48 protein-coding genes and 1 pseudogene (1 of these 49 running past the window's edge) are annotated in these 57,671 nt (G+C 59.8%); 27 read left to right on the forward strand and 22 right to left on the reverse strand.

What is annotated here, in order from left to right; genetic code table 11:
- Window positions 1–952: 952 nt before the first annotated feature.
- The 4 genes and pseudogenes from CKO25_RS17695 to CKO25_RS17710 all read left to right on the forward strand — a co-directional run bounded on the left by CKO25_RS17695 (window position 953) and on the right by CKO25_RS17710 (window position 2,831).
- Complete coding sequence (locus CKO25_RS17695; protein WP_200389282.1) at window positions 953–1,558, forward strand: outer membrane beta-barrel protein; 606 nt, start codon at window positions 953–955, stop codon at window positions 1,556–1,558.
- A gap of 223 nt (window positions 1,559–1,781) precedes the next feature.
- Window positions 1,782–2,021: an RES domain-containing protein gene (locus CKO25_RS17700; protein ID WP_200389283.1), complete on the forward strand. Its 240-nt coding sequence runs from the start codon at window positions 1,782–1,784 to the stop codon at window positions 2,019–2,021.
- A gap of 150 nt (window positions 2,022–2,171) precedes the next feature.
- On the forward strand, window positions 2,172–2,495 hold the full coding sequence (locus tag CKO25_RS17705; RefSeq protein ID WP_200389284.1) for a nucleotidyltransferase family protein: 324 nt from the start codon (window positions 2,172–2,174) through the stop codon (window positions 2,493–2,495).
- A gap of 19 nt (window positions 2,496–2,514) precedes the next feature.
- Window positions 2,515–2,831: pseudogene (locus CKO25_RS17710) on the forward strand (HepT-like ribonuclease domain-containing protein).
- Between the two features lie 173 nt (window positions 2,832–3,004).
- Here CKO25_RS17710 and CKO25_RS17715 read toward each other — a convergent pair.
- The 19 genes from CKO25_RS17715 to CKO25_RS17805 form a co-directional block, all read right to left on the reverse strand.
- Window positions 3,005–3,151 (reverse strand): hypothetical protein, encoded by a 147-nt coding sequence (locus CKO25_RS17715; RefSeq protein WP_200389285.1) that lies wholly within the window; start codon window positions 3,149–3,151, stop codon window positions 3,005–3,007.
- Window positions 3,148–3,441, reverse strand: coding sequence for a nucleotidyltransferase family protein (locus tag CKO25_RS17720; protein WP_200389286.1), 294 nt, complete (start codon window positions 3,439–3,441; stop codon window positions 3,148–3,150). Before CKO25_RS17720 ends, CKO25_RS17715 begins: the two co-directional genes overlap by 4 nt.
- Window positions 3,432–5,522, reverse strand: coding sequence for a UvrD-helicase domain-containing protein (locus CKO25_RS17725; protein ID WP_200389287.1), 2,091 nt, complete (start codon window positions 5,520–5,522; stop codon window positions 3,432–3,434). The genes CKO25_RS17720 and CKO25_RS17725 overlap by 10 nt, the downstream gene beginning before the upstream one ends.
- Window positions 5,519–12,124, reverse strand: coding sequence for a DEAD/DEAH box helicase (locus tag CKO25_RS17730; RefSeq protein WP_200389288.1), 6,606 nt, complete (start codon window positions 12,122–12,124; stop codon window positions 5,519–5,521). The genes CKO25_RS17725 and CKO25_RS17730 overlap by 4 nt, the downstream gene beginning before the upstream one ends.
- A 130-nt stretch (window positions 12,125–12,254) precedes the next feature.
- On the reverse strand, window positions 12,255–12,581 hold the full coding sequence (locus tag CKO25_RS17735) for an AAA family ATPase (RefSeq protein WP_242467712.1): 327 nt from the start codon (window positions 12,579–12,581) through the stop codon (window positions 12,255–12,257).
- A complete protein-coding gene (locus CKO25_RS17740) occupies window positions 12,578–12,988 on the reverse strand; it encodes an AAA family ATPase (RefSeq protein ID WP_200389290.1) in 411 nt (136 codons plus the stop codon). Before CKO25_RS17740 ends, CKO25_RS17735 begins: the two co-directional genes overlap by 4 nt.
- A gap of 376 nt (window positions 12,989–13,364) precedes the next feature.
- Window positions 13,365–14,213, reverse strand: coding sequence for a hypothetical protein (locus CKO25_RS17745; RefSeq protein WP_200389291.1), 849 nt, complete (start codon window positions 14,211–14,213; stop codon window positions 13,365–13,367).
- Entirely contained in the window at window positions 14,200–14,913 is a 714-nt protein-coding gene (locus CKO25_RS17750) for a hypothetical protein (RefSeq protein ID WP_200389292.1), read from the reverse strand. The genes CKO25_RS17745 and CKO25_RS17750 overlap by 14 nt, the downstream gene beginning before the upstream one ends.
- Window positions 14,910–15,710 carry a TIGR04255 family protein gene (locus CKO25_RS17755; RefSeq protein ID WP_200389293.1) on the reverse strand — a complete coding sequence of 267 codons (801 nt, stop codon included), beginning with the start codon at window positions 15,708–15,710 and terminating at the stop codon, window positions 14,910–14,912. The genes CKO25_RS17750 and CKO25_RS17755 overlap by 4 nt, the downstream gene beginning before the upstream one ends.
- Before the next feature lie 349 nt (window positions 15,711–16,059).
- Window positions 16,060–16,659 carry a Uma2 family endonuclease gene (locus CKO25_RS17760; protein ID WP_200389294.1) on the reverse strand — a complete coding sequence of 200 codons (600 nt, stop codon included), beginning with the start codon at window positions 16,657–16,659 and terminating at the stop codon, window positions 16,060–16,062.
- A gap of 130 nt (window positions 16,660–16,789) precedes the next feature.
- Complete coding sequence (locus tag CKO25_RS17765) at window positions 16,790–16,957, reverse strand: hypothetical protein (RefSeq protein ID WP_200389295.1); 168 nt, start codon at window positions 16,955–16,957, stop codon at window positions 16,790–16,792.
- A gap of 119 nt (window positions 16,958–17,076) precedes the next feature.
- Window positions 17,077–17,304, reverse strand: coding sequence for a hypothetical protein (locus CKO25_RS17770; RefSeq protein WP_200389296.1), 228 nt, complete (start codon window positions 17,302–17,304; stop codon window positions 17,077–17,079).
- Window positions 17,294–17,653, reverse strand: coding sequence for a HepT-like ribonuclease domain-containing protein (locus CKO25_RS17775; protein ID WP_200389297.1), 360 nt, complete (start codon window positions 17,651–17,653; stop codon window positions 17,294–17,296). The genes CKO25_RS17770 and CKO25_RS17775 overlap by 11 nt, the downstream gene beginning before the upstream one ends.
- Window positions 17,643–17,951, reverse strand: coding sequence for a nucleotidyltransferase family protein (locus CKO25_RS17780; RefSeq protein ID WP_207162368.1), 309 nt, complete (start codon window positions 17,949–17,951; stop codon window positions 17,643–17,645). Before CKO25_RS17780 ends, CKO25_RS17775 begins: the two co-directional genes overlap by 11 nt.
- Window positions 17,932–18,132 carry a hypothetical protein gene (locus CKO25_RS17785; RefSeq protein ID WP_200389298.1) on the reverse strand — a complete coding sequence of 67 codons (201 nt, stop codon included), beginning with the start codon at window positions 18,130–18,132 and terminating at the stop codon, window positions 17,932–17,934. The genes CKO25_RS17780 and CKO25_RS17785 overlap by 20 nt, the downstream gene beginning before the upstream one ends.
- Before the next feature lie 105 nt (window positions 18,133–18,237).
- Window positions 18,238–18,438: a type II toxin-antitoxin system Phd/YefM family antitoxin gene (locus tag CKO25_RS17790; protein WP_200389299.1), complete on the reverse strand. Its 201-nt coding sequence runs from the start codon at window positions 18,436–18,438 to the stop codon at window positions 18,238–18,240.
- Between the two features lie 4 nt (window positions 18,439–18,442).
- Window positions 18,443–18,691 carry a type II toxin-antitoxin system RelE family toxin gene (locus CKO25_RS17795; RefSeq protein WP_200389300.1) on the reverse strand — a complete coding sequence of 83 codons (249 nt, stop codon included), beginning with the start codon at window positions 18,689–18,691 and terminating at the stop codon, window positions 18,443–18,445.
- Between the two features lie 10 nt (window positions 18,692–18,701).
- Window positions 18,702–23,924, reverse strand: a complete 5,223-nt coding sequence (locus CKO25_RS17800; protein ID WP_200389301.1) for an Eco57I restriction-modification methylase domain-containing protein — start codon at window positions 23,922–23,924, stop codon at window positions 18,702–18,704.
- Entirely contained in the window at window positions 23,921–26,800 is a 2,880-nt protein-coding gene (locus CKO25_RS17805; protein ID WP_200389302.1) for a DEAD/DEAH box helicase, read from the reverse strand. The genes CKO25_RS17800 and CKO25_RS17805 overlap by 4 nt, the downstream gene beginning before the upstream one ends.
- A gap of 590 nt (window positions 26,801–27,390) precedes the next feature.
- Here CKO25_RS17805 and CKO25_RS17810 point away from each other — a divergent pair.
- Window positions 27,391–27,762 carry a hypothetical protein gene (locus CKO25_RS17810; protein ID WP_200389303.1) on the forward strand — a complete coding sequence of 124 codons (372 nt, stop codon included), beginning with the start codon at window positions 27,391–27,393 and terminating at the stop codon, window positions 27,760–27,762.
- Between the two features lie 699 nt (window positions 27,763–28,461).
- Window positions 28,462–29,532 carry a FlgO family outer membrane protein gene (locus CKO25_RS17815; protein ID WP_200389304.1) on the forward strand — a complete coding sequence of 357 codons (1,071 nt, stop codon included), beginning with the start codon at window positions 28,462–28,464 and terminating at the stop codon, window positions 29,530–29,532.
- 276 nt (window positions 29,533–29,808) lie between these two features.
- On the opposite strand, the gene CKO25_RS17820 is transcribed toward CKO25_RS17815, so the two are convergent.
- The 3 genes from CKO25_RS17820 to CKO25_RS17830 all read right to left on the reverse strand — a co-directional run bounded on the left by CKO25_RS17820 (window position 29,809) and on the right by CKO25_RS17830 (window position 31,942).
- Window positions 29,809–30,372 (reverse strand): hypothetical protein, encoded by a 564-nt coding sequence (locus CKO25_RS17820; RefSeq protein ID WP_200389305.1) that lies wholly within the window; start codon window positions 30,370–30,372, stop codon window positions 29,809–29,811.
- A gap of 105 nt (window positions 30,373–30,477) precedes the next feature.
- On the reverse strand, window positions 30,478–31,038 hold the full coding sequence (locus tag CKO25_RS17825; protein WP_200389306.1) for a hypothetical protein: 561 nt from the start codon (window positions 31,036–31,038) through the stop codon (window positions 30,478–30,480).
- Between the two features lie 28 nt (window positions 31,039–31,066).
- Window positions 31,067–31,942 carry a hypothetical protein gene (locus tag CKO25_RS17830; RefSeq protein WP_200389307.1) on the reverse strand — a complete coding sequence of 292 codons (876 nt, stop codon included), beginning with the start codon at window positions 31,940–31,942 and terminating at the stop codon, window positions 31,067–31,069.
- Window positions 31,943–32,084: 142 nt separating this feature from the next.
- Here CKO25_RS17830 and CKO25_RS17835 point away from each other — a divergent pair, with 142 nt between their 5' ends.
- The 21 genes from CKO25_RS17835 to CKO25_RS17935 form a co-directional block, all read left to right on the forward strand.
- Window positions 32,085–33,506, forward strand: a complete 1,422-nt coding sequence (locus CKO25_RS17835; RefSeq protein WP_200389308.1) for a TP0624 family protein — start codon at window positions 32,085–32,087, stop codon at window positions 33,504–33,506.
- A gap of 714 nt (window positions 33,507–34,220) precedes the next feature.
- Window positions 34,221–35,276 (forward strand): TP0624 family protein, encoded by a 1,056-nt coding sequence (locus CKO25_RS17840; RefSeq protein ID WP_200389309.1) that lies wholly within the window; start codon window positions 34,221–34,223, stop codon window positions 35,274–35,276.
- A 33-nt stretch (window positions 35,277–35,309) separates the two neighbouring features.
- Complete coding sequence (locus CKO25_RS17845; protein WP_200389310.1) at window positions 35,310–36,989, forward strand: tetratricopeptide repeat protein; 1,680 nt, start codon at window positions 35,310–35,312, stop codon at window positions 36,987–36,989.
- Window positions 36,986–38,056 carry a flagellar assembly protein T N-terminal domain-containing protein gene (locus tag CKO25_RS17850; RefSeq protein WP_200389311.1) on the forward strand — a complete coding sequence of 357 codons (1,071 nt, stop codon included), beginning with the start codon at window positions 36,986–36,988 and terminating at the stop codon, window positions 38,054–38,056. Before CKO25_RS17845 ends, CKO25_RS17850 begins: the two co-directional genes overlap by 4 nt.
- 380 nt (window positions 38,057–38,436) lie before the next feature.
- On the forward strand, window positions 38,437–40,407 hold the full coding sequence (locus tag CKO25_RS17855; protein WP_200389312.1) for a hypothetical protein: 1,971 nt from the start codon (window positions 38,437–38,439) through the stop codon (window positions 40,405–40,407).
- Between the two features lie 216 nt (window positions 40,408–40,623).
- Window positions 40,624–41,826, forward strand: a complete 1,203-nt coding sequence (locus CKO25_RS17860) for a FlgO family outer membrane protein (RefSeq protein WP_200389313.1) — start codon at window positions 40,624–40,626, stop codon at window positions 41,824–41,826.
- A gap of 13 nt (window positions 41,827–41,839) precedes the next feature.
- A complete protein-coding gene (locus tag CKO25_RS17865; protein ID WP_200389314.1) occupies window positions 41,840–43,081 on the forward strand; it encodes a FlgO family outer membrane protein in 1,242 nt (413 codons plus the stop codon).
- A gap of 88 nt (window positions 43,082–43,169) precedes the next feature.
- Window positions 43,170–45,425 (forward strand): vWA domain-containing protein, encoded by a 2,256-nt coding sequence (locus tag CKO25_RS17870; RefSeq protein WP_200389315.1) that lies wholly within the window; start codon window positions 43,170–43,172, stop codon window positions 45,423–45,425.
- Window positions 45,426–45,597: 172 nt separating this feature from the next.
- Entirely contained in the window at window positions 45,598–46,383 is a 786-nt protein-coding gene (locus tag CKO25_RS17875; protein ID WP_200389316.1) for an ABC transporter ATP-binding protein, read from the forward strand.
- Entirely contained in the window at window positions 46,383–48,269 is a 1,887-nt protein-coding gene (locus CKO25_RS17880) for an ABC transporter permease (protein ID WP_200389317.1), read from the forward strand. Before CKO25_RS17875 ends, CKO25_RS17880 begins: the two co-directional genes overlap by 1 nt.
- A gap of 6 nt (window positions 48,270–48,275) precedes the next feature.
- Window positions 48,276–50,063 carry a formylglycine-generating enzyme family protein gene (locus tag CKO25_RS17885; RefSeq protein ID WP_200389318.1) on the forward strand — a complete coding sequence of 596 codons (1,788 nt, stop codon included), beginning with the start codon at window positions 48,276–48,278 and terminating at the stop codon, window positions 50,061–50,063.
- Window positions 50,026–50,943, forward strand: a complete 918-nt coding sequence (locus CKO25_RS17890) for a hypothetical protein (RefSeq protein ID WP_200389319.1) — start codon at window positions 50,026–50,028, stop codon at window positions 50,941–50,943. The genes CKO25_RS17885 and CKO25_RS17890 overlap by 38 nt, the downstream gene beginning before the upstream one ends.
- Window positions 50,944–50,971: 28 nt before the next feature.
- Entirely contained in the window at window positions 50,972–51,535 is a 564-nt protein-coding gene (locus tag CKO25_RS17895; protein WP_200389320.1) for a coiled-coil domain-containing protein, read from the forward strand.
- A gap of 122 nt (window positions 51,536–51,657) precedes the next feature.
- On the forward strand, window positions 51,658–52,104 hold the full coding sequence (locus CKO25_RS17900; protein ID WP_200389321.1) for a protein kinase domain-containing protein: 447 nt from the start codon (window positions 51,658–51,660) through the stop codon (window positions 52,102–52,104).
- A complete protein-coding gene (locus CKO25_RS17905; protein ID WP_200389322.1) occupies window positions 52,105–52,662 on the forward strand; it encodes an Lcl domain-containing protein in 558 nt (185 codons plus the stop codon).
- Window positions 52,663–52,934: 272 nt separating this feature from the next.
- Window positions 52,935–53,216 (forward strand): nucleotidyltransferase domain-containing protein, encoded by a 282-nt coding sequence (locus CKO25_RS17910; RefSeq protein WP_200389323.1) that lies wholly within the window; start codon window positions 52,935–52,937, stop codon window positions 53,214–53,216.
- A 320-nt stretch (window positions 53,217–53,536) separates the two neighbouring features.
- Window positions 53,537–54,094, forward strand: a complete 558-nt coding sequence (locus CKO25_RS17915; RefSeq protein WP_200389324.1) for a hypothetical protein — start codon at window positions 53,537–53,539, stop codon at window positions 54,092–54,094.
- 72 nt (window positions 54,095–54,166) lie between these two features.
- Window positions 54,167–54,424: a toxin-antitoxin system HicB family antitoxin gene (locus CKO25_RS17920; protein WP_371829727.1), complete on the forward strand. Its 258-nt coding sequence runs from the start codon at window positions 54,167–54,169 to the stop codon at window positions 54,422–54,424.
- A gap of 49 nt (window positions 54,425–54,473) precedes the next feature.
- The gene (locus tag CKO25_RS17925; RefSeq protein ID WP_200389325.1) at window positions 54,474–56,177 is read left to right on the forward strand and encodes a hypothetical protein; all 1,704 of its coding nucleotides are present in this window, start codon (window positions 54,474–54,476) and stop codon (window positions 56,175–56,177) included.
- Entirely contained in the window at window positions 56,107–57,249 is a 1,143-nt protein-coding gene (locus tag CKO25_RS17930) for a hypothetical protein (RefSeq protein WP_200389326.1), read from the forward strand. Before CKO25_RS17925 ends, CKO25_RS17930 begins: the two co-directional genes overlap by 71 nt.
- A gap of 61 nt (window positions 57,250–57,310) precedes the next feature.
- Window positions 57,311–57,671, forward strand: the 5' portion of a protein-coding gene (locus tag CKO25_RS17935; RefSeq protein ID WP_200389327.1) for a GmrSD restriction endonuclease domain-containing protein. Its footprint extends 1,544 nt past the window's final position; only the first 361 of its 1,905 coding nucleotides appear in the window; the start codon lies at window positions 57,311–57,313; its stop codon lies beyond the right edge, outside the window.

Raw genomic sequence — 57,671 nt, forward strand, 5'->3', positions numbered from 1 at the left:
ACGGCTGAGCGATCAGGACCCGCCGAGGATGGCGTAGGGCACGAGGGGCACCAGACAGATGGCCACGGCGGTCCAGAAGGCCCAACGGTTCCGTTTCTGCAAGACTTCATCGCTCATGGGAACACCTGATTCGATGATTGGATTGGGAGGGTTACAGCAACCGACGGGGTTGATCTGCAGCCCGCAACCGCCCCTTTCAACGAATCCTACAATCACGGCGTGGGAAATACTCAGTAAATCACTTGGTTTTTTCCTGGTCCGCACAGCCCGCTCTCCCAGAGGCCAGGCACGACACCGGATCATGGGGGGCATTGCCCAACCTCGCTTGGAGAACACGAAAACGCAGGGCATGGGTTCAACGGGGTCACACCCACTCATCCGGGTGAAGTATTGACCGAGGTCAAGCGGGTTGGCGTCGGAGCATGACTCTGGGTGTTATGCTCAAAGGCATCGTGAACACGATGTCGATGACCGAACCCGCTAGGTGTGGGTCGTCGATCGCGGAGCCTGCGGAGCCACATACGCGGCTTGGAATGACTCAGTTTGGATGGGCGGATGCTTGGAGCTAGATGGATTGATACGGAGCGATCATGGGTGGCGTAGCGTTTGACTGAGAAGCCAACAGATCTAGCACCGATAACTTGTTCATGAATTTACATGCTTCATCGTGAGCGACTTGCATGGCATATCCAACAGATCAGCGAAGGCCGGAACGATGGCGTCAAATTTCTCTCGACTCATGCCAATCGTTGCTTTGATGGTTCGATCGCGTTTGAGTTCGGTCAATTGATCAAAGACTGTCATCGTTTAAGGCATTTAATAGCAGATCCCACTAAAATCGATGATTAATGCGATAGTGCTTTAGTTGCAAGGCGCAACGCGAATAGCGTTTAAGATATTAATTACTGGGTTAGGTTAATTCTACCCATTAAGATATTAGGAGAGTATAAACATGGCTTTATTCCCAATCAGACCTGTTATTGTTGCTTCCGCACTTCTTGCAATTGTAGCTTCAAGCATGGCTGAATCTAATTCTTTTGAAAACGTAAATGGTGGAATTAATTATCTTCATTATTTCGGCCGTGATGGGCAACCATCATTTAACTCTTATCTGCTTTCGGTGGGATCAAATATTTTTAACGATGATATATCAGTTGATTTAAGGACAGAATTTGGCGACGAACAAGATTCAACCAATACCTATAACCTATTAGAAGCAGGCCTTCGTGGGCAGGTGCAAATTCCATCATCTGATGTGTTTTCGGTTTATGTGCGCGCGGCTGCAGGACAATTCTGGCAATCAGTTGATACTGATTTTCCATTCTGGTCTATTGAGCCTGGCGTATCTGTAAATTTTTCAAATACAGTAACGGGTAATTTTGGTTATCGTTATCGAAATGCTTTTGATTCTAATAAACATGAATTTGAGTCAAATACCGCTGTAGTAGCCATTGAATGGATGCCAACGCGAAATCATGGAATTAACATTCTTTATCAATATGCCGCAAAGGATCAAAAATACGACATGGTTGGCATTGGATATGCCTACTCATTTTAAATTGTTATTTACAGACAATAGAAGGGTCAATCGGCGACCATCCACCGCGAGCAAGCCGTCGTAGGCGCTCAAGATTCGTTCGACATCACGGCTGGCCATGATCTGACGGAGAGATCGCGACGATCTCGCGGGCAAACTCAGGTGACATGAGAGTCCAGGGCAATCAGCAATCGTGGTGTGGAAATCCCGATTGTAGTTAACCCGCCGTGACCGCGCATTGCCGATGACCGAGATGCTCGAGATCCTACAGAAGCGGATCGTCGGCGACGCCTGGGTCGAATCAGGCGTCTCGGTGGGGCTGACGGTTCCGAGCGCCGTGACACCGGGCGAGCGCAACCTGATCCTGACTCCCGCCCATCCCGGCTTCGCCGACGCTGTGGTGATCGGCGAGCCGCGGAGATTGGTTCCCGACCGGCATCGCGGGTGGTTCGATCGCGACCAGCGCGAGGTGGCCACAAGGTAGAGGCTGGGGGGTCAACCTGAATCGTCGCAGAATCTGAAAGTGATTTAGACGTGATATGACGACCTGATATCGTTGGCAGATGAACCGACGCCAGGTGCCGCATCCCGTGCATGACAGCCAAGCCCAATCAGACGAACCGCAGCCCCAGCCATGAGTCCGACCTCGCAACCATCCGTCAGCACCAAGGGCGACTTGGTTCGCCTGCTGCGCAGCAACGCGGCGTCGTTACGCGGTTTTGGGGTCCAGCGTCTGGGCCTGTTCGGGTCTTTTCGACACAACCAACCGACTCCAGAGAGCGATGTGGACCTCTACGTCGAATTCGCACCGGGACAGGCGACCTTTGATCACTTCATGGACCTGAGATTCTTCTGCGAATCCCTGTTTGGTCGACCGGTTGAGATCGTCACACCCAACAGCCTAAGTCCGCACCTGGGGCCTCATATCCTACGAGATATCGAGTATGTCCTTGGATGAGCTGGCTGACCTCAAGCACATGCTGGATGAGGCTGACGACCTTGAAGGTCGATCCGTTGGACTGAAACGCGAGGCGTTCCTCACCGACCCGACCCTGCAAAGGGCCTTTGTGCGGAGCTTGGAGATCATCGGGGAGGCAGCCAAGCATATCCCCGATGTTTTACGCACTCGCCATCCAGCTGTTCCTTGGCGCGCGATCGCGTGATCCACGACTCCATGGGCGTGGACTATGAGATTGTCTGGGACGTCGTCGAGAACAAGATTCCTGCTCTGCGACAGGATCTCGAGCGCATCCTGGCGCTGGAGTCCCAATCCCGGCCTTCCGGGAGCACATGAAGTGGGACTCTGGTGATGAAGCTCCGGCTTCGTCACCCGCGAGAAGAAGCTCTGCTTCGCGAATCGGCCGTCCGTGCCGACGCCTCGTGAAGCGAAGCGTCATCGCCCGGGTCACGCGATACGCTCGCCGAGGGTGTCGCGGCGTTTGCGCGTGAACTTGTCCAGGTGCGGGATCAAACAGAGCAGCAGCGCGTGTGTGCCAGTTGCTCGATGGAGAGTGGAAACAGGTCGGCAAGACCACGCCGGCTAGCATCCAAGCGCGTCGCCGCCTGACCCAGTGCAGTCAGTGTTTCAGCCAGCACCTGATGACGCAGTGTCATAATCGTTGTCCTTCGGTTCGGGCCTGACGCATGAAGGCCGTGAGTGGTTCGCGGCCAATCACCACATCGACCGGTCGGTGCAATCGTCGCTCCAGTTCGCGCTCCAGGGCTTGACGCGCCAGCAGCACATTCGTTGGCAGGGGAGCGCTTGGCTCGATGTACAGATCGACATCACCGCCATGGGCTTGATCATCGAGCGCCGAACCGAACAGCCAGATCACCGTATCGCCATTAAAGTACGTGTTGACGGCCTGATGGATGTGGGCGATATGTTCGGGAGTCAGTCGCATCGGTGCGTTTTCCTGGCGTATAGCGGAGCCGAATCGTTGCTCATCAGCGCGGTATAGAGCCTTGCCATCCGTTTGGCGCGGGTCATGCCGACATAAACCAATTTCCGCAGGTTTTCATCCAATTCGCGATTGACCAGGATCGCCACGGCATCGAACTCCAGGCCCTTGGCCCGGTGCAGTGTCATCGCGAAGATCCGGGCATCCTTGCGGCTTAAACGCTCGCGGTGATTCACCGTCGCCACCTTCAATCCGGATTCGCGAATCTGCTTGGCCAACTGATCGCGCAGCTTGATGGTCGGGGCCATGATGCCGATCCGGTTGTCGGCGTTCTCGTGCAGACAGTCCTCGATGAATGCCCGGATGCCGTCTCGGATGGCCTCCATCGACGCACCCTGGATCCGTTCCGGCGCCGGGCCGTGCATCAGCGATTTGTAGCGCGCGATCTCGTCGCTGCCGCCGTCCAGGTCATCGATCTCGATGTCCTCCAACAGCGAGACGGCCTCGCGACGGATCTCCTCGGTCGTGCGATAGTTCAGATAGAGCTTGCGTGCCCGACCGCGGATATCGATGCCGCAACGGCTCATGCTGGCCTTGTTCTTGGCGTAGATGCGCTGGTGCCCGTCGCCGACGAACATCAGATCGTTGGGGCCGGGGGCGACCAGGGCGCGGATCAGCCGCAGCGCTTGCGGGCCGAAATCCTGGGTCTCGTCGACGACCGCATGGGCGTAGCGGGGCGCGGATTCCTTGGCCAGGATCGCGCAGGCGTCACGATAGGCATCATCCGGCTCCTTCAGTCCCTTGGCGCTCAACTGAAGCCGATAGGTCTCGAAGAGCTCCCAGAGTGCATCGCGCTTCTTGCGCGACAGGATGACGCCTCTGCCGCGTCTTGGCGCCTCGCGGTAGGCGTCGCGCGTTTCGAGCCCCTGGGCGAGCACCACCTGCTCGAACTCGTCCCTGACGAACTCGCGCGACACGCCCAGCGCGCTGTCGAAATCCACCATCACCGCGTCCCAGATCGGTGCGCATTTGGCCTCGTAGTCGAAGGCGATCTCATGCTCGTAGCGTTGGGCCTTGAGCAACCGAAAGACCAGGGCATCCAGATTGATCACCTCGATCCGCTTCAATTGCTCCGGGGTACAGATCGACCTGAGTCCGTCCTCGATGTCGAGCGCCAGGTTGGTCGTGAAGGTGGTGAAGAGCAGCTTGCGTTCGGTCTGAACCATGCCGGAAGCGAGATGTTTGGCCCGATGCATCGCCAGGACCGTCTTGCCCGTTCCCGCACCGCCGAGGATGCGGCTGGGACCGTTCAGGCTGCGGGTCGCCAGGCGGCGCTGGGTCGGATGCAGAAAGACGCGCCACTGTTCCAACGGCGCGGAAAGGATCTCCTGCAGATCGTTCTCCCCCTCGACCACATAGAACCGGGAGCGGCTCTCGTCGCGCTCCGCCGCCGTGGCAAAATCCTCGGTATCGATCGGCCGATCGACGCGCGTCTCGCGAGACGCCAGGATGCCGGACAGCGCATCACCGGCCAACAGCAGAAACAGTCCTTCGTACGCCTCGACGGGCAATTCACCCTGCATCGCATCCAGATCACCCTCGGAACGGATCGTGCGGACCGCCGGGAGCATCGCCTCGGGCACGCCCAAGGCCATCAGGTCGCGGTCTGAGTAGGCCCTGTAGCAGGGCTCGGGTTCGGATGCACGAGGCGCCGCCGTGCGTTGCAGGGTGTTTTCGACGAAGCTCACATTGGTCAGTGTCAGCGCACCGTTGACCGGGTTCACGCTCATGGTTCTGCGGGTCGCCCAGGCGTAGGCGTCATCGTGTTGATCGATGTGCAACCAGATGAAGACGTTGTCCCGGGGCGCCCGGAAGATGATGCCGCGATAGTTCTGATCGACCCGAACCGAGCGGAAGTGCTTGTCCTTCGCCCCCTGGATGGTCTCGTAATTGATGCCGGGGCTACGGGGATCGGTCTGAAACTTGAGCATGAACTCGAGCGCCTTGGTCTGTACCGCGGCGGGCAGCGCGGTCATGCGCTTGATCACCTCGTTGCTGACGATGATCTTGACGTCTTCGATCATGAGTCCTGTCCTTTCAGCGCCGTCTCGACGGCAAGCCACCAGTGGTCGCCTTCTTCGATCACCCGGAAACCCGCGCCCTGCCACGCCGCGCTGAACTCCGTCTGTCCGGCGCTCAGAAAGACGATCCGCACCTGCTCCCACAGCGCCTCGGCCATGCGATAGCCGTCGTCATCCTCGATCTCCGCGCCGATCTGCTCGGGCGCCGGTTGGTCGCTGTTGGCCAGAGAGAGAAAGCCCGTGCGCAACCGCTCCAGGAAATCGCCGTCGTCGAGAATCCGGTTCCAGTCCGCGCCGACCCTTGCTGGCCGAGCGGCCAAGGGCTCCGACACCGCCAGTGTTGTTCCGGCGTCGAGCATGCTTTGCGTCAGCAACGCCACGCCCGGTACGCCCTGCAACAGATTGGCCAGACGCAGCCACTGCCGCCACTGCTGACGTCCGACCTTGAGGTCCGCGGTCACCGCCGTGTCGTCCAACACCAGCGCGCCGGCCAGCGGGTAGGCCAGCGGGTAGGTGGAGTCAGCCTTGTCGGTCATGAATTTGGGCTCCGCGCTGCCCACCCACTGCAGGGACATCTTCCCCGGGCTCTGCAGATGCACGGCGCGCTCCTCCGTCCCGAGCCAGTCCGGCAAGGCGCGGCGCACGGCGTCGTGGCGAGCCTTGACCGCGGCGTCGATCTCGCTCGGCCGTCTGACTGATGTCATCAGCAGGTACCGACCCGTCGCCCGCAAGGGGTCCAGCGGATCTTGGTCCGCCGATCCAGCCTCTGCCAGCAGCCGTAACAACAGGGCAACGGCATTGGACGCCAGCTCTTGTCGCGAAAAGGTCGGCAATCGATTCAGCGGGATCGCGCGCCCCGAGTCGGTCTCCAGCACATCCAGCGGGCCAGGCAGATCCGTGCCGGCCTTCAGGGCGTGCGCCGCCTCGATGTCCTCGTAGGTCACCGACCAGACCCGATCATCGCCGCGCAGCATCAGGGTCGCGCGCTTGCGTGCGTCCTCGGGCAGGGTCTTTTGGTGGTACTCCCAGCCATCGACGAACACCGCGATCGGTCGCATCGAGCTCGCGGTCCGGGTCGCCGTGATCAGGAAATCGGGTTGGCAGAGCACCTGACCCGATGCCGGATCCTCGATCGGCCATTGGGTGTCGACCCAGTAGGTGTTGGCGCCCACCCTCAACAGATACGCCGTTCTGCCCGCCTTGATGTCCTGGGTGATCTGAACGGCGGGGAAGCGGCTATTATCTAGATCCAGGTGTCCGCCCAGCGCCTTGATTGCACTGAGAAAACGCCGTTCCAGCTCCGAGCCGAACGCCGGATTGATCTCGATCTCGGACAGGCAGGGCACCTGCGTGCGTTTGAAATCACCCTGCACCAGCTCGTCGAGGATCTCCAGCGCGGCGTTGCGCGAGATGTTCTTGCGGTGCCGCCCCTGGCGATATTGGAAGACGCATTGGTAGCAGCCATCCACACCCTCTTTATCCTTGCAGGCGCAATCCCGAATGACCGTATGGGCGACCGCAAGCACCTCGGTCAGCGTGTCCGCCTTCCCGGCCAGCATCTGCTGGAGGTATCCGGTACCGCCCGGCACTGAGTCATAGATGAGGATGTAGCTCTTGCCGGCGCTCGCCTCGGCGGCTGGCTCGCTCCGGGGCTCAGTCATGGTCTCGAAGCGCAGATGGTCGACCCTGCCGCCGAAGCGCTTGCGCAATCCCAACTGCAGCGCCGACATGAAGGAATAGGTTGTGCGATCCCCGGAGCCAAAGCCCGTCGGTACCAGGATCCGCAGGCATTCGGACTCGAACTGTCGGTACAGGAAGAGCTCGCTCAGCAGATGATCGCTGCCGGTCGCATGCCGGTGACGGCAATCCGGGGCATGGGCCTGCTCGCGGGTATCCTCTTGCCCGGCACGAACGGCGCGTTGCACCTTGCCGCACTCGCTGCACAGCGTAAAACCGGTTTTCATGCTGTCGTCGCCGGCGATGACGGTCGCGGGGAGCGCCGAGCTGGTCGCCGCCGGCTGGCCCAGATTGAGATCGTGAAAGACCGCCCTGGCGATGAACTCGAAGCCGTAGATCGCCTGACTCGACTCTAACCGCCAGGCGCTGCGCACGTCCGCGGCGTCGAAGTTCATCAAGAGTCGCCGGGCGTAGAAGCGGGGGTTGCGGGCCTCGTCCGATTCAGTGATCCGCGTCCGGTCGGCACGATCGATGTTGGCGACGGCGCGGCGCAGACGCAGCAGCGGGCGCACCTGGCTGGTGTCCGCCCAGGCGGTATTGCCGCAGTGCGGGCAGCGGTCCTGGTGCGCGGCCGGGTCGATCAAGGGACTCAGGACGTGACAGCTCGGGCAGAACCGATGCTCCAGCGGTGGTTCGACACTCATGTCGACCTGGTCGATCCGCACCTTGCTCTTGTGTGCGAAGAAGGTATTGAGCGGGGCGAACTCCGCAAGCGCGGCATGGGCCGGGCGGCTGTAGCGATGCACCGGCGTGGCATAGGGCTCGCCGGTGGCGGACTTGGCGCCGTGGACGATGGTGGTGAGCGACACCCCTTCTTCGGGAAACGCATAGTTTGGCAGCAGACCGGCGTTGGTCATGGCCTCCAGCAGATGTTCGTTGTTCATCTGTTGGATGCGCTGGCCCAGGCCGGCGCGTTCTGCCTCCAGGATCTCGATCTCGGCTAGGGTCTGCTCGTCCTCGGGTCGTTTCTTCAGCCGGCCCAGTTCCTGGGTGATTTTCTTGCGACGGGCTTTCCAGGATTCGCGCTCGGCGTGCGCCTCCTCGAAATAGGCCAAAAACCGGGCACGCAGATGCTTCTGCTGCTCGCTGCCGGAGATAAAGCCCTCGAGCTTGGTCCGCGTCTCGGGGGTCAGGTGACGGCCCAGCATCCGACAGAAGGCGTCGAACAGGGTCGGTTCCTGGCGGTTGACGAAGTCCAGATAATTGAATGGAAAACGGCTGAGATCGCCGTCGCCGTTTGCCACCTGATCGAGCGCCTCGCTGAGCTTGTCCGGCAGCGCGGGCGTCCCCTCCGCCACCCAGTGATCGAAGAAGAAGGCATAGAGCTGCCGGCGCAACACCTCGGCGGCGCCCAGATAGATGGCCGGGGCCTCCACCGCGCCATGCAGCATCTCCAGCGGGTTGGCGAAGTAATACTGGTCGTGTCCATCCGGGGAGGCATCCGCGATGGCGAAGACCGCCGCGTTGCCGTCCAGCCGGCCGGCGCGACCGATGCGCTGGATGAAGTTGGCCTGATTCGGCGGCACGCCCCCCAGCATCACACTGGCCAAGGCGCCGATATCGATGCCCATCTCCAGGGTCGGCGTGGCCGAGAGCAGGTTCTCGAACCAGGGCTGGGTCTCCCCGGCTCGGGCCATGAACCGGTTCTGCAAGGCGAGCCGCTCGTCGCGCTCCAACAGGCCGGTGTGCTCGTGCGCGATCACTCGGGTGAGATCACCGCCCTTGAACCGGCTGTGCCACCAGTCGGGGGCGGCGACCGGATCGGGGCGCAAGCGCTCGCCCGGACTGTTCCAGGCCGGCAGACCGTCCAGAAGATCGACGCCCTCCTCGGGCACCCACAGGGCCTGCGCCGCCGACGGCGTCACCAGGCGGCGCAGTTGCTGATGCAGGTTCAGCCGATCGGCGTTTAGCCCAAACACCCGTGCCTGCTCGCCGCGATGCTCCAGCAGCACGAAGCGCCCAAGACCCGACTGTTCCAATGCCTTGAGCAATTCCTCATAGGCCAAGGTCAGGATGCCGGGGGAATAGAGGCTGACCCCCATGGCAAGCTGAGCCCAGGTCAACAAGGGGTTACCGGCGCGTTCTTCGAGATTCAGAAAGCCGTGACGGCCGGCCTCGCGGGTCAGGAAGCGGGGCGGGGATGACTTGCCGCGATGGGGCATCCAATGCTTGCGGTGCGGGGCGAATTCATAGGCGCCGAAATCGCCGGTTTCGGCCAGTGTCTCCAGGTCCAGATGAAAGACACCGCCGGCGCGGATCAACGCCAGTAGGGTGCCGACAGTCCAGTGGAAGAGGCGCTCCGCGTCGAGCGCCTCCAGGCCGCCACCGGCCTCGCGCAGCAGCGGCAGCAGCCGCGCGGTCACAGCCTGGAGTTCGTCGAGATCCGGGAACAAGACCGCCACGCCGACCTTGCTCAGGGTGCGCCCGCGATCGGAGCGGTAGGTCAGTTCCTCCACGGCGCGCCACTGCAGACGTCGGCACAGCAGGTCGGGCAGCGACGCACCCGGCGGGAGATCGTGATGCAAGAGCAGATGCTTCCAGTCCCTCAGCCACTCCATCGCCGGCGGGATGAAGCGGGCCACGAAGTCGCGCGGCGTCATCGCCAGCGGGCTCGCCGGATCCAGATAGCACCGGCCCAGCCGTTCCAGGGCCTGATCCCAGGGCAGCGTCGGGGGCAGCGTGGACAGTGCCTTGGCCAGACCGGCGCGCATCAGATGACCCTCGGTCTTGGACTCGATGTAACCCGCCCGGTGGGCTGCGTCCTGCACCGAATCGGAAAACAGGATCAGCTTCTTCTGATGATTCAGCGGTGCCGCCCACAGGCGCTCGACCGCGTGCGCAGCGATGCTGGTGGTCTGGGCGCCGATGATCAGCAGACGGTCGCGTTCGCCGCAGACCGGGCAGATGTCGTCATGCACGTGCACCTCACGTGCTGCTTTCCCCGCGCCCTCGCCCCGGCCGTGCTCACCCCGGCCGCGCTCACCCCGGCCGTTCTCACCCCCAAGGCGCTTGGCGCGGGTGGCCGAGACCCGTGAGACGGGCAGAATGTCCTCGCCGCGGCAGTGCGTGCACTGGGTCACGCCATCGCGGCCCAGTGCGCCGCATTGGCCGCACAGGCTCTGCTCCAAGACCGGCGTGTTGGCAGGCGAGGGGCCGCCCGGCCCGCCGAGCCGCGGATAGAGCCGCGCCAGAAAGGGGTCGCGATTGCGGGCGAAGAAGGCCGCGTAGATCTTGTCCGGGTTCTGCTCCACCCGGCTCTCCTGCGGGGCTTTGACCGTCAGCCAGCCGGTCGCCCGGCAGTTGCTGCATTGCACCACCGGCAAGCGCAGCCGCTCGCGTCGGCTCAGCACGCTGGCTTCGGAGGCCAATTCGATCTCCTCGGGTTTGGCGCTCACCGTGGCCAGCACCCGACGCAGCTCCTGCACCCAGATCTGAACGCGCAGGGTGACCAGGTGATTGAGATGCCCCGTAGGCGTGTCGGCAGTGACCGACTGACCCGCATAAGGCGCACGCGCCCAGGCCACCAGGGTCAGCAGCGCGATGATGATCGCGTCGGCGTGCGGACGCAGCCCGGCGCTCAGGGTGCGCGTCATCCTGTCGGCGATGTCATCGATACTGATCGGCGCCTGGGTCGCGATCCGCAACAGGGTCTGGAACAGCAGGTGCTTTTTCAGCTCCTCGCCCAGACGCACCCGTCCCTCGGCGGTCTCGATCCCGGCCGTCAGCAGCGCCAGGAGGGCAGGATCGGCGAAAAAGGCCGGCAAAAAAGCCGCGACGGCTTCCGATTGGCCGGCAAAGTCACGCGCCTGAATGGCCCGCAGCACGCCGGCGTCATCGGCCAGCAGAGATTCCACCACTCGGTCGCCGATAAAGGCATCGAAGCCTTGGCGGCGCTCGGTGATGACCGCGTCCGCGTCAAAATCGGTGGCGAAGATCTGGCTCGCATAGTCGCGCAAGGGCTGGGTGCCACCGGCATCGACCCTGCCCGCATCTCTCGCACCCGCTTCTCCCGGACCGGCGTCGCCCAGCGTGGCCGAGGTGCCGATACAGATCAGTCTGCCGTCGTCGCATTGGAGGCGCTGGCGCAGACGGCGAATGAGCATCGCCAGATCCGTGCCCTGGGCGCCGTCGAAGGTGTGCAGCTCGTCGACGATCAGGTAGCGCAGTGTCTCGGGGGCATTGAATCGCCACAAGGGCTGATCGCGCGGGCGAATCAGCAGGAAGTCGAGCATCTTGTAGTTGGTCAGCAGGATATCCGGCGGATTGTCCCGCAGCACGTCCTTGTCGGTGATGACATGGTCCGGCCCCATCGCGGGATGATCCGGCTCCGGGTTTCGGCCGATTTTGGCGGGTCGATAACGCGTCTGACCCGAGCCGACGAACAACCCGACGCGGATACCGGCGAACGCCGAGGTTTTGTGTACCAGCTCGGCGATGCGTCCGGACTGGTCGTCGGCCAAGGCGTTCATCGGATAGATGATGATGGCCTTGATGCCGCGGGGCTGTTCCGGCATTCGCCGCATCCGGGCGACATGATCCAGCACCGGGTAGAGGAAGCACTCGGTTTTACCCGAGCCGGTCCCGGTCGCAACCAGGGTGGATTGGCCCGACACCGCACAGCGCTGCCAGGCCAGCTCCTGATGCAGATGGGCCGGGTGCTCGGTCTGGAAGTCCTTGAAGAAGTTTTGACCTGACGTGCCGGGGACAAAGGGCATGCCGAGCTGCACGTAGGGGCCTTTGACCCAGGTGGGCTCGTCGATCAGGCGGCGGACGGCGTCCTTGAACAGTGCCGTGGAGGGCTCGAACTGGGCGCGCAGCGTCTCGGCGACACCGCGTTGAACCTCCTCGACGACCAGCGATGGCAGCATAACCGGATCCCTGTTGCGCTCGGGTTGCGAGCGTCTGCTTTGTCATTTTTTGCCTACGAAGCGTACCACGACAAAGAATGGGGCAAGCACTGTCCTCAGGGCCGTCCGTGGGAAGCTGCCGCCCAACGGCTTATTGTCTCCCAACCTTGGGAATGTCCCAGAGAAACGGAACCGCGCCGTAGCATCCCTGCAAATAGCCGCGCTCGATATTCTCGTCCTTCCTGGGGCGAAAGTCGGTTAAAGGGTACAAACAGGTCGCGCCTTGTGGGTCCTTTTCCCTTAGCCAAATCTGGTCGCGACGCATCGACGGTTCTCCCGCGATGGTCCCGAGCAGGCTGGTATCGTGAGTCGTGAATAAGATCTGAGCATTTCGCGGGTTCCGCTCGGGATCGTTAAATTGACGGAGGATTTGAATGGCCAACAGCGGATGAAGGCTGGCCTCGAGCTCATCGATCATGACGACGGTTCCGCGTCGAAGTGCGTCGAGAATGACCGGACCCACGCGAAAGAGGGTGACCCATACTGGTACCGGATGCCCGACACCACGAGCGAAACCTCGAAGAGCGAAGGCTGTGCGACCTTTTCGCCCCATGCAAAGGGATCTCTCGGAACGCCTCCGTCCGGCGGCCAAGCTCGATGGGACTGCAGAACCGCATTGCGCATCAATCCCAAGGCGGAAAGGACGTTGCTCTTCCCGCTGGCGTTAGCGCCATAGAGTGCAACCGCCGGCAGCAGCGGATCGGAGGAGCCTTGGATGCGGCGGGGGCGCGGATCGGCTGAATCGTCTTGCCTGCCCGCTCGCATGGTCAACGCCTGCTCGTCCCGAATGGAGCGGTGGTTCTCGACACGAAATTCGATGAGCATGGCGGCTTATGTCCAGCCCGGAAGGCGATTTGACGACGGTTAGCGCAGGAAAATCGCGCAAAATGCAGCGTGGATATGCTGGCCGTCGACTTTATCAAAACTGCTTCGACCGGCCATTAAATTCAAGGGCGCGAACCACAAACAAGCGTCCGTACATCCAATTCTGTGGTCTGCGGAGTTTGCGCCTATAGTCATCATCGCTCCCGGCGGGGAATTAGCAAACACCCGGCCCTTCAGATTGGTCTCAGACAGCGATTCCGTGGTGCGTCTGCTAGTTATTTCGTGGTCGGCGCTTCGGTCGAATGCCCGACACATCCGGACCGCCGACTTCAGTCGGCATGAGGCGAAAAGCATCCGGATTCGGAGGCTTTCACCTCTATCTCTCGCGACTGGAAAGGTGATCGAGGTCCAGCGGATCGCTCTCCACGTAATCGCGCGCCGTCAGGTCATCGAGCGTAAACACTGCGCCGTCGACCTCGGCGAAACGCCCGGCAGCGGGAACCCGCTTCAACCAAGCCTCGAGGAACACGTCCCAGCCCTGCTTCTCGAAAGTCGGCTGATCCTCGTTCCGGATGAACCAGAACATCAGCTGGACGGTGTCCGCATTCCAAGACGGTGCCGCCCGAGCTCGGATTTCGCGCAGGGCTCTGAGGGCTCGGCCCTCCTCGCTCTCCTTGTCGTGCTTCGTGAACATGCGGTTCATCAAGGGCGTGGCGAAGGCAACGAAATCGTCGGGGAAGGCGATGCGTGCCCGCTTGCGGGAGAGCGCGAGAGACAGGCGACGGCTGTCGTTGTCGTCGAGGCACCCCGCGACCCGCTCCCACTGTGCGACAACGGGCTTCTCGACCGTCATCACGCGATCGAGGTCGGCTGCGAGATGCCGGCCTGAAACTCCGGGGAGGTAAGCGTAGTTGGGCCGGCGACCCCGTTCAATCTCGTGAATCTTGTCTTCGTCGACCTCGACCAGCGGGCAGATCTCGACGAAGGGCCGCTCACCGCAGCTTCGCACGATATCGCACGTCTGGGTAACGACGGCGAAGCCGAATACGGAGCCTTCCGCGTTTTCGACGCCCTCCTCTGCGGCCGCGGCTGCGTCGTCGGTTAGCGGAGCTTCAGGCGATATGCGAAAGACGAACCACTGCTCGCCGAGAACACAGTCGCCCTGCCGCCACTGTTGTAGGGCTTCATCGATCTTCGCCCGACCGTCGGCATCAAGAGGTTCCACGCCGTTTGTTCCTCACGGTGCGAGCAGCCCGTGCTTGGCCACGGTCGCGATGAACGCGCTCGTATTGAGCGTCGATCAGGTCTTGCGGCGGCGGAGGCATCCGGGACGCCTGAGATGCGGCAGTCAGCTCTGCGAGCGCGGGCCTTGGTCGGATCGTCCCAACGCCCAGAATCGCACGGGCCTCTTCGAACCGCCCCGTGGTCAGCAAGGCGAACGCGGTCTTTCCCTCTTTCACCTCGAAGAGAGCTGCGCGGGTTGACCGTGCGTCGCCGCGGTCTGCCGCCCGAACAACGTCGAGCGCCTGCATCAGTCGTTGCTCGTTGCCCGCGTTCAGAGGCTTGCCACTCGCCCAGAAGTGCACGCTGCGACGCGACACATCAAAGAGTTCGCCGATTTGCTCCCAGGTTAGACCCGAGAGCCGACGCAGCTCGGAGATCGCTTGCCGCGTGGCCTCTGCATCATCCGGGGTCTCGGCATACTGTTCCCGGCCAAGCCTGCTGGCCGTCGCTTCGGACGCGTGAAGGTAAGGTGCCTCCCAGACGCGAGCCGACTCCGCAGACGAGGTGCCGGAGACCGAAAGTGCACCACTGACAACAATCACCAAAAGCGGCGGCACGGGTTCGCGAACGCCGCCAAAGCTGGTAGCGGCAGTGATTGTGTCCGGACGCGCCGTCTCGAAAACATGAGGCTGCAAGGTCATGGCTGACCTCCGTAGCGCCGGAGGAACTCATCAGTCACCGCCCAGCGAAAGACGCTGTAGATGCGCTCTGCGAACCCCCGTGCTTGCTGCACAGCCGCTTCGACATCGAGCGCTCTCGTTTCCGTTTGAAACGCGTCGATATCCAGCAGCCAACTCGGTTCGTCGATGGCGTCGACGGCAGCCGGATCGACGGTCCCTTGCGCAGGAACGAGGCCCCATCGCGTCAACACTTGTCCTGCGTTGTCAGGCAAGACGAATACCGTCTCGGAAATCGAGTGGCGGGCGTGGGACGCTAGGGGCGTCGAGAGAACGCCGCACACCTCCGGGCGCACGAGTCGTGGCAGATCGCCGAGGTGTTTGCCGGTCACGCGGTCGATGTAGCGCACGCCGAGGCGATCGATCACCTTCGGGTCCACATATGCGACAAGCGCCTCGAGCACCCGATTCAGCCGGTCGAGGAAGTCGTCGCGATTTGTGTAAAGACCGGTTTCCAGCGCCAGGAAGTCCGGAGCCAGCGTGACGCGCCAGACCCCACGGGCATCGTGAAACCGCCAGATAGTGTTGTCGCTGGAGTCCATGACGCCCTGCTGGCCGAAAATAATGCTACGGTTTTGCTCGGGTCGGAGAACCGGATATTCAGCACGGATGGCCTCCTGGAAGGGCGCCATAAAGTCGCGCTTCTCGACGGACGCCACCAGCGGAAACCGCACTTGAGCGATCACGCGCACCAGAGGCGCGTCGCTAAGCGGCACCTCGGCCGGCGGTGGGCCCGTCAGTGGGGTCTCATCGGCAGTCACGGGGGGCGTCTCCTCTATCGGATCAAACCTCCAAGGGTCTCCGATTGAAGGTAGCTCAGATCGGCCTATTTGTGAAGCAAAGTGTGAAATAACGGCAAGCAAGCGTCCGGACGGATGCCCGCCGGCCGGGGTAGAGGATCAACCTTCGGCCCTGGCCAGTCCTGCTCGGTTTTCAGCAGATCCGTTGGGATCGCATGCAGGTCGTTATCGAAGCGAGCGGCCTGCGCTTCACGCACCCGATGCTGTTCTTCAATGATGGGATCAGTCCACTATCGTCCGACCGTCAAGGAGGTGAGCGATGATTTCATCCTCGGTTACCTGCACATCTCGTAGCCGGGGTTCCGTCACGTTAGCCACAGTAATCCCAAGGCGGAAAGGACAGCTCCACCTTATCGTAGACCTCGGCCAGCGACAGCTCGGCCTCGAGGACGCGCAGCGGGATGGATTCCGACGGATCCTGGTAGCTGCTCAGACTCCAGGTCCCGTCCGGCTGACGGAGGAACAGCTCCGCCTGCATCCGATATTGTGACAGCAGCAGGTAGGCTTGCAGGCTTTGCAGGCGTCGATAGTGTCGGAATTTATCGCCGCGGTCGTAGGCCTCGGTGGAGTCCGACAGGACCTCGACGATCAGGATCGGATTGGTGACCAGGTCGCGCCGTCCGTCGTGGAACTGGCGCTCGCCGCAGATCACCATCACGTCCGGATAGGTACCGACGTCAGCCGGGACGATGTGGACCTTCATGTCGCTCGGGTAGACCCGGCAGGGTCGACCCTTGAGCTGGTTGCGCAGCTCCGCGCCGACATTAAGCACGATCAGGTTATGCTCCTCGGTGCCGCCGGCCATCGCAAAGACCTCGCCGGCAACGTACTCGCTGCGTTGGTCGGTGGCAGTCCTTTCCATGGCGAGCCAGTCGTCGAACGAGAGATGCGGTTGGGGCGCGGCGGGCATTGTGGCCTCCGGTGGATCGTTGCGGCGGATGCGGCTGAGTCGATTATAGTCCCGGCTTACCGGTCTTGATTGGTTGCTGCGGTTGCGGGGCGATTTTCGGACCCGGCCGCTCCTGCGATGCTCGATATTATCATTCGTCGGTTCTGGCAAAGAACGCCCAGGCGATGCGGTAGTCCTGCTCGCGGTCGGGGCGGATGAAGGGGGCGCGGTATTCGACGGTGCGCTGGACGGGGCCGCCGGGCAAGGTGTCGTCGGGGAAGGTTTTGGTGTCGGTGGCGCCGGCGGGGAGGTTGCGCACGTCTTCCCAGCCGAGGGCGATGCCGCTTGTGGTCAGGGTCGGGTGCGGTGAGCGGGAGCGAACCGCTCCGTTTTCTGGCGGGGCCGGTGCGATTGATGCGGTTCGTTCCTCACCGCATCCTACGAGTTCCGGTCCTCACAGGGTCGATGCCCGAACCGGATTCCTTGGTACGGTGATCTCACCTGGCGGGGCGTTGCGGGTGGATCGACGAACCGCTTCCCTTGCGCCTGGTGCTCCATCTCTCGCTGTTTGATATCGGCGTAGACGGCATCGAGATCGAAATGGAAAGCGGCGGCGTGTGCTTCGCGGATCGCGCGGACCTCGTCGAGAATCTCGTCATTCATCATCGGCATTGGGCTCCAGCCCATGTTGCAGCCGTCGCGTCGCAGCGAGTAGGCGGGGGATGTGTAAGCTCGCCGCATCCCAGAGAATTTCGGTATCGAGAGCGAAATACTGATGCACGATGATGTCGCGTAGACCGGCGGCGGCGCGCCAGTTGACGGTCGGCTCCACGTCACGCAGCGACTGCGGAAGCTGTTTGACCGCCTCGCCGATGATCAGCAGGCTGAACAGGATCGCTTGGCGCAGGACTTCGTCCTGTTCGAAGCTGTCCAGATCCTGATCGCGCACCAAGCGCTCCACGCGCTCGCCGTGTTCGATGATGTCGGCCAGAAACAGCGGCCAGTCACGGGACACGGATCAAATCCCGCTCGACGCCGGCTCGGGCCAGGGGTTTCAGGCCGCGTTCGGTGACAAGATCGACCGGATGACCCAGGGCCTGTTCCAGATAGCTTTTCAGGCCAAAGTAGCCGTCGAGCGTCGCTCGTCCAGTGAAGGCGACGAGTAGGTCAATATCGCTGTCCTCGCGAAGTGCGTCGCGCGCGGCGGAGCCGAACAGGGCAATCCGCTCCACGGCGAAGCGTTCCGTCAGTTCGGGCCGCAGCCGCTGGAGTCGTTCAAGAATCGATTGGCGATCAATGGGGTGTGCTTGCATGATCCGGCTCAGTCTGCGGACGGGTTTCCAGTTGCCGTGGTGGCGGGGCGATTTTTGGCCCCGGCCATTCCGCTTCGACTCGGCGCAAATCCGCCACAATGGCATCGAGATCGAAATTGATACGCGCGGCATGCTCCTCGCGGATGCGATGCAGCTCGTCAACAATGGGGTCAGTCCACATTTTCGCCTCCGAGCAGTTCTTCCGGGGCAATGGCATCGAGATCGAAATGGAAAGCGGCGGCGTGTGCTTCGCGGATCGCGCGGGTCTCATCGAGTATCTCGTCGTTCATGGCTCGATTCCCAGGTCTCGCATGACGTCCGCGAGCGGGACGGATGCCGCGTCTGCCTCTTGCGATTTCGCCGATCGCAGATCCTGCAGATCCTGATAGTCGTGGACGATTTCCTCGAGTGCGCGAAACTCTTCGATAGGGAGCACGACGTATTCGTCCCCGCCCTCGCGACGGATGAATTGTGGGTGAATGTTCATCAGCTTACCTCTTGGAATAGGCGTGTTGACGATGCACGACACGATAGACAACGACCTTTGAATCTTCGATTTCGAAGAGTACGCGGTAGCTGCCCACGCGGAGCCGGTATTCCGGCGTGAAGTTCGTCAAGCGTTTGACGTCCCCTGACAGACCCTGTTCAAGCGACTTGAGTCTTGCGGCGACCCGTTGCGCATCGGCCTTGGGCAAATCTCTTAGATCCTTGATGGCCGTGGGCTTTAGCTCGACGTTCATGACTGATGGCTCACGATTGGTCGCTCACGATCGATCGAGGGACGCTGTCGCTCTCCTCGAAGAACGCCCAGGCGATGCGGTAGTCCTGCTCGCGGTCGGGGCGGATGAAGGGGGCGCGGTATTCGACGGTGCGCTGGACGGGGCCGCCGGGCAAGGTGTCGTCGGGGAAGGTTTTGGTGACGGTGGCGCCGGCGGGGAGGTTGCGCACGTCTTCCCAGCCGAGGGCCGTCGATGCGGCTGAAGCCGCGCCGACGCCCGTGGGGTGGATGGCGTAGCGGATGCCGGCCTTGAGGTCGGCCTTACGTGCGATGCGCGGGAGACCGACGCCGACCAGGCCCTTGCTGGGGGTGAAGACGATGCGGCCGGTCTGGTCGTACCAGGTGTCGGCCTCGTATTGGCGCATTACGGGGAATTGGACGCGGTAGATGGTGAGCAGTTCGTCCAGGGACAGGCCGAGGGCTTGGGCGACGAGGACGTCGATCTCAAGCAGGGCCTGGCGGCGGGCGTAGTCGGTGCGCAGGGCGCAGTGGCGTTGCCAGGTTGGGGTGAGGTTGGCGAAGAAGTCCGGGTCGAGCGGGGCGTCTGAAGCCGCCCTGACGCCTAAAGCGGACCAGCGTTGTTGATTGAATTCGGTTTGGTAGCAGGATTGCCAGAGGTCGGCGTAGTGGCTCGTTAGCGCAATCAGCGCTAAGAATCGCGCGTTTCGCCTCAAATCAAAACCCACGATCGGCAACATGCCTGCTGTCGCCTCGCGAAAATCTTTCTTACCCGAGGTACGCGCAAAAAAATCACAAGGCAACGATACCCAAGATGAAGCGGCATCCATTAGGACGGATGTCTCACGAAATGTAATCGAGAAGACACCATCGATATGAGCGACATGTCTTGGCAACACGATGATTCGGACTGATCGCTCGTCGGCAGGATGGGCGCCGCGTCTTGCCGCTAGCCGGAAATAATCAGTCACCTTCGACGAGATATTTTCAGCTTCGGATGCGCCTCCCCATGATGGCCGTGACGTTCGATCCCCGTACTCTGCCCGCGAGCAGTCGGGCACATAGTTGGTCCGCGGTAGGTAGTCGTCTGGCAGGGTGGTAAGGTCGAGGATGTCGTAGTGGCTATTCTGGGTGCATTGGGCACGCGGTGTTTTGTAGAAGGGATTGCCGACGAAGAAGTGCGGTCCTGAGAGGATCCAGTCCTCGATGCTGTCGGGAAAACGGGTCTCGCGGCGGATGGTGCCGTCTTTCTGCTGATTGGTCTCGTGCCACATCTCCAGAGAGAGGTATTCGCCCTTGAGATCGCCAAGCCGACGCGGCTGGGCTGAGAACTTCTCCAAGACGCCGACCAGGGGGCGCGCGTGCAGGGCCGGCAGGCGCGCTTGCAAGGGCGGCGTTCCCGGTTCGTCGTAGAGTTGGGCGAACAAGGTCAGCTCGTGCGTGCTCACCGGAATCAGGCGATCGCGATGGCCTTGGGTGTTCCAGTTGGCCCGGCCGCCCTCGCTCTCTTCTTTAATGCCGGGAACCGGGCCATTCCCGTCATGGGCGAAACAGGCATCGACGGTTTGAGGCAGAAACAGATTAGCCAAATGGGTGAATTGTGGTGATGTTTGGATCGGACCGTAGAGGTTGATACTGAACTTCGCGTGATGATCGACATCCCCGAAGAGCATGAGCTCATTGGAATACTGAAAATGCCCCCGCAATCGCGGATACACCGCTTCCCGAAACCGCCCGCCCTTCGGATCATCATAAATCCCTTCAGGATGCAGAAACCCCGAAACGCCCTGATCATTCCCCAACATCCAAGCCTGCGGCAAAAAGCACTTGTACAGATTGGTCTGCACGCCCTTCAGCAGCGGATAATTCTGGACGGCATTCAAAAACGCCTGATAGCCCTCCTGCTCGCAATACTCGGACAGCCAGGCGTCGCGCATCTCGGGGCGCGCGGCAAAGAGGTCCGCGCGGCGTTTCGCCAGATCGGATGCGCTCATCTTACGAATCGCAATCCGCGGATCGGCCTCGCCGAGCACGCCCTTTTCCTCCCACTCCACCTTGATCCAGGGTGGATTCCCGAGGATCAGATCGAAGCCGCCGGCCTCGCGGAAGAGATCCGCAAAGGCCAGCTCCCAGTGGAAGAATTTGAAGCGCGCGGCCAGTGACTCGACCTGGGCGACGCGGGGGAAGTAGTCGCGCAATCGCTTGATGCGCAGCTCGCCGTAGCGATCATGCAACGTCTTATCGGGCGTCGGGGCGGACAGCGACTGTTGTCCGGGCTTGTCGTCGAAGAGCGAGCCCTGCACCTTGGGCACCAGGAATTCGCGCTCGACCTTGGCCGGCTCAGGCGAGAGATCCAGCTCGGTCTGCTCGTCGATCTCCATCAGGTTGCCGTCGAGGATGGCGCCGATCTCGGTGATCCATTGGGTGCGGCTGGGCAGGCTCGCGGCGCCGCCCCGGGCCGAGTCGAGCGGCCAGAACCAGAGTGCGCACCAATAGTCCATCACCAGCTTCAGGCGTCGATAGGGGGTGGCCAGGGCGGCGTCCTCGCTGAGCATCCCGGCCTGGCGGGTCGCCTCCTTGCTGGCGCGGCTGCTGGTGTGGCCGGACCCGGTCTCGGGCCAGACCGGCAGGGCATCCTCGGTGCGCGCACGGTCGCGGGCGAGGCTTTGGGCATGCTCCTGCCAGAGCTGGTCGATGCGCGCGCTGAGCTGGAGCAGGCGCTGGAGCTCGGTGTCCGTGAAGTGTCCCAGGAAGGCCTTCTTCCGCACCTTGACCCGGTTCAGATCGTTGGCGAAATACTCCTTTACGGCCTTGTTGGCGTAGCGACACATGCCCTCATCGGGCAGCAGGAAGTGGTAGATCTCGTCGTCCGCGCGCGCCTCGCCGAGGCGCACCCGGCGCGGCTCGGCATTGAGGTAGCACTGGGGATTGGGGACGGACTTACCGTCCGGTGACCTGATCTGCTTGGGCGCCTTGAGCTGATGCGTGCGAAAGACCTGGGAGCGCGCGCCGACCAGGCTGTTGCCGTTGAAGAGCTGGTAGCCGAACCAGGGCACCCGCGCCGCCGTGGGCCGGCCTTGGTCGTCGCTCTCGCCATAGATGGCGTTGAGCCAGAGGCTGACCTCGGCCAGCTCGGTGGCGATGGGGTTGAGGTCGACGCCGAAGACGTTGGCATCGGCCAGGCGCATGCGGACCTTTTGCAGCTCGCGTGGGTACTCATCGTGCGGGATGCGGCGCTTGAGCTCCTGCTGCTTGCGTTCGAGATACGCCTCGGCCAGTTGGTTGACCGCCTCGTTCAGGAAGGCGGCGCTGCCCATGGCCGGCTCCAGCATACGCAGGGTCAGGATCTCATCTGCGGTCTTGCCCGGCAGCAGCTCCTTGAGCGCGTATTTCACCAGGCATTGAGTCAGTGATTGCGGGGTGTAGTAGCTGGCGCTCTTCTGACGGTCGCGGCCCGCGAGGCGGTAGATGAAGGTGCCTTTGGGGTAGACCCGCAGCTCCTTGCGGCCCTCGGCGTTGGTAAAGGTGACCTTCTCGCTGTTGTGATAGTCGGCGATCTGGTCGCGGGTGACGAACCAGCCGTTGGCCAGCAGGTCGGTGGTGCCGCCATAGGCGTCCCGCGCCTGGGTCTCCGCATCCTGCTCGGAATCGGGGTCCGACTCGGCGTCGTCCTCCCGCGCCTGACGGGTCGGCTCCTTGAGCGCCGGCATCACCTCGTAGAGGTCTTCGGCGGCGAAGAAGCCGCGATAGGACAGCAGTGATTCGTAAACGGCGCCGAGCTGGTTGATGGACAGTGCCTGATAGCTAACCCGGCGGGTGCGCTTGGTCTTCTCGTCACGGGCGAAGGACAGCCCCTGTAACACCGCCTGCCAGATGTGGTTGGGAAACTGGACCCGGTTGAGCAACGGGGTGCTCTTGGGGTCGAACAGCTTGCTGTCGAGCGGGGCCAGCTCGAAGGCGTTGATGGTCGCGCTCAGGTGCATCTCGGCCTGGCTGCGATCGATGGTGGTGCCCTCGGCGACTAGGGCGAAGAGCTTGCGCAGACTCTTGTCGAAATAGAGGCCGTTCTGCGCCTCGGTGGAGCGCAGGTCGGTCAGGGTCAGATCGCGCAGGGATTCGAGGCTGTAGCCGCGGGCGTAGACGTCGCTTGAATTGATCGGCACATAGCCGAGCTCGGGCCGTGCCTCGATATAGAAGAGGAAGATCAGCCGATAGACCAGACGCACGCATTCGGTGCTGAGCGCTCCGGCGTCGAGCGGCTTGAGTGTGCCGCTGTAGCTGTAGCCGTGGTGATCGATGAGCTGACGCGCCGCGGCGTTGCCGAGCAGTTCGATGGCCTCGCGTAGGGCGTACTTGAGGTTTTCGCTGACCCCGGCGTCGTGTTTGTGGGACTCGGCATCCAGACTGTCGAGCAAGCAGTCCTTGTTCCCATCGAGGCCGGCGTCCGGAAACAGGGCCTCGCGATGCAGCAGGGCATAGCAGGCGTTGAGCGTGGCCGGTTGTTTTTTGCCGAGGATCTCGGTCAGGTCGAAGCGTAGGAAGCGGTTGGCCGGCCACTTGAACCGATCGAGCAGGATCCACTGGGTCTCGCCGATCAGCAGCAGGAAGCGGGGCGGATGATCGGCGGCGAAGACCGCGTCGGCGAGCAGTTCGGCGAGTGTGCGCGGGGTGTTGTGGTCCTTGCCGAAATAGGCGGCCGGCAGCTCCTCGATCCGGAAATGGCGGGCGTCGAGCCTGGAGTCGAGCGGGTCGATGGACTCATCCTGCGTGTCCGCGCGTTCGAGCGGGTTGAAGGCGGGCAGGATGGCGACCTCGGGCAGGCCGGGTTTCTTGCCGAGCAGGGTCCAGACCGGGATCGGCTGGCCGGGGATCCATTCGTGTTCAATGGGCTGGTCAGGGGGCAGGTCAGGGGGGGCGATCGCGTAACCGAGCGCCTGCAGCAGCGGGCGGTGCAGTGCGCGGTGCCAGTCCAGTTGGGCGGCGAAGTCCTCGTCGTGCGGGTAGGCGGCGTGGCGGCGGAAGAACTCGGCGGCGTGGCGCGAGAGCTGTTTGGCGGGTGGATCCGCCGGTGGCTCGGCGCCCGGATCGGCCCTGAGATTGGTGGGCGTGCGCGCGTCCAGCCAGGTCTTGATCCGCGACTGGAAGACATGGGCCAGGAAGTGGTGGCTGTAGAATTCGTTGTCGTTGAGGATGCCGGGGAAGACATCGAATTTGTCCGTGCTCTCGATTCGTGTCATGGCGTCAGCTGCGGCGTGACGGCGGCGAGAACCTGCACGTAGGGCATGGGCTCTACCTCGAGGCTGTCCTTGACCCATTGGCCGTACTCGGCGAACACCTCCTCGATGTCCTTGCGGCGGCGGGCGCGACGGCCCTCGCGAATCGTCTCGGGCAGACCGGCGAGGCGCGTTTCCAGATGTTGCTCTTGGGCGTCGCGCAGTTGCGCCAACTCAGCCAGCTTGCGGTTGACCTCTTGGGTCCGGGTCGCGCTGAACCGCTTCACCTGATCCTCAACGAAGAGTTGCATGGTCGCGACCGCGTCGCCGAGGGCGGTCTGCAGGCCGGCGAGGTCCAGCGCACGGCCGGTGTTGGGCAGATCACGCACGCCGATGCCGGCGCGTCGGCAGAAGGCATCGAAGTCCTCGATCGCGAAATCATTGGCGCCGCGACGCACCACGGCCTTCCATTCGACGATCAGCGGCTGACCCTTGCGGTTCGGGATCAGGCCGAGCATGAGATAGGCGGTCTCGTCGCCGCCGAGCGCGGGGCTGTGGATGACCGGGGCGCGACGGCGACCGACGGCGCCGATCACCCGGTCGATCAGCCATTGGCAGATGGGGTGTTGGGGCCAGAGATACTGGATCTCGGGCCAGCTCGCGCCCTGTTGGTCGGTCTCGCGGGCGCGTTGGATGGATTCCTCCACCAGGCCGATCTGGGCGGAGAGGACGTATTCATCGGTCTCGCGCAGCACCTCGACGGGCAACTGCCGGCGCAGACGTCGACGCAGGTCGGCGGGTGGGCTGAGACGCAGCATCCGAGCGCCGTCGTCGATCCGATAGCCCGCGGCCTCGGGGATGGTGGCGATGGCCTGTTTGGCGAAGGCATAGAGATCGGGGAAGAGACGATGGGGGTCGGCCGGAAGGGCGGCGGGCGGGGGTTCCTCCGCGGTGCCAAAGAGCGCGGTTTCCCAGTCCTCCTCGGCGTCTTCCTCGTCGGGCGCCGGGCGGTCGATATAGTCGCGCTCGAACGCCTCCGCGGTCACACCGTCGGCCAGGGCTTGGGCGACCGTCGCCTCCTCTTCCTCGCTGCTGTGCTTGCGCAGCACCGAGGCGGGATCGCCGATGTTCTTGCTGATCTGCTCGTCCTTGCGCACCAGTACCTCGATGACCCGCAAATCGCCCTTGACGGTCTCGATGGCCGATTCGGTGAGCAGGTAATCGATGCGCGGCTGATGCGGCTGACCGAAGCGATCCACCCGGCCGTTGCGCTGCTGGAAGACCATCGGCGACCAGGGCAGATCGAAATGCACCAGACGATGGCAGAGGTAGTGCAGGTTCAGCCCCTCGGACGCCACGTCGGAGCACAGGAGCACGCGCAGGCGGTCGTGCTCCTGCCCGAAGCGCTCGACGATCTCCTGCTGATCGATATCCGAGAGGCCGCCGTCGAGGATGCTGAAGGCGCCTTGATCCAGACCGAGATCCCCCGGCAGGTTGGCCATCAGCCACTTCAGGGTCTCGATGCGTTCGGAGAAGATCACCAGCCGATCGCGGGTGTCCGTGCCCGACCAGAGCGCGTCGGGATCACGCAGGGCGTTGAGCAGGCGTTGGTACTTGCTGAACCGCGCCGGCGTGATGGGCTCAATGGCCTGGCGCAGGGTCTGCAGCGCGTCGACTTCGGCCTGTTCCGCCAGCGTGGGCACGGGCTTGCGCGACAGCTTCTCGATCCGGTGGCGGGCATAGGCGTCGGCCGCTGCGGGGCTGGAAAACAGCGCCTTCTGCAGGCCGACGCGCTGCAGCTCGGAGGCTTTGCCGGCCTGGTGCGCGCCTTGCTGGGTGAAGGGGATTGCTAGGACCGCCTGATAGGCCGCTTCTTCCTCGGAGGTCGCCCGGGCGGACAGACGCCGGGTGATGGGTTCGAGAAACTGGCCTTGCGCCTGCGCCTTGATGTCTTTCTTGAAGCGGCGCACGAAGAGATCCTTGCGGTCGAGGTCGGCGCGGGTGAAATCGTCCGGGTCCGAGATGGCCGTCGGGTCCAGCAGCCAGATCAGGGAGGCGAAACTGTTGGCCGAGCCGTCGTGCGGCGTGGCCGAGAGCAGGATCAGGGTATCGGACTTGGTGGCCAGATGTTTGGCCAGACGCGCCCGCTGCGAGGATCCGGCATCGCCTTTACGCACGGCCACGTTGTGACATTCGTCGATGACGATGATGTCCCAACGGGATTTCTCCAGATAGTTGCGGTACTCGTTGTTGCCCTTCAGGGTGTCCATCGAGATGATGGTTTTGTCGTAATAGTTGAAGGGATTGTGACCCGAGGGGATCTTGTTGCGGATACGCTGGATGCCCGCCGAGTCGAGCCGCACCAGCGGGATGGTGAAGCGCGACCACCATTCCTTCTGAAACTGGGTCAGCATGCTCTTCTGGGTGACCACCAGGATACGCCGGCCGCGACCGCGGATGTCCAACTCGGTGGCCAGCATCCCGGCCTCCAGCGTCTTGCCCAACCCGACACCGTCGGCAATCAACAGGCGGGTGCGGACCTGTTTCAGGCCTTTCTCCGCCGGCACGCGCTGATAGGCGGCGCTTTGCATCGCGGCCTGGTGCGCCCGATGGATCTGCTGGTCGTTGGCGACCGTGCGCAGACGCTGACTCTCCAAATAGAGCAGCGCCTGGCTGAAGTAGGGACTGGTGTCCTGGAACAACGCGGTGTTCGCCGGGTCATGCACGGCGATGTCGTCTTCGAGACGGTCGAGAAAGATCGCGGAGGTGCCGCGCACCAGCTCGGACAGACCGTCGCAGGTCAGCCCGTGGCCGCCGTCGTCGCACAGATCGATCCGGCGGACGATCCAGTCTTCATCGCGGATGGTGACCCGCGCTCCGGGGGCAATGTGTCGATCCATGCGAGTCCTGATGAGCAACGTACGAGCGTGGTTCGCTGATCCGGTTTTTGGCGTCCACCCATAGTATGACCATGAGATGAAATTGTGTCAGGTGATCGACGTCGCTCCTGCTGGTCTTTCGGTGGGTCGTCAGACCCTGGAAAACCGTCTTTACAACCAGCTCCATCTATTCAATGGGCGACTTTCTCGGGGGTACGGATGCGCCGCCAGCTCTTGGCGGCCTCTTCGCTGCTCAGCGGTCCTTCCCCAGTGTCTCAGTTATCTTGTGGTAGTGGCGTGATCGCGGCAGAGAGCTCCTGGGCATCCTCGCCCACCGGCTCTTCCGCTTCTCCCCGAGATCGCCGCTGGAGATGCCTTTAAGGTATAGCCAAGGCAGCTTCGATCATAGCTTGCCCCCCTTTGACAGCTATCCGATAGGCTGCTCATGCAGTCCGACTTCCCTCGACGGTCGGGGCATCCCATTTTAGCGATTTTTCCTGACTATTAATCCTGTAGGCGGCGTGATCGTCGTCACCCCGCGCACCATGGCGTGCCGGGGAAACTCAGGGTCTTACCTGTCCGATCATCGGACCCATCGTGAGGAGATTGTCATGCAAAAAGGTTTCGGCATCACTGCGCTCGTAATCGCTATTCTGGCTATCTTCACCCCATTCATCGGCACCTGGCTCACTATTTTGGTGGCGTTAATGGCGGTTGCGGCATACGGGCCTGGCACCAGTCTTGGCATCGCAAGCCTTCTGATCAATATCGTGCACATTATGCTGTTCTCGCCACTACTTTGGGCCACTCAGGGCGTAGCAGTGCTCGGTGCCGAAGCATCAGGGACTGAAGTCGTTTTCTTACCCTGGCTCCTCCTGGGTGTGCAGGCCATCGCATTGATGGCCATCCTCCTGCTCAACCATTATCTTGCAGCCAACAGTGTAGCGCCGGCGCTTGCAGTCTCGTCTGATGAGCGGGTCTGAGCTTTTAGTTGCCCCCGGTTTGCTATCCGGGGGCGCAAGCGAGCATCGCTATGCTGAAGACTACTCCATAAAAAACCTAGGAATCTGTCGGATTGATCATATTGAAGATTGCTATGCCAACAGTGAGACTGCTATACACGAATGGAAGTCAAAAATCTTTCCGGGGACCACCGAAATTCCCCATTCCTTGACCATTCCATGGGTTGCGCACAGGAATTCTGAAAGGCGACTAACAGAGGCGTTACAGAGCTGATGATGTAACGATCAAGATCCTCTTTCGTATTCCATGCACATTCGGCAACCCATTCTGCGGGTATTCGACTACTGATTCCAAGCTGTGATCGCGCTGGAAGCCTCGCTCGCCATAGAACCCCATCGCGCGAAGTGCTGCCCTGACTGTTTACGATCAGGGTTCCGATCACCAACACCCTCGCATGTGCTGAGGTCGGACGGGTGTACAGGACCACAAACGGCTCCAAAAACTGCTAAACTGACAACCTGCAGAGCAACCATCCAGAGGAAAGTCTGCGGTTTTGGTTGACATCAGCCCACTGTCCTCTTCGCGCTGCCGCCAACATGGCAAACTCTGACTATCCCTCAAACGCTGGTCGCTCTCCGGTCCCGTGCCCGAGAGGTGAAAATAGCTAAAGTCAAGTTACCTATTTTTAGGTGTATTTATACGATTTGGAGGCCATCTGAATGAAACCGATCCTAGTCATAGTCCGTGGAATCTTGATGATAATCCCTTTGCTCAGTGTCGCGACGGCAAGTGCCTCTGACATCCACCGAGAGCTCGACGATATTACAAAAAGGCTAGCCCTTAAGATTGAGGAGAGTCAGCGCTCCAGTGTTGCAGTTGCCGATTTCACGGACCTTCACGGTTCGGTGAGTCAACTCGGGCGATTCGTTTCAGAGGAGATTTCAACCAACATGGGACTCGATAGCCGCGGTTTCTCTGTGATTGACCGCAATCACCTCCGGACCATCTTGAAAGAGCAAAAGCTAAGCATGTCTGGACTGATGATCCCAGAGAATCAGAAGAAGGTTGGTAAGATATTGGGCGTGGACTGTCTTATCCTCGGGAGCATAACCCCATTTGGTGAAAACTATCGAATTAATTTGAAAGTAATCGATGTGGAAACAGCAAAGGTCGTGGTTGCTGATCGTAGTATTGTAGCCAAAACACCTGCTACTGATGAGCTTTGGCTTGCACCTGTTCAAGATGATTCTATCATGCAGTCAGATATTGGACATGAGTCGAATCAGAAACCGACTAAGCAAACGACAACTGTGAAAGGTGAATTTAAAAATCAATTTTTGAGCCTAGCTATCGAGTCTTTCAGCGTCAATCGAGAAAAGACAAGCGCCACCATTGTTGTGACTCTAACAAATATCTCCGATAGCAATATCTATGTCGGGGGAGAAGGTGGTGTGACACGTACGACGCTTGTTGATGACGAGGGAGGCTTATGGGTACGCTCTAGCGAAATCACGGGAATTAGAAGTTACCCATGGAATTACAGTAGGTGTAATAAGAACAGAAAAGGGGCTTTCGACGAAATGTGCGACAACTGGGCGACTCTGATGACACCTGGGCAGAGTCTACCGATTAATATCTCATTTAAACCTGAAGGTAACGTACGCGATCCCGGAAGGTTTAGTTTCAGCACAGGCCTCCACATCAAGACATCATACAGCGACGAGTATGGCGCTATTGATTGGAAGTGGGACCATACAGGCATCGGTATTTCCGGTATCGCGCTCAAGTAATGCTCAATCAACAGCCCTAGTGTTTTGCTCCGATTCGCCCCGCTCTCCACGCCTCGCAGACTGGTCGGGCCGCGCGAGGAGGTACGAAGAGGCCATTCGTACGCGCGTGAGATCCTCACGGTGGTGGGCTAAGGCCGTGCGGTGCGCTACCACTCCGGCGGAGGCGTGACGTTCAACTCGGCGCTGGTCCCGCTGTCCGTGTCGCAGCGCCCGAACCTCAATGCGATCTCCAGCGGGGATCTCGGTAACAGTGACCTTCGCGAAGGCGAAATCACGCTACTGAGCGAGCGTGAAGTAGAACACCACCAACAAGGATGGAATCGACAACCCCAGCGAGGCCCCTAAAACTGCGCCAATCCAATGCTTCCATGGCCCTGGATGATCTGTGGCAGTCGTGGGTGTTTGCCATAGCTCGGACAGATCTGCAAGGTTGTTAACGGCACGCAGCTCAATATCCGCCTCGGCCAGACGGTTCAGCAGGGGTGTGTGATCCAGTAGATTCGCGTTTGGAAAGGCAAGGGTCGAGTGAGGCTCTAGCGCCTGAAAGGCAAGATGAACCTTCTCCGGGAAGGCATCAACGGCAGAGAGTTGACCCCCGTTCCCGAGGATTCCAGTGGCGCACAACCGATTTGGCGACGTGCGCGAGCTTTGGAAACGTGCAAGTTTGTCGGCTAGCGCGAGTGCCAGCCCGAACGATTGGCCTTCGAAGTCGTCGTCATCAAAGCCGACGACCACGTCGATGTCCAGAGTCTCGATCCCTTCGCCCTGCCGCGCATAACTAAGGAGTCGTTTGACTTGTGCGGATTTGCGGTCTGACGCGCAACTGCGCATCCCGTTCATCCGGTCTGGATAGGCTACAACCCAAACCCGGTTCATCCGTGGTTCTGGCCCACAGGTGGGAAAGAAAACCTCTCCTCTGCGCATGGCCGGCTCCAGGGAGTCCGATCAGTCCGGTTCGAGGATCAGACGCTGTCTTTCCAGGCGCTTCAGGGGCGACTCCTCGCTCGTCCAGGCCGAACTCAACTCACCATCGTCATCCGGCGTTCCTGCAAGCCAAACCAGACCACTCTCGTCCCGTACTTTCAGCCGTGATCTGCGCAGGGTCGTCGCGAGTCGTTCGGCAAGTTTCAGATGGAGCGCCCAGGTTTGGCCCCTTGGGTCGAGCGGAAGAAGCGTCAGCAAAAAGTCCTTGTTCTCTAAATGGACAGGTTCAGCAGCCCCGCCAGCGGCAGCTCGCAGCGACAAGGATTGATCAACCGCCAGCGCTTTCCACCGCAAGAGCTGCTCTGCGCGAGACGCTTCGATCAAAAACCTCAACCGTCCGCGTGCCTCGGGAGAGCGTAGCAGCAGGGCGCGTTCATCCTTACTAAATCCGCCCTCGCCGCGCAGCGACCCATTGATCCGTTCATCGGATAAGGAAATCGAGCTGTCCACAGCTGCCGCTGGTTCGCTCTGCCCATCAAGCGCCCAGGCAAGAATACGTGCTAGTTGCGGGTTCGGTTTCATGGTTCGTGACCTTTCGTCTCGCCGGCGTTTAGCCGAGCAAACAGTCGAGAAGCTGCTGTCGAGCCTTGGACGCGCGCTTGCGCATGGCCTCGCGACCGACGCCGTAATGCTGCACAAACGCTGCTTCATTCATAAAGTGGGGCTCCTCGTCCAGTCCCAGGGACACATTCACTGCAATGCGCCAGTCCGGTGGAAGGCGTTCGATGCACTGCTCAAGCTGGATCCAGGTTTCCGGCGAGGTGATCTCCGTCAAGACAAGCGTGTCGTCCCATGGATCCTCGATGACGGCTTGAGCGGCTTCCGACTCGTACAGGTACTCCAGGATCTTAGATGGCGTTGCTGGCAACTGCTTTTCGAGCCCGCCTTTGCGCACCTCGACTGCCACATCGGCGGCCAGTTCGGCTAAGCTCCTGTAGGCTTTGGTCGATCCCGATGCAGCGGCGCGGCGCTCCCGGAGAGCACGGACCATCTTTTCCAAGCGCCGACGCGCCTGTAAGACGTGTGTTCCGTGACCACCCGCGAAGCCATCAAGCTCATCCATTTTTCGCTTGAAGAATTGACTCAGCTTGTTCCACAAGAGCGAGTCGATCCGGTTTTCCAGGCCATGGTGCCAGGCTTTACAGATGTCACCCATCGATGGACTCATCGCTCCAGCGCAGCCTTCTGCGTCGCGGAACAAGGCCATCGCCATGGCTTCGCGGCCGTCGCGGTGACCACTGGACCGAATGATCGATTCGAGGTGACGCGTTAAGTTTGAAAACCAGGTCGTCAACATCTCAGAAATGTCTGGCTGTCTGCCGCAGAGACGCTCGAGAAGCTCGGCTTTGTGGAGAAGACAAATACGGCGCAGCAACCGAAGCATCTGCCATCGCGCCATGTCTTGATAGACTAGCGGGGTTTCCACGGGGCGCTCTCCACGAGTGGGCTCATACGTGTAATGGACATGAAAGTGAAGGCGCCCGGCCGTGAACCGAAGCACACCTGCTCAAAACACAGTCGCAAGGACGAAGAATATCAAAGCACGTCGATGGTTTTGGCGAAGCTTGGTGATTGGCACCATCCTTGGTCTCGGCCCCGCTCTCTGGCTCGCGACCCATCGCCAGGAGTGGCCTTGGTTGAGCCGGGTGGGGCCGATCGCCAGCGTTTCGACCAATGATGATACACAGCTTCACGCGCAAGCATGCACGGACCTCGATGCGAAGGCAACGCGGCTTTTTCTGCTGCTGGACCGACTGCCTTATGATCTGCCAACGCCTTACGTGTTGTCCACGCGAACAGAGGTTTCACAGGCCACGGTGGTCTCCGACTCCACGGATCGGGTTCAGGTCACTGACGTCAACGCCAACGGCTCGAGCCAGGGACGTATCGGCAAAAACCGCAGACCAAGGCTGCAAGGAGAGCCATCTAAGGAGACGTTGAAGATCTGGTGGGAGGTCCTGGCGGAAGCACAGACTTATCTGGCGTTCTGTCGGGACTCCGCGAGGCCGCGTATGCCGGCGCCATCGGAAGGCGAATCCCTGGTTGATGGGGCGGTGTCTCTGAGTGTGCCCCAGTTCATTGACGCGATGGTCGCGCTGTCCGGCAGACTAACGGACCTGTTGGACGAGGTTGCGAGACTTCGCCCGGCGGGCGAGGCGTTCGGCGAAGCTTTTCCAACACTCGGGCAGACCACCCTGCCTGAAAGCGGCAACGCGACGACCATCGCGACACGCCGCTATTTCACGGATTGGAATCGCGGTTGGACCTACGGCTTCGCCGAACTCTCGGAATCATCCCTTGGCAACCGCTTGGACAGCGATGCCTTTCGCGATGCAAGCAACGTTGCTCGATTAAGATTGCTCGAAGGCTTACTTACCCTGATGGTCTCTCCAAACCGCTCCATGCGCGACGTCGTCGCCGACTATCCTAGCATCTGGACCGGACTGCGCCACAGGGTTGATGTTGCAGAGGTGAAAGCACGGCGCAGTCAGCTTGGAAACGTCCTCTGGGTTGAAGCGACGCTGCCCTTGGCTGGTACTGCCGGCTTGATGCCAATATTACTGCCATTTTTTATGGAAGGTCAGCGTCGAGAACAGGGTCCCTTGGAGCAAGGGCGGATGTTTGGACCCACCGCACCAAACGACGAAGTAGCTATTCCGGTCACCTACACAGGGATTCTGGTCGATACCCGTGGATTAATAATAACTCCAGCACTGATTCCTAGATTCATCTCGCCCTCGGGAGCCTTGATCAACATCACGGCTAAGGTTGATGCGAACCGAGTTGCCCGCCACGGCTTCAGCGTGTATACCCCCTTCTATGGGCAAGCTCGTCTCAAAGTAGGCCCCGATGCTTTATGGTTAAAACCCACCGCAGTTTCACTAGAAAGCGGAGATTTTCGTCTGGATGAGGCCGATACTGCGCGCCTGTCCGCTGCGCAAATTTCAGGCGAAAGCGTTAGCGCTCCCCTAGTCCTTCTAACCGATTAGTCTTAAGAGCGTGGTTTGACCATCGGTCCGCGCCTAGCCGTTGGCGACGGGGCGCTGTGGTTCCGGAACGCGCTCGATCAAGTCTATCCCGAAACCCTGCATTTGGTTAGCGCGAAGCATGGCGACTCGTGCTTGCACTGCTCTCCTGGCTTAGAGAGAACGTCTCTTTTTTCGGGAATGATGAGACCTGCTGACTGATGTCACTTGCGTATCTACCCGATTCGTCTACGCTACGTGCGGCACACGAAAATTAGGACTTCGGTATGGAAGACAAAGATAGCCAACGGGGCACTGCCGCCAGGACGGGGAAGAAGCGGCACCCACCTATGTCAGCCAACTGTTGCGTCGGCGCAGGATGCGCAATTGGCGGGATAATGTTCATTGTCCCTGATCCATCCCCTCCATCAGTCCTTGTTGCACAAGGGATCTTCGCCAGCGATGTCCTCCTGAGTCCTCGAATGGACTGTTATAACCGGAGCCATGCTCCGGCTCTGCGATTCCTCGCGCGGATGGAGGCCCACGCCCCCACCGGCCCCGTCGTTCGGCGCACTCCTGGTTTCGATGTCTTGATCTTCTCAGCGCAAGAGGTTCGGTACTGCACCGCCGAGCCGGCATGTTTACCGTCGCCCATGTTTTTCATGTCCATTGTTTCAGTGAGCTCGGCACCTCGCCCTGCGGCGACCAGATCCCCTTAGACTCATCGGAGTTATACCAATGACGCGCTATACCTACATTCGCTTCGGACTCCTGTTACCGACATGCCTGCTCCTCGCAACGGGTGCCATCGCCCAGAGTGCGCAACCGCTCACGACAGCTCCGGTGGGAGCGACCGCGCCGGGCGCGGCTAACGTCGCCCCGATTCCCGGCGAGCCATCTCCAGTCGGAGCATCCGCTGAAGTCGCCGCCCCGCCGGCTATTCAAGAAGTATCGATCCTCGAAGACGAGATGTTGGGTGGAATCGATTGGGAAAATAACGTGGTCTATGCCGTCGGCGACGGGATTGCGCCGCCCAATGCGGTCAGCCCGGCCCAGGCGCGAGCCCGTGCGAAGCGCGCTGCGATGGACGAGGCGATGGCGGGCCTGCTGGAGGCCGTCGAGGCTGTTCGGGTCGATGCAGAGTCCACGACCCGAGATATGATTAACGAAAGCCGTGTCGTCAACACGGCCGTCTCCGGCTTGATCCGCAACGCAGAGGTGGTGGAACTGCGTCAGGCGGAGGATGGAAGTTACCAGGTCAAGATGCGCATGCCGATCCACGATCGGCAGGGTCTGAGCGGAATGTTACTGCCCATGGCGCTGAGCCAAGTCCAAAAGGTACGCATCCAGACCCGCGTGGTGCGCACAGACGGCGTCCTAGCACCCCAAACAACCACATCGACCGCGGACCCCATCGCGGAGGGGCCCCTTCAGGATCAGCCTGCCGTTGCTGCGCCAACCTATACCGGCCTGATTATCGACGCTAGCGGAAAGTCAATCGAGGAAGCCATGTTTCCTCGCATCTTGGATCCCAACGGGCAGGTGCTGTATGACCTTTCAAGCGTCGATCCCAACGTCGCGGTCACCTCCGGGATCTGTGCATACCGCCCGTCTCTCGATAAGGCGAAGCAGGATCCTCGCGCGGGCTCCAACCCGCTGATCATCGCAGCCGCTGAAGCCGCAGGTTCCGGCCGGTCGGACCTCGTGCTCGACGATGCGGCAGCGGCGCAGATTGCCGCGCTCGCAAACTCGGAGCTGCTGCGAGACGCCAAGGTTGTGGTCGTCACGGAGTAAGGGTACTCGATCAGGTCACGCGAGGCAGACGTCATGACCACCACAGAACATACCCTGAGTTATCGGCGTCGGCTGTTGGTCCATGGTGTCTGTCTTGCGCTGACCGGCGGCGCCATCGCCCACGCGGACAACGCGATACAAGCCGTCTCTCCAAGCCACTTCCTTGAGTTGGTGAACGAGATCCCACTCGAAGGTTCGGGGGTGGGACTCGACCTTACCGCGAGTCCATCCGGAGTGCTTTACCTGAGCGATCAGTCTCAAGGCGGCATCCGTCGCCTGGCGAGCGACGATGCGGCCTGGCAGATCCTCATCTCTTCGGATCCCAAGGCCGATCTGCCGCGTCACCCAGCGTCCATTGAAGTCGGCACGGATGCACGTTTGTGGATTGCCGACACCGATCGTCGCCGTGTGGTCGTGGTCGGTGCCTCCGGCGACCCTGCCGAGACTTACCAGGACCGGCAGCAGTTGGATAAACCCACGCGATTGGCGCGTGCGCTGGATGGATCGATGACAGTGTGGGACGTGCAGAGCAATCGTCTCGTGAGACTCAATCCGACAACCAGCTCCACGCCGCCGACCGTTTCAGTCGTCGCGAGTCATCCAGGCGCTGACTTCTGCGTACCCGCACAGCCGAGCGTGACCTATTGCGTGGCAACCGATCGCAAGACGGTCACGCGCCATGCCGCCGGCGAGACCTCCGCAACCTGGACCGCGCCCGGCACCTATCCGCGACTTGCCGACCTGCATGTCGGGCCTCACGGCGAGGTCTTCATGATCGACACGGCGGGCCGTCGACTCTATCGCTCCGATCCGCAGCTCGCAGCACCTCTCCGGCTTCGACTCTATGAGCCGATGCTTCAGTCCCCAACCCGCCTGGCCCTGGCAGGTGACCAACTCTGGCTCTTGGACGAAGGCCGCAAGTCCATCCTGCATCTGCGTCTTCGCACGGCCGAGACCGCATGGGAGCACGCGATCCTCGGCGAGGAATATCTCGGTGTCGGGCTTGCCGACAGCGCACTGGGCGAGTTGACCACGGCCCAACGGCTGGGTCTGGACCATCCTGATGTCATCCTGAATCTCGGTGCCGCCCAATACGACCTCGGAGATTTCCGTGCCGCCCTCGACGCCTGGGAACGCCTCCCTCCGGAGCTAAGGGACAGCACTCAAGTTCGATTCAGACGCGCCAATGCGCTCTTCCGGCTTGGTCACTACAAGGATGCCGCGTTGCTCTTTGAAGGCATCGAGCCGACTGCCTCGGAATACCCGACCGCGCGATTCAATCTCGCCCAGGCGAATCGAGCGCTGGGGGATGACGCGTCCGCCTATGCGGCACTCACGGAGTTGCTTGCCGCAGCGCCCGAGCATGAGCGGGCGCGCCTGTCGCTCGCCATGGTCCTCATCGGTCTCGGACGGGACGACGAGGCAAACAGGCTTCTTGATGCTCTGGCCCAGGGTGGGGGGGCTGTGTCCGGCGAAGCCGCATTCAGTCTGGGTCAGCGACGCCTCGCTGCCGGCGACCTCTCCTCGGCTGTGGCGTTGCTGGAGCAGGCCGCTCGCCTCGGACCGCATTACCGGAGTGCCCTGACGACTCTCGCCATCGCTCACCGACAACGCGGCGACGAGGCACAAGCCCGCCTTTACGAACAGCGCGCCGCAGCGCTCGAACTGGATACGACCAACCTTGCCACTCTGATTCTGGAGAATGCCCCATGAAGATCAATGCGAGCGCTATCGTTCTCATCGTCGCGCTCAGTGGCGTCAGTCCGTTGCATCCGCTGCACGCTGAGCCCGCCAGTGGACTCTCCGATATCACGGTCATCACGGTCGAAGGCGAGGCACTGATCGAAGGAGCAGATATCCCTGCCGCGCGCCAGCGCGCGCTGCAGGAGGCATTCACGGCCGCCTTAACCCAGGCACTCGGGGCCTACCTCACCGCGGATAGCTTTACACGTAACTTCGAGTCGATCGACCGCGGCGTCTACAGTCGAACCCAGGGCTATATCAAGACCTACAACATCCTCAACGAGGACACCAACGACGGGCTTCTGGCACTGCAGGTCGAGGCGCAGGTTTCGACCGAGCCGTTGCAGGACGACCTCTTAGCCCTTGGGATATTGCTCGACGGTACTGGAAATCCAGTGATGCAGGTGCAGGGAACCGAGGAGGGTCTGGATCTGCCTGTGAGTCCGCGCATGCTCCAGGAGAGATTGAGCCAACAGGGTTTCCAGGTGCAGTCTGTCGTGACCCACCCCCACGACGTCATGATCCAAGTCAACGGCAAGGTCCAAAGCACCAACGAGATTGGTCGAATGGGCATGTACGGCGCCATCGTCGTCCTTGATGCCAACGCGAGCTGGCAGCCTGGAGGTCGGACGATCGCCAGCGCCGCTGAAAGTGCCAACGGCGCTGGACTCTCCGTCCAGGCCGCGTTGCAGGATGCCTACGCAAAGGCCGCTGACAAGCTCTTCCCAACGCTCCTCGAGCGCATCACGTCGGCCTGGCAGGCTGAACTCAATGCAGGCCGACTGGTTTCCATTGCGATCGATGCCGCTGACCTTTCCGAGGTGACTGCCTTCAAACGCCGACTCGGTCGTATTTTCGGCGTCGACCAGGTCGACATGAAAAGCTTCACGCCGGGTCGCGGTGACCTCGTCGTCCGTTTCAGAGGAAGCGCCCCGCAACTGGCAGAGTTGATTCAGATGACCGACTTCCGGAATCCAGCATTGCGGGTCATTTCGGTTGATAACAGCGCGATTGCGCTCTCAATCGGTCTGAGATAACCCGCGATGCAGGATAACTCCACATGCTCCTCTGAACATGCGGATGCGTATAACTGTCTATTGGCACAAGGATGTCAGCACGTGATGGATTCACACAATAGTGCGATGAAATACGAGCCACGCATCAAGATATCAAGCGAGGTTTTCCCATGACACCTGTTTGGCTATATGAGATTCTGATGAGATCCCTTTGCATCTCTGAGCAGGGATCGACTTGTTTCAATGCCGTCTTACGCGGGCATCACTCGAACACCTTTTCTATTTTGCTGGGCCGATTCTTCTACGCTGTCGTCCGCGTTTTTCTCGCTGCGCGCATCACCCCATTCGCGCCAACACAGGGCCCCTTCAAGCTACTCTCGGCAGCATTATGCGCTTGACTGATGCCGCTGAGCCCAACCGCCTTCGCTGGAGCCATCAACGGACAGGTCATTGATTTGTTTGGCGATGGGATTGAAGGAGTTGAAGTCTCGATCCCAGGAAGTCGCTTCGCCGCAAAGACCGACTCAAATGGCCAGTATGAACTCGATTTTGTTCCAGGCAATTTTACTATGTCTTATGCTAAGGGTGGCTTTACGGCAGTCCTGATACCCAGAATCTTATATGGAGCGGAGGATTTTCCGGCCGAAACGGTTCGACTCGTACACAACCCTGCGCCTGGCGTGTATTACGTGAATCGCGCAACTAAATCTCTCGACCGGCTTTCGAATAATTGCAATTTCACAAGAGCCATTGTTGGCAAAAAAAGTGTAAGCGATATATTTAGGTTAACTGCGAATCCAGAAAGATCCCTTTCTATTCCGACCGGTCTTGCTATGTTTTTCGATAACTCTCGGCGAAACGACCCTCTCTACGGCAATTTCAATTCGAAAGCCACTTTCCATCAAAGCGCTGCTTTCTTGAATAAAGACAATGAGATGCCGCTAAACATTATCGAGACGGCGGTTGGTGATGCAGCAGAGTTTCGTAGTGCGAAGCTATCACCAGGCATGTATTTATTTGTTGACAATTATGACTTGTATTCTCGTTACTCCAGAAAACCATGTAATCCATTCATAGTTTCTGCCTTCGGAAGAGGTGCGTTTGAGATAAGCCAAAACGCAGTATGGAACCCAGTCGATGGAGACCCTGAGCGAATTCGTGAATTATGTATGTTAGGCTCGGAATCGGAGCGACACATCGATATTGAGTGTATGGGGACGGAGATGGCGAAAGCTGGAGCTACACCCGAGGCGATCGCCTTTGCCATTGAGATTCATGACTACGACGTTGGTCCAAGATACTTAAGTTCATTCGTAGAGGCCGGAGCGGTTGATTATGGGACAGTAACGCACTCCGTTCTCAATGATCCAAATGTGACTCACCCAGTCTTCCTGAACGATCAAGACCGCATTGTAACAGATTTGTATCGTTACCTTGATCATATCGATATCGCCGAAGCTATTAATTATTCCGACATCATCAGCCGATTTCCTAAAGCCAGAATTTGGCCAATGGCGTCTATCCAATCACGCGAGTCCATGGATGACTGGGGTCAGCGCTTTATCGTTCGGTTTATCATGCTCAATGGTTGTCGCGCGTGCGAGATTGCCGGGCATGCTGACGTAGCGTTCGACTTTGTCCCGCAGGACGGCAAGGGGGGCGAACACGCTTTCGTTGCTGCTCACCTAGTGAAACTAATCCCAGAAACCGTGTCCCCCGTCGTTGACCCGCCTCCTCACGCGGAATCGATTTCATGGCAGTTTCCGGTCACACCCTATCGACCAGGATCCTATGGCGGACGAGGCTTTTACTTCGACAAAAATCATCTCGGCGAGGATATCCGACTTGATGAAGGAACTCCGATTCTTGCGATCGGCCCAGGAACCATTGTCCACTATGGCCCTGCGCCAGGCTATGGTGAACTGGTCGCCGCCGTCGAACACGACCTTGGTCCGAATGGTGCTTCACTGCTTTCAGGGAATGGGAAAATGCACCAGACCACTAAATTTCTATCCATCTACGGACATCTTCGCGCCTGTGACAAGCGTGACAATGGTATCTGCACGAATCTTTCCGTAGGAGATCCGGTCACCACAACAACTGTCATTGGTTATATCAATGATCATAACGACGATCCTGCACTGGACCACAACGGTGACGGCAAAGAACACCTGCATCTTGGCATTCGACTCATGAGCGCAGCAGAGGCATGGCAACCCGACGCTGGCAAATGGCTGCGGGGCTACGAATCAGGTAGCGGGACGGTCGGAGAGTTTGCCGCTGCGTCGAAGGTCATCCCGCAGTTGCAATCGCTGACGGTGGAGCCTGGAGGAATTTCAGAGCAAGAGGCCGATGAATTGACCGAGCAATAACGTTTTACCGGACTATACTGAAAACCTGTATCTCGACGCGAGTCACAACACGCATTCCCATCGGAGGTTACTGTTGGAGTTTCGGGTCGAAGCGATGGTCATGTCGGTTAGGGATTGAAGGGATTCGGCGTCTTTCTCTCGGCCGGAAGAAGATGTGTCATCACGCGTGTATGGAACGGACATATAGAGCATCTGCTTAGCTTAATGGAGTCGGACATGAAGAATGTTGTCAGTGTGATTGCCTTTTTGCTGTTGGTTTCCGCCAACCCACTATCGGCGGCGCCCATGGATACCGACCAGGCCGTGAGGCATCTCGCTTATCGATTGTTTGCAAGAGCGCATGGCGATATCGCTCAAGTGAAACAAGACATCGTCTATATCGCACTTGGCGAGCAGGAGGGCATTCTTGAGGGGAGTGAGTTCGACATAGTCAGACTCGGTGCACCGATTCAGGTTGGCAACGAGCTGCTGGGATATGAAGAGAAACTCATCGGCAAGGCAGTCGCAGAGCGCGTTCAGGAGCGCCTGACGGTTGCGCGGATGCTTGCGAAACTGGAAGCAGCGCGTGTCGGCGACCGCGCTTACCTACGACGTCAACCCGTGACGCGTTTAGTGATCGCCCCGTTCACGATCGAAGACAAGGTTTCGGGTCTCGGGTTAGGGATTCAGGAGAATCTGATCACCGCGTTGCTAAGTAAAGGTATCACCGTTGTTGAGCGCAGTCAGTTGGAGCAGGTTCTTGAGGAACAACAGCTAGGGCTGTCGGGCCTGGTCAATCTGGCCTCAGCTAAGAAGCTGGGCGAATTGCTCGGAGCAGACACCATGATTGTGGGCTCGCTTCGTGATCTTGGTGAAGCCGTAGAGATTAATGCACGGCTTGTTTCGATGGAGAGCGGAACTGGCTTCAGTGCGGCACAAGCACGGATTTCAAAGACTGCTGTCGTTGCTCAGCAACTCGCACAGGTTTCCAAGCCTATGACCGGAGGAATAACAAAAACGACCGGAATTAGTGGATCAAGGTCCACTTCAAAGCCGGATAAGCCTTTTTCAATGTTTGAGAACGATTTCGTTCGTATTGAGGTCGTATCGCTTGCCAATGTTGAAAAGGGTGCTTTAATGAAGCTTAAATTTACAAATATTGGGAAGGATGTAGTCTGGCTGAGTTTGTCGGATTTAGAGAGCTGTTATGTTGCTAAGCAAGACGGTTCTCGTCGCGTTTGTAAGGAAGTTTCGTGGGTAGACAACCAGCGATCCCAGAGGCAAATCGAGCTGGTTCCGGATGTTCCGCGGGCAGAGTCAATACAGTTAGATTCGGTCGATCAAATCAACGGTTCTTATATTTTTACCACTAGACTGTGGAGCAGGGGCGGAAACGTGAACGAGCTGCTTATAGTGATTCGGGATATTTATGTAGAGTAAGGAGGTTTTGGGGGTGAACATTTTCATGATGTTGTCGAATTCAAGCGCTAGGCACGGATTCGGTATTCTCATTTTGTACGTTCTGGTTTCGGCGAACACTGTTGTGGCAGCGCCGATGGATACTGATCAGGCCGTAACGCATCTTGCTGATCGCTTGTTTGCAAGACCGTATGGTGATATCGCTCAGGTGAAACAGGAAACTGTGTATATCGCAGTTGGTGAGCGGGAAGGCATTCTTGAGGGGAGTGAATTCGACATTGTCAGGCTCGGGGCGAAGATTCAGGTCGGGAGTGAGCTGCTGGGATATGAGGAGAAACTCATCGGAAAAGCGGTTGCCGAGCGGGTTCAGGAACGCCTTACCGTTTCTCGGATGCTGGCGAAACTTGAAGTGGCGCGTGTGGGCGACCGAGCTTATCTGCGACGTCAGCACGTGACGCGTGTAGTGATTGCACCGTTCACGATCGACGACAAAGTTTCAAGTCTCGGGTTAGGCATTCAAGAGAATCTCATCACGGCGCTTTTAAGTAAGGGCATTTCTGTTGTTGAGCGCAGTCAGTTAGAGCGGGTTCTAGAGGAACAACGACTCGGGTTGTCGGGCTTCGTCGATCTGGGGTCCGCCAAGACGCTGGGAGAATTGCTTGGAGCAGACGCAATGATCGTCGGCAGCCTTCGAGATCTCGGGGAAACTGTCGACGTTAATGCGCGCCTTGTTGCGCTGGATAGCGGAACTGGACTGAGGGCGGCACAGGCACGAATCGCAAAGACCGCGATCGTTGCTCAGCAACTTGCACTGGGGCCTACGACTTCGGTCGGAGAGAACGGACGCGTCGTCGGTAGTAATCTCGGAAAATCGTTTGACCAAAATGGAGACCTGTTTCCAACCTTCGAAAATGATTTTGTACGCATCGAGGCTGTGTCGCTAAAAAACAAGGGCAAGCGTCCCATACTTGCATTAAGGTTTCTCAATGTCGCTGATGACGCTTTTGGTTTTAGGCTTAGTGAGTTAGAGGGCTGTTACATTTCGAATGAGTCAGGTTCTCGTCGAGTTTGTAAGAGCTTGTCATGGGATAGCGAAAAATTTCTGGGGGATCGATTTGAATTAGTTCCGGATGTACCTCGCGCTGAGTGGATAGAGCTTGAGTCCGGGGAGGAAGTCAATGGTGCCTACGTGTTTACAGCCAAGGCGTTGAAAATCGGGGAGCTGGGAAGGCTCGAACCGTTCTTGGTAATTATTCGGAACATTGACGTGAGATAGTGCTTTTCGATCGGTCAAGTCGATCAGGCATCGGTGTATGCCGGGGCCGTAATTTTTGGCTGTTTGGACTTTTTAATTAGGTTTTAACATGAAAGCTTATACGGGATTTTTAGCATTATCCGCACTCTGCTTGTCGCTGACGCAGCTTTTCGCATCGGAAACTGCGCCAACTCTCGACTGTCCGGGTAGCGGGGTCTGCCGTGAGGAGGGAACTGGGCTTCCGTTGCGGATACTGCCGCGACCGTTCTCGAACATCTACAAGGATAAGGCTGAGGGTGACATCGTTCAGGAGAACGTCCGGGCGTTTTACCCGCTTTATGTGTTCGCCCGCGACGATCTGGATGCAAGCGTGCCAAACGATCCGAAGGGGTGGTATCGCGTGGGTAATTCGCCCGACTCCGAGCCGGTGGGCTGGATGCGGGCCGCGGACGTTCTGGAGTGGCGACAGGCGCTGGTCGTCTCCTACAGCCATCCTGGTGAAGGCGCCGATGCAAGAAGCCGGGTGCTGATGTTCGACAATGAGGGGCAACTCAAGGAAATGGTGGAGGCGCAGGACCGAACAGCGCGCTTTAGCGCGGCCTACGATGAATTGGTGCAACAGCGTGTTCCGAGCGGTATTGTGAGTAAAGAGCCGGAGCGCTTTGTCGATATCACCGAGCGTTTTTACATGCTCCCGATCGTCGACTACGAGACCGTGATGATCGACGGTGACGAGGCGCGGTTTCTGCAACTGGCGGCGGCGGTGCCGGGGGAACGCAGTCAGACAGATACGCTGGACAACCCGGAGTTCAGACAGCAAGTCACTGCCACGGCTGGCGCTTTATCGGACGTTGAAGCGGTAAAGAATTTGGGTGTGGATCTGGTGTTTGTCATGGATATGACGGGATCCATGCAACCGTACCTTGACCGGACGAAAGAGGCGATCGCGGCCCTGGCCAGGCAGACCAGCGCTGCGGCTGGCACACGGATGCGATTTGGATTGGTGGGTTATCGAGATGACATCAAGACCATTCCGGAGTTGGAGTATGTGAGCAAAAACTTTACACCGACACTGGTCGCTGCGGAAGAGCTGGTTGGCATTCTCGACACCGACGCAAAGGCGGCCACCGTTGGCGCTGGCGATTATCAGGAAGAGGTTTTTGCCGGGATGAAGACCGCCTTGTCCAGCGCTTGGACCGATAGTGCTCTGCGCCTGATCGTGTTGGTGGGAGATGCCAGTTCACACCCTGTAGGACATCCACAGAACACGACTGGTCTAGATGAAAAGGCGCTCAACATCATGGCCAATGACGCCCAGGTCCATGTCATGGCACTGCATCTCATGGAGGATCGCGCAGTGAGTGATCATGCGCTTGCGAGAAAGCAGTTCGCGACTCTCTCGAAGGTTCGCGGCTCAACGGGTGAACCGGCCTTGATCGGGATCGACGTTGATGACAAGGAGGAGTTCGAGGGTGCCGTGAAGAGCGCGACCGATCGAGTGATGGCGCTGATCGAAGAGATCGAGCGCGTCGCCGAGACCTCGGCACCAGCGGCGATTGGATCAGATTCCTTCGGCGTGAACATTGAACCTGTTCCTGTCGGCCAGATTGAGGGGGGTGAATCAGGAGCTGTTTTGTCAGGCGTTTCCTTGATGGAAGAGTCTCTAATGGACGTGGTTCCGGTCCAAGAGGAGCCCGTAACGTTACAGGATCTTCAGACACCCGTCATGGTTGCGCCGGAGCCCTCGCCGGTTGTCGTCGTGCCTGTTGAACCGACACCTGCCGCCGCCCCGATGGACCCGTCGGCCAAGGCCGGAGAGACGATGCAAAAACTGATTGACACGGCGCTAGTGGAGTATCTAGGGAAGGGCCAGACACCACCACGGGATTTGCTCGTGTGGGCCTTCGACCGCGATCCGCTGAACCCGGCAACCCCTGCGCTGGAGGTTCGGGTCTTACTGACGAAGGCGCAGTTGAGCGACCTGGTGACCAAACTGGATCTGATATCCATGGCACTGGATAAGGCAGAACTCACCCAGATGGCGTTCTTTGATGCGCTGTCCAGTGTGTCTGCTGGAACAGTCAAGAATCCGGAGCAGATCAAGAACGCGGACAAACTCCAGCGCGCCGGCCTTCTGGACGCCTTTATCGAAAGCTTGCCCTATAAGAGTGAGATTCTATCGTTGAGCAACGAGATGTACGCCGCGATGACGCCATCCGAGCGGGCGGCCTTGCAGAGCGGCCTGGAGGCCAAGCTGATGCTCTATCGGGCGGTCAACGAGGACGTCGACGGTTGGGTACAGCTCAATGAGGGCGATGCTGACCTGGATAAGGTGTATCCGCTGCATCTGGATGCCTTGCCCTAGGCGAACGATCTTTTACACGGAGCGCCCGGGCATGAGTGACCGACACGAACACCCCAATTGCCTCAGTCCCGATAGGGCCGGGTCCACTGTGACTGGGTGTTCCGGCGGAATTGCTGCGTCGGCTCAAGACGTCGGCATCATTCATGAGCCGGCGTCGATAGGATCATCGTCGATGTCGGCCGTGGAACCGGAAGATTGCGGTGACGGAGAGGCGGCCCGGGCGCACAGGATTCTATCGGTCAGCAACCTGACGAAAACCCGTCAGCAGGGAGGTATCAGCTTTGAGCTGAAAGTCCCCGCATTGAGCTTGCGGGCCGGGGAGTTGATCGCAGTGGTGGGGGAGAGCGGGTGCGGAAAAAGTACGCTGCTTGATTTGCTCGCCCTGGTGTCTTGTCCGAGCAGTTGTGACGGCTTCCTCTTCCAGACGCAAGGCGGAGCGGGCGGCTCGGACATCGCTGCGCTCTGGAAGGCGGGGCGCGAATCAACGCTCGCACGGCTGCGTCGCCAGCACCTTGGATACGTCCTACAGACCGGCGGCCTGCTGCCCTTTCTGACCGTGCGGCAAAATCTGGAGCTGCCGTTACACATTCAGGGGCTGCAGGTTGATCCGATTCGCCTAAATGAGTTGGCGAGTCGAATTGGAGTCGCGGACCTGATGGGCAAGAAGCCGCAATTTCTATCGGGCGGGCAGCGTCAGCGGGTGGCGATCCTGCGGGCCTTGGTGCACTCGCCGACCCTGGTGTTGGCGGATGAGCCGACGGCCGCGGTCGATCGGACGCGGGCGAGGCGCATCGTCGCGGACTTCCGCTCCCTGGCGTGGGATGGCGGCTGCACGATCGTCATGGTGACCCATGATCAACCGCTGGTCGATGGTGTTGCGGATCGGCAATTTGGCTTCCGACTGGAGCAGGTCTCGGAGAACCTGACGCGCTCCATCTGTTTGGAAGGCGAAGTCTGATGGACGCTTTTAGTGTCGGGCGCCAACCCGCGCGGGCGACGGTCGTCCGTCTGGCCCTCGCCGACTTGCGGCATGAATGGGTCTTGACCCTGTGTCTGGTGCTGGCGCTCGCCGCAGTGATCTCGCCGCTGTTGATCCTCATGGGGCTTAAGCATGGAACGGTGGAGACACTGCGCTGCAGTCTGCTGGAGGATCCCACCTACCGGGAGCTTCGACCTGCAGAAACCCATACCTATGATCCGAACTGGTTCAGCGCATGGCGGACGCGCCCCGAGGTGGCTTTTCTCATCCCCACGATTCTACCGGCGTCTTCCATCATTGGCGCGGCACGGCCGGATACGCTCGCGACTCAGTTTCTGGATCTCATTCCGACTGGCCCTGGGGATCCGCTGCTCTTGGGGAACGGCGCGCTCATCCCCGGCACGGACGAGGTGGTGCTAACACAGGCTGCGGCGGAATGGCTCGGAGTCCAAGTCGGGGATCACCTGGAACTGCGCGCGACGCGCAGTCGTGCCGGGCAGTCGGAGCAGGGCACAACCCGTGCAATCGTTCGTTCCGTGCTCAGCACACGCGCCAGCTCGCTCGCCCGGGTCTATGCCCCCTTGGACCTTGTGCTGGATGTCGAGAGTTATAAGGAAGGAATGGCCGTGCCGGGTCGAGGCTGGACGGGCGGAAGCCCAACACCCTATGCCAGTTATGACGGGCTTTTCGTGCTGGCGCCCGAAGCCCTGACGCCGGTACAGCAGGCGGCACTTGCCATCAACACCGGATTGACCCGAAGCACGGAATTGGCGACGGCCGTCTTTCGGGCCAAAACCGGTCTCATCGTCCCGGAGACGAGTCAGCTCTACGAGCTGGGTGTGTCTTCTGGCTCGGTTCAGATGTCGAGCGTCCGTGCAGTAAAGGACAAGCTACGCGGCACTGGGGCCATCGTCATTCCCTATGTTTCCGCAGATGTCCTGTGCGTCGAGGCGGGCGAGAGCACAGGCGAGCATCCCCGTGTAATTGGTCTGTCGCTTTCGCTTGAGGATTCGCAGCGGCTCGGGTTGGTTGATCTGCCCTGGGGGAGCTTGCGTGCCGATCTGGAGGACGCTGTCCGGCTGCAGCAGATACTCGTTCCCCCCGGCTCGATCACGCGTGGTGTCGATTTAGAAGCAGTCTTCGAATCAGGCGATGCTGCCGCGCGCTTTCCGCTCACTGTTGCCGGCATTGGCCCACAAGGTGTGCTGCTGGTGCCAGCGGAGTTATTGGGGATTCTGCGGACCGGGGTGGATCGCCCTGTGATCTACGACTCGTCCAGCGGGCGTTTCCTTTTGGGCCGAACGGGATTCCAGGGCTTCAGGATGTATGCCCGGACAATCGACGACGTGGCCGGTCTGGAAAAGGCTTTGCGGGATGAAGGAATCGAGGTGGTCTCCCAGGCACAGGCTGTAGAGCGCATCCGCATCCTGGATCGAGGGCTCACACGGGTGTTTTTGCTGGTGGCCGTGGTCGGAATCACCGGTGGTGTTGCGGCGCTGATCGCCAGCCTGTATGCGGCTGTGCAGCGTAAGCGACGTGAGCTTGGGGTGATGCGCCTTCTCGGGCTTGCGCGGCACGCGGTTTTTCGTTTTCCGATCTATCAGGGAACGGCTGTGGCCGGTTTCAGTATCCTGCTTGCACTTGTGGTTTATTTCGCTTCGGCGGCGGTGATTAATCAGATCTTTGCCGCAGACCTTGCGGTGGCGAGCCAGTCCTGCCAGACAGAGCAGCACATCTGCGCCTTGCCTGCCTTAACACTTGTGTTCGCTTTTCAGGGAACCTTGGTCATCGCTCTGCTGAGTTCGTTGGTCGCGGCCTGGAAAACAACACGCATCGACCCTGCCGAGGCGTTGCGCGAGGAGTGAAACAGCATGTCTGAAGTGTCCATAGGGGTACGGACCAGTTTGAATGTTCGGCCGCGCAGTGATGTGTATGGCCGCGAGCGCAGTGCGCTCAATCCAACGGTCTTCATCCTTAAAAAGTGTTCAATGCTCAGGCGTCGCGGTGGTCTGCTCATGGCGTTGGCAATGGCTGCCTGCTTTGCCATGCAGATCAGCGTGGCTGAGCCATCGAGCCAGTCCTCATCAGCATCCAACGCCGCCAGCGACGATCTGGTCCTGCCAATGCCCAAATCCGCATCGATGGCATTTCGACCGATTATGGTGCCTGGTCCATCGTTCTGGGGTGGCGAGGAGCGGATCGTTCAATTGGGAGATCCAGACGGCGGAATGTTCGAGGGGTTGCAGCGAGTGCAGATCAGCGGATCCTTCCCTGGAGCAGGAGGAGAAGATTGGGTCTATTATCTTGCGAAATACGAAGTCACCAAGGGGCAGTATGTAAGTCTCATGGGCCTGGAAACCTTAATCGAGGAGAGTGCGAATCCGCAAGATCGGGAGCTCGCAACACTCACGGGTGATCGGCTCCAGGCGGCCCTTTCTGAACCCGTATCGGGACTCGGTTGGCCTGCAGTCGATGCCTTCATCCACGCCTATAACCAGTGGCTCTTTGATCCAAAGCATGCGGATCGTCTCAGTGCTCTACCTCAAATCGACGGCGTGCCTGGGTATCTGCGTCTGCCGACCGAGGTCGAGTGGGAATTCGCGGCGCGAGGCGGTGCGACGGCCCTCCGTGCAGGTACCTTCGGGGATCCTCTCCCGGTGTCGGCTGCAACGCTCAACAATTACGCCTGGCATCGCGATAATGCCAAAGCCAAGGTTCGCCCTGTCGGTCTTCGTGAGCCGAATACGCTGGGGCTTCATGACATGCATGGGAACGTACAGGAATTCGCGAGCCAGCGTTTTTTGCCCGAGATCTGGCAGGGGAAGCCGGGCGGACTGGTTGCGCGTGGAGGCAGTGTGATCACTTCGGCGAAAGAATTGCGTTCATCGACCCGTTCCGAGGTTGGGATCTATCGCTGGAACGACGATCGCAAACAGATGGAAGAGCAAAAATCACTGACCACCGGCATGCGTCTCGCCATCGGCTCCGATGTGATTGTGACTCCCGACTACTGGGAGACCCTGAAGACCAGTTACGATGCCTACAAGTCATCCATTCGCTCCAATACCCCTGTCGGTTTGACCCTAGAACATCCAGTTGCGCAAGGCGCTTCAGCCGTGGGCTTGGCTCATGCCGGCATCGATGAGTTGATGGGCAAGAACCAGGAGTTAACCTCAGAGTTAAGCCGCATTAAAAACTATATCGAGCAAGCCGAACTAAAAATGGATCAGGCACAACAAGAAGGCGCGCGGAGTCTCGCCCAGGACGCACTGCGCAATGCGACGAATGCTGCCGGATTCCTTTTTAGTGCGACCCAGTTGGAAGCCCGTTCTGTGGAGTTGGGCGAAATGATCAATGAGATTGGAAATCAATTCCAAGGCCAACTGAAATTGGTCAAGGACAAGGCAATGGAGAAGCGACAACATGCTGCCGAGCAGGTTGATGCCTACGCCAAGCGAGTGGCTGAGTTAGGAGAATATGGAAATACGTATGTCGATCGGGCATTAGAGGACCTTAGCAAGCGAGATTTAGCAGAACGTGAACGGATGGCACTCGTTCTCGTAGTAACGCATGTATCACGGTATCGGGTGACGCGGCGACTCTCAACAGAGGAATGGAGGAATGATTTCGATGAACGGTTCGGCACAGTCTCTCAATGAAACGGTTTCAGGTTTCGCAGTGGCCTGTAGATTCTTGCTGTTTTTTATCACCGCTGCGATGACTATCAGTTGTGTATCAAATCCGCCGCGAACAGATGTTACACACATAGTAAAGCCTGGGGAAGACTTTAAATCCATCTCGACTCAATACACTGGGACACCTGACCATTACAAAGCGATCGCAGCGCGTAGCGGTGTGATGAAACTGAGTAGCATTAAGCCGGGCGACAGCGTTGTCATACCGGCCAACCTAGTGAATCAAGGTGCCGGAAATAGTTCCCCATCTAGAGCTAAGACGGACACTGCAAGGACCCTCGCCGAGGCTGTGGCAGTTGCCACAGCACTGGGTGCTGGTGCTGGAGCTATCGGTTGTAAAAATAACAAATCTTCATGCGCAGCAACCGGTGCTGGTATCGGAGCGCTCACGGGCTTACTGGCTGGAACTGCAGTGGTAATGGCAAAACAAGCATTTGTAACCGATGAAGAGCGACTGAATCAGGAGATCACCCATGCCAAGGAGTATAATAAAGAATTAAAGGCTCATAATCTTCAATTAACAAACGATGTCAAAAAGCTCACTGCGGAATCAAACAGCCTTAAACAGCGGGTGCGACGCGGACAAGCTCAAGCCGACCAACTCGCTGCGCAGAAGCAAAAGGTCTCGGGGTTGCTGGCATCGAATCAGAAACTTCTGACCGACTCCCGCACCGAATTAGGTAGACAAGAGAAGATCTATAGTGAATTCAAGTCGGGTAAGATTGCGACCAACCCAGAGACTGAGAAGCTCATGCAAGAGATTACAGTTTTGAAGACCAACATCACCAAGCTTGACGGTGAAACTAAGAAATTGGCGGCTGTCAATGACCGCTTAAGTGTTTAATGTAAGGCATCGTTAAGTGATTAAGACAATGTATAGATACCTGATAATTGGCATCTTGATAATCTTGTTGGCTGGTTGTTCTACAGCTCCGAATCTTGATAATGACCCCCGTAGCGGAGGATTCTTCGGCGGTCTAGCCGGGGTCACGCGTGGTGACTACAAAGCACGTCAAGCGGAGCGAGAAAGCGCCTTGGCCAGTGTGCGCGGAGCCAACATGGGCCTTCAGCAGGACAATCAAGCCTTGGAACAAGATCGCCAACGCAAACAAGCGGAGGTCGCGCGACTTAAGCAGCAGGTCGCACAGCTTGATGACGACATTGGTTCACTCTCTGCGAAAGTTGCAGTTTTGAATCAGCACGGTGGCAGTAGCCAGGTCACTCAACTCAAACAACGGGTCAGCGAGCTGGAACACAAGACAAGCACGCTAAAGACTCGAGCCGAAAATGCAGACACCCCTGCACTTGTCAAAGAGAAGGAACGACTGGAGAAAGAGTACAACGCCGCCTTACAAACTTACTTGGTAATGAGCGATGCTGGTGGATCTGTCGGAACAACCGCAGTATCCTCAGGCTTATCGGATTTTCCGAGATAGAATGCGGATCTATGATCAAATCTGGTGGATGACGATGAGGCTCGCGCTGATCAGTCAGCCTCCCGTTGCTCCTAATTTGGTTTCCAGTGGGTCGTCCGGCACCGTAATAGTGTCTGCGTTACGTGCTTAGCCGAGGAGATCAGCGACCTTCTCGGGAGCACGGATACGCTGCCAAGTCTGGTCTGCGGCATCGCAACCTGTCAACGGACAACATCTACATCATCCGTCAGGGGCGGGTGAAGTTGTTGGACTTCGGCGCCGCGCGCTTTGCCGCCGGGGAGCACAGTCGCAGTCTCTCGATCATCCTCAAGCCCGGTTATGCGCCGGAGGAGCATTACCGCACACGCGGTAAGCAGGGGCCATGGACCGATGTCTATGGGTTGGCCGCGACGCTCTATCGCGCCATCACCGGGACCGCACCGCCGGAGGCACTGGATCGGTTGGATGAGGATGAGCTGATTGCCCCGTCCCGGCTCGGGATCGGCATCGCCCCCGCACAGGAGGCGGTCTTGCTCAAGGCGCTGGCGGTGAGAGCCGCTGCGCGGTATCCGAGCATGCAAGACCTTTAGGTGGGATGGCGCGCGAGCGAGGGCACAACAGCGACAGAAAAACCGAAGGTCGGCGTACCGCCGCCGCCGACATCGCCATCACTGATTTCCGGTCGCTACCGACCGCTGGGTCCGGACGGTGCCATCATCGAAGACCTCACCACCGGCCTGCACTGGATGCGATGCAGCCAAGGTCAGCGATGGAACGGCGTCGCCTGCGTCGGGGCCGCGTCGAAGCTGACTTGGGAGGAGGCGATGCGGCAGCCGCAAGGGCTGTCTTTCGGCGGCTATGCCGATTGGCGCGTGCCGACGAAGGACGAGTTGTTGACCTTGGTCTATTGCTCCGGTGGCCAGCCTAAGACATGGAACGCTACGGGCAATGCATGTCGAGGAGACTATGAGAGCGCGACGATCGATCAAGTTGCCTTCCCGAAGACGCCGGACTCGTGGTGTTGGTCTTCGTCGCCGGATGCCAAGTATTCTTACGGCGCGTGGCGAATGAATTTCGGCAATGGCCGTGTCAACAGCAACGAGAATGGCAATCGGTTATACGTACGTCTCGTGCGCGGCAAGCAGTGACGTCGCCGTCTTGTTTAACTCTTGGCACTGCCCCCGTCATCTTTGGGAGAAATTTCGGACTCGGTGATTTCCGAGAGAATCGATGTTCCCCGTTCGTGTTCATTCTTTCGCGACTATCCCGAAAAATAGTGATCTCAATGCTCTTGAAAGCAACCGTTCAATAGCGAGTGATCCATCTTAGCCCCTTCCCTCGCGGTAGATGGGTTGGGGAGAGGTAGAGAATGAACCGGAATGGCTAATTTGTTTCTAAACCGTTACAAAAGGCCCCGACGATGCGACTGAGCCCCCTCGAACAACAACTGATCCAGGATTCGATCGCCGCGATCGACCCGAATGCCGAGATTTATCTGTTTGGATCCCGCGTCGATGACCAGGCCAGGGGTGGCGATATCGATCTGCTCGTTCTGTCGAACCGAATCGACTTCATGGGCAAGCTCGACCTCCTGGCACGGTTGCATCAGCGTTTGGGCGAGCAAAGAATCGACCTGATGATCGAGCCCGACACCTCCCGTCCATTGGCGCGCATCGCGGTCGCGACGGGGATACGCCTGTGAAATCAGACAAGATTCAATGGCTGCGCGACGAAATGGTTAACCTGGGATTGGCCGCGACCCATTTAAGGTTCTCCTTGGATCTTTCGGGCGGTCGCTGCCTTGACTCCGGCTTTGCTCGCCGCGGTTCCGAAGGTCGAAGCGCACGCAGATGCCCTGATTCGCCGCTATACCGGCGACGACAATTCAGCGGATTCCTCACGTTAGGCTTGATTGATGCGATGGCGTTATCCCCTCGGCCTGGGCGTGGTCGGTCGATAGGTTGCGTCATCCGTCCTGAAGCGCCTCTATCGTGGCGCTGGCCCGAGCAAGACGCGCGCTCTGTGTTAAAGTCCAACAGCCCCGCGCAGGGACGGGTCAGTCAGATCACCAAGGGCAAGATTCGGGTCGAGGATCTGGACAGCGAGACCGCCATGGCGCTGACCATCTTCGGCATCTGGGAGCTGGCCGAGATCGCCTACGACGACATCCTGAACCTCTCCCGCTCCCTGGGAATTGCCCTGGACGGCAAGGCCGCGGGTTACCGGGTCCAGGACCGTGAGATCGGCATCAACCAAGCCGTCGGGACCCGCGGCCGCGTCAAGGGCGCCGAGGGCTACCAGGCCCCGTTGGTCCGCGCCGGCTCCAAACTCCGCCTGGCCCTGCCTGAGGAGCGCCACGGCGCCCGTCTGAGCGCCCCGCAGACCGATTGGGATCGTCTGCAGGGACTGATCGCGGCCTATCGCGACGGCGATATCCCGGTCGCTCGCGCCTACCTTCAAACGCACGCTGCCGAGAACACCGAGCGTATTCTCGATCTGCTGGAGGTCTGGGCGGCGGAAGCGCGTGATCCGGATCTGAAGAAGCAGGCGCGTGCCGCACTCTATGGGCTTGGGCGGTGATCGTTGTCTGGATCTGCGGTTTCCCTCGTTGCGGGCGGTCAGCCCGGAGGATTTTCTGAAGGAGTTGCAGATATGACCTCAGTAACAGTCAGCTTGCCCGACGAGACCTACCGGCGCCTGGACGACATCGCGCGATTGCGCGGCACCGTTATCGATCGGCTCTTCGACGAGATGGCGGCACTGATGGTCGCGGAGTCGGACGCCGAGGACCGCTTTCGTGCCCGAGCTCGCCGGGGATACGGCAAAGCCGAGCGGGGGCTCGGGTTGCTGAGTCAGGCGGCCGGACAGCGCGGCGAGGGCCGAGATCGCGAATGGGATCTGGATCCGTGAGGTTCCTCTTCAACACCGAGGTCGTGTCGGACGTGCAACGCGAGAGTGCATGACGGCGAATGCCAACCCGGAGATCCGAGGCATGGAGCACACCAATAGGTCCGCATCGTTCCAACAACGCGACTGGCAACCGCGCTACCGCAGCACCACCAGCGACGTCCTGCACGACTTCTACATCCCGGCCCTGCGCGCGAGCGTGCGCTACGATCGGGTGGCGGGGTATTTCCGCTCGACCTCGCTGGCCGCGGCCTCCCAAGGCTTCTCGGCCCTCGTCAAGAACAAGGGTCATGTGCGTCTCGTGGTGGGGGCCGATCTGGATCCCGAGGATGCCCTGGTCATCCTCGATCACCGGGACGACGTGCGTCTCGCCGCGACCTTGTTGGCGAACCTGGCCGACCGGCAAGGCTGGCCCGAGTCCGTCGAGAACGGTCTGGCGCTGCTGGCGTGGATGCTCAAGGCGGGTTGTCTGGAGATCCGCGTGGCCCTGCGCCGCCATCGCAAGACCGGCGCCGCCCTCCCTTACGGTTCGCGCGTCGACGGCTATGTCCACGAGAAATGGGCCGTCTTCACGGATGCCGAGAGCCATCGGCTGATCGCCGAGGGATCCCTGAACGAGTCGCGCACGGCACTCGAGATCAATGCCGAAAACATCGGCGTGCACGCCGACTGGTGGGGCCCTCGGGAGGCGGAGCGAGCGGATCTGTATGCCGGGGACTTCGAGACCATCTGGGAGAATCGGGATCCCGGGCTCTACGTGTTGGACCTGCCCCTGGCGGTGCGCGAGCGGCTGATCGAGATTGCCGGCATCGTGACCCGACCGAAGGAGATCGACGGCTCCAGCGAGCTGCCGCCGGACGTCGCTGGACCGACGGCGCGCGAGTGGCTGCAATTCGCCATCCTGCGCGAGGCACCGCGGATGCCGAACGGTCGCTTGGTCGGGATGGCGACGGCTCCGGTCGCGCCCTGGCCGCACCAGACGATCGTCGCGCGGCGCCTGATCACCGCCTACCCGTACAGCTTTCTGTTGTGCGATGAAGTCGGTTTGGGCAAGACCATCGAGGCGGGCTTGGCCTTGCGCTCGCTGATCCTGTCGGGACTGGCACGACGGGTCTTGATTGCGCCGCCTGCGAGTCTCGCTCGGCAGTGGCAAATTGAGCGCGGCGACTCGGACCCAGTACGAACTCTGGCTCAAGCAGGGCATCACGCCGACCGCGGCGAGTCTGAAGAAGCTCTTGCGCGCCATTTTTTCATCCGCGCCGCTCTCCAGGGTGATGATGCGCCACAACCGCGCCCTGCTGCGTGTCTACCAGGAACAGGGCGAGCTGACCGCCAACCTGGCGCAGCGGCACATCCTGCCGATGCGCAAGATCCAGTACACGCCTCAAGAGCACGCCGCGTACGAGGCCCTGGACGCCTATTCGCAGGAGCTGGCCAAACACATCACCGCGGCCAACGACCAACAGGCGCGCGTCTCCACCGGCTTTTACCTGAGCTTCCTGCAACGGCGTTTCGCGTCCAGCCTGTACGCCATCGGCGAGACCCTGCGGCGCCGACGCGAGCGGGTGAAGTGGACGCTGGAACACCTGTCGGCGAAACCGGGCAAGAGCCCGTCGGCATTCGCGGCGTCCGATCTCGACGAGGATCTGGAGCAGGACGAGGACGACACGGAGGTCATCGAGCAGTTGCTCAAGAACCGGAGCGAGGCCGATTTGCGCTGGGAGTGGGAGACGCTCACGCAGATGCTGGCCGGTAGCCTCTACGATGCAATGCCCGTGTCCTCGAAGACTCAGGTGTTGCTGGGGTATGTGGAGAGCCGTCGGGATCAGACGCGCCCCGGTCGCGTGGCGCAGATGGTGATCTTCACCCAGTTCTGGGACACCCTGGAGGACTTGGTTCGGCGCCTGCGACAAGCTGAGTCCAAGCTGCTAGTGGGGACCTATTCGGGGCGCGGGGGACAATACACCGATCCGCACACCGGTAAGCTGGTCGGGACCGAGCGCGACGAGATCAAACAACGCTTCCTGCGCGGGGAGATCGATATCCTGGCGTTGACCATCGACCGTACGATCTATGACGACGGGGTCGCATCACTCGGACCGCAGTTGCGGTTTGCGACCTACGGCGAGCCGGTTTTCGATGCCATCCTCGCCTTGAGTGAGGACTGGCCACCGCCCGGGTGCGTCCGGCGGATTGCTGTCACACCACAAGGTCTGGATCTGCAGTACGTCGCCTTCGTTGCCAATGATTTGGGGACTGAGCTTCATCTCATCACGGATTTGGCCACACTTGCCGCGTTCGATCTCGACGAGACGGTCACCCTGTCGGAGGCCGACACCCTGCCTTTTATCGCGCAACTGCAGGTGCTGGCTGACGCGGAGTATCGCCTGACAGGCCATGTGATGGGCGTCGAGTCGGACAATGAGCGTTCCGGTCGCGCCCAAGCGGCGCTGGCCCTCGGAACCGCTTTCGGGTTCATCAAAGGCCGCCAGAAAACGGGACTCGCCGACGAGAACTTCTGGAAAGAGCTCGATGCCTGTCGCAATCGGATCGCGGAGCGGCTCACTCAGGTCGGAGGGATATCCGTGGATCGTGTTCCCGTCATTTACGAGCAGGTGGCGACGGCTTTCGTCCCGTTCGATGTCAAACGCAAGATCAGCGACGAGAGCTTCTGGGTCGATAACGCGCCGCCTCCATTGCTGAATGCCGCCCTGGATGCGGCGGCCCGCGTCGGTGATGGGATCAAGAAGAAAAAGTCGGCGCTTTCCACTGACTTCGTCTTGAGCAAAATCGCGACAGAGATGAAGCGAATCCTGATGACAGGCTGATGGAATAGAGTGTTTAATTAGAGTTGGAAGAAATAACTAAAAGCGTATTTGGAAAACAACCATGCCAGGATCCACGTTCCAAACCAACCCATACGACTTAGACAGGCTGCTTGAGGATTGCCACCGCGGGATACTTCAACTCCCGGAGTTCCAAAGAAGCTGGGTGTGGGACGAGGATCGCATCAAAAGCCTGATTGCCTCCGTTTCCCGCGCCTTCCCCGTTGGCGCACTAATGACTCTGGAGACCGGCGGCGAGGTCAACTTCAAGCCCCGGACCGTAGAGGGCGCGCCGCTGGACGCCAAGCAAACAAAACCGAACGCTTTGCTGTTGGATGGCCAGCAACGCATGACATCCCTCTACCAAGTCACTCTGCGCGGCAAGGTTGTGGAAACCATCACACCCAAAAAGAAGAAGGTCCGCC

It is taken from the genome of Thiocapsa imhoffii (genome assembly GCF_016583985.1).
Classification (GTDB): domain Bacteria; phylum Pseudomonadota; class Gammaproteobacteria; order Chromatiales; family Chromatiaceae; genus Thiocapsa; species Thiocapsa imhoffii.

What these genes read in the sequence shown, in the direction of transcription:
- CKO25_RS17920 (WP_371829727.1), top strand. Translation starts at nt 54,167, where the DNA reads ATGACCTCAGTAACAGTCAGCTTGCCCGACGAGACCTACCGGCGCCTG.
- CKO25_RS17750 (WP_200389292.1), bottom strand. Translation starts at nt 14,913, where the DNA reads ATGACCTTGCAGCCTCATGTTTTCGAGACGGCGCGTCCGGACACAATC.
- CKO25_RS17910 (WP_200389323.1), top strand. Translation starts at nt 52,935, where the DNA reads ATGCGACTGAGCCCCCTCGAACAACAACTGATCCAGGATTCGATCGCC.
- CKO25_RS17840 (WP_200389309.1), top strand. Translation starts at nt 34,221, where the DNA reads ATGACGCGCTATACCTACATTCGCTTCGGACTCCTGTTACCGACATGC.
- CKO25_RS17805 (WP_200389302.1), bottom strand. Translation starts at nt 26,800, where the DNA reads ATGGATCGACACATTGCCCCCGGAGCGCGGGTCACCATCCGCGATGAA.
- CKO25_RS17700 (WP_200389283.1), top strand. Translation starts at nt 1,782, where the DNA reads ATGACCGAGATGCTCGAGATCCTACAGAAGCGGATCGTCGGCGACGCC.
- CKO25_RS17855 (WP_200389312.1), top strand. Translation starts at nt 38,437, where the DNA reads ATGCCGCTGAGCCCAACCGCCTTCGCTGGAGCCATCAACGGACAGGTC.
- CKO25_RS17715 (WP_200389285.1), bottom strand. Translation starts at nt 3,151, where the DNA reads ATGACACTGCGTCATCAGGTGCTGGCTGAAACACTGACTGCACTGGGT.
- CKO25_RS17730 (WP_200389288.1), bottom strand. Translation starts at nt 12,124, where the DNA reads ATGCTGCCATCGCTGGTCGTCGAGGAGGTTCAACGCGGTGTCGCCGAG.
- CKO25_RS17795 (WP_200389300.1), bottom strand. Translation starts at nt 18,691, where the DNA reads ATGAACGTCGAGCTAAAGCCCACGGCCATCAAGGATCTAAGAGATTTG.
- CKO25_RS17800 (WP_200389301.1), bottom strand. Translation starts at nt 23,924, where the DNA reads ATGACACGAATCGAGAGCACGGACAAATTCGATGTCTTCCCCGGCATC.
- CKO25_RS17815 (WP_200389304.1), top strand. Translation starts at nt 28,462, where the DNA reads ATGAAACCGATCCTAGTCATAGTCCGTGGAATCTTGATGATAATCCCT.
- CKO25_RS17780 (WP_207162368.1), bottom strand. Translation starts at nt 17,951, where the DNA reads ATGCAAGCACACCCCATTGATCGCCAATCGATTCTTGAACGACTCCAG.
- CKO25_RS17825 (WP_200389306.1), bottom strand. Translation starts at nt 31,038, where the DNA reads ATGAAACCGAACCCGCAACTAGCACGTATTCTTGCCTGGGCGCTTGAT.
- CKO25_RS17695 (WP_200389282.1), top strand. Translation starts at nt 953, where the DNA reads ATGGCTTTATTCCCAATCAGACCTGTTATTGTTGCTTCCGCACTTCTT.
- CKO25_RS17770 (WP_200389296.1), bottom strand. Translation starts at nt 17,304, where the DNA reads ATGATGAATGACGAGATTCTCGACGAGGTCCGCGCGATCCGCGAAGCA.
- CKO25_RS17820 (WP_200389305.1), bottom strand. Translation starts at nt 30,372, where the DNA reads ATGAACGGGATGCGCAGTTGCGCGTCAGACCGCAAATCCGCACAAGTC.
- CKO25_RS17885 (WP_200389318.1), top strand. Translation starts at nt 48,276, where the DNA reads ATGTCTGAAGTGTCCATAGGGGTACGGACCAGTTTGAATGTTCGGCCG.
- CKO25_RS17810 (WP_200389303.1), top strand. Translation starts at nt 27,391, where the DNA reads ATGCAAAAAGGTTTCGGCATCACTGCGCTCGTAATCGCTATTCTGGCT.
- CKO25_RS17890 (WP_200389319.1), top strand. Translation starts at nt 50,026, where the DNA reads ATGATTTCGATGAACGGTTCGGCACAGTCTCTCAATGAAACGGTTTCA.
- CKO25_RS17850 (WP_200389311.1), top strand. Translation starts at nt 36,986, where the DNA reads ATGAAGATCAATGCGAGCGCTATCGTTCTCATCGTCGCGCTCAGTGGC.
- CKO25_RS17895 (WP_200389320.1), top strand. Translation starts at nt 50,972, where the DNA reads ATGTATAGATACCTGATAATTGGCATCTTGATAATCTTGTTGGCTGGT.
- CKO25_RS17925 (WP_200389325.1), top strand. Translation starts at nt 54,474, where the DNA reads ATGACGGCGAATGCCAACCCGGAGATCCGAGGCATGGAGCACACCAAT.
- CKO25_RS17860 (WP_200389313.1), top strand. Translation starts at nt 40,624, where the DNA reads ATGAAGAATGTTGTCAGTGTGATTGCCTTTTTGCTGTTGGTTTCCGCC.
- CKO25_RS17785 (WP_200389298.1), bottom strand. Translation starts at nt 18,132, where the DNA reads ATGTGGACTGACCCCATTGTTGACGAGCTGCATCGCATCCGCGAGGAG.
- CKO25_RS17760 (WP_200389294.1), bottom strand. Translation starts at nt 16,659, where the DNA reads ATGCCCGCCGCGCCCCAACCGCATCTCTCGTTCGACGACTGGCTCGCC.
- CKO25_RS17735 (WP_242467712.1), bottom strand. Translation starts at nt 12,581, where the DNA reads ATGATCGATGAGCTCGAGGCCAGCCTTCATCCGCTGTTGGCCATTCAA.
- CKO25_RS17875 (WP_200389316.1), top strand. Translation starts at nt 45,598, where the DNA reads ATGTCGGCCGTGGAACCGGAAGATTGCGGTGACGGAGAGGCGGCCCGG.
- CKO25_RS17870 (WP_200389315.1), top strand. Translation starts at nt 43,170, where the DNA reads ATGAAAGCTTATACGGGATTTTTAGCATTATCCGCACTCTGCTTGTCG.
- CKO25_RS17705 (WP_200389284.1), top strand. Translation starts at nt 2,172, where the DNA reads ATGAGTCCGACCTCGCAACCATCCGTCAGCACCAAGGGCGACTTGGTT.
- CKO25_RS17725 (WP_200389287.1), bottom strand. Translation starts at nt 5,522, where the DNA reads ATGATCGAAGACGTCAAGATCATCGTCAGCAACGAGGTGATCAAGCGC.
- CKO25_RS17720 (WP_200389286.1), bottom strand. Translation starts at nt 3,441, where the DNA reads ATGCGACTGACTCCCGAACATATCGCCCACATCCATCAGGCCGTCAAC.
- CKO25_RS17880 (WP_200389317.1), top strand. Translation starts at nt 46,383, where the DNA reads ATGGACGCTTTTAGTGTCGGGCGCCAACCCGCGCGGGCGACGGTCGTC.
- CKO25_RS17740 (WP_200389290.1), bottom strand. Translation starts at nt 12,988, where the DNA reads ATGCTCATCGAATTTCGTGTCGAGAACCACCGCTCCATTCGGGACGAG.
- CKO25_RS17845 (WP_200389310.1), top strand. Translation starts at nt 35,310, where the DNA reads ATGACCACCACAGAACATACCCTGAGTTATCGGCGTCGGCTGTTGGTC.
- CKO25_RS17790 (WP_200389299.1), bottom strand. Translation starts at nt 18,438, where the DNA reads ATGAACATTCACCCACAATTCATCCGTCGCGAGGGCGGGGACGAATAC.